Origin of the sequence: Natronolimnohabitans innermongolicus JCM 12255 (assembly GCF_000337215.1) — an archaeon.
GTDB classification, from domain to species: Archaea; Halobacteriota; Halobacteria; order Halobacteriales; family Natrialbaceae; genus Natronolimnohabitans; species Natronolimnohabitans innermongolicus.
In genome coordinates this window covers 55,206-101,114 of sequence record NZ_AOHZ01000031.1, presented here as the reverse complement: position 1 = coordinate 101,114, position 45,909 = coordinate 55,206, and the positions used below count along the sequence as shown (strand labels likewise).

Annotated in this window: 47 protein-coding genes and 1 pseudogene (1 of these 48 cut by a window edge); 25 read left to right on the top strand and 23 right to left on the bottom strand. The window is 65.4% G+C overall.

Annotated features, from left to right (window positions below; genetic code table 11):
• Together C493_RS06060 and C493_RS06055 are read right to left on the bottom strand one after the other, a co-directional pair.
• Nucleotides 1-258: pseudogene (locus C493_RS06060) on the bottom strand (DUF63 family protein); the annotation flags it as partial.
• A 140-nt stretch (nt 259-398) separates the two neighbouring features.
• A complete protein-coding gene (locus C493_RS06055; RefSeq protein WP_007258532.1) occupies nt 399-1,478 on the bottom strand; it encodes a ribose 1,5-bisphosphate isomerase in 1,080 nt (359 codons plus the stop codon).
• A 71-nt stretch (nt 1,479-1,549) separates the two neighbouring features.
• Between C493_RS06055 and deoC the strand changes: the two genes are divergently transcribed.
• Nucleotides 1,550-2,188: a deoxyribose-phosphate aldolase gene (gene deoC / locus C493_RS06050; protein WP_007258531.1), complete on the top strand. Its 639-nt coding sequence runs from the start codon at nt 1,550-1,552 to the stop codon at nt 2,186-2,188.
• A 74-nt stretch (nt 2,189-2,262) separates the two neighbouring features.
• On the opposite strand, the gene C493_RS06045 is transcribed toward deoC, so the two are convergent.
• Together C493_RS06045 and C493_RS06040 are read right to left on the bottom strand one after the other, a co-directional pair.
• Nucleotides 2,263-3,444 (bottom strand): NAD-binding protein, encoded by a 1,182-nt coding sequence (locus tag C493_RS06045; protein WP_007258530.1) that lies wholly within the window; start codon nt 3,442-3,444, stop codon nt 2,263-2,265.
• Nucleotides 3,445-3,517: 73 nt separating this feature from the next.
• Complete coding sequence (locus C493_RS06040) at nt 3,518-4,489, bottom strand: patatin-like phospholipase family protein (RefSeq protein ID WP_007258529.1); 972 nt, start codon at nt 4,487-4,489, stop codon at nt 3,518-3,520.
• A gap of 193 nt (nt 4,490-4,682) precedes the next feature.
• Between C493_RS06040 and C493_RS06035 the strand changes: the two genes are divergently transcribed.
• Nucleotides 4,683-4,967: a ubiquitin-like small modifier protein 1 gene (locus C493_RS06035; RefSeq protein WP_007258528.1), complete on the top strand. Its 285-nt coding sequence runs from the start codon at nt 4,683-4,685 to the stop codon at nt 4,965-4,967.
• 132 nt (nt 4,968-5,099) lie between these two features.
• On the opposite strand, the gene C493_RS06030 is transcribed toward C493_RS06035, so the two are convergent.
• The gene (locus C493_RS06030; RefSeq protein WP_007258527.1) at nt 5,100-6,359 is read right to left on the bottom strand and encodes a sulfite oxidase; all 1,260 of its coding nucleotides are present in this window, start codon (nt 6,357-6,359) and stop codon (nt 5,100-5,102) included.
• Nucleotides 6,360-6,427: 68 nt separating this feature from the next.
• Nucleotides 6,428-7,459, bottom strand: a complete 1,032-nt coding sequence (locus C493_RS06025) for a GNAT family N-acetyltransferase (RefSeq protein ID WP_007258526.1) — start codon at nt 7,457-7,459, stop codon at nt 6,428-6,430.
• A 154-nt stretch (nt 7,460-7,613) separates the two neighbouring features.
• Here C493_RS06025 and C493_RS22565 point away from each other — a divergent pair, with 154 nt between their 5' ends.
• The 3 genes from C493_RS22565 to C493_RS06015 all read left to right on the top strand — a co-directional run bounded on the left by C493_RS22565 (nt 7,614) and on the right by C493_RS06015 (nt 9,689).
• Nucleotides 7,614-7,784, top strand: coding sequence for a hypothetical protein (locus C493_RS22565; RefSeq protein WP_241430879.1), 171 nt, complete (start codon nt 7,614-7,616; stop codon nt 7,782-7,784).
• Between the two features lie 113 nt (nt 7,785-7,897).
• On the top strand, nt 7,898-9,157 hold the full coding sequence (locus C493_RS06020) for an RNA-guided endonuclease TnpB family protein (protein ID WP_007258525.1): 1,260 nt from the start codon (nt 7,898-7,900) through the stop codon (nt 9,155-9,157).
• A gap of 34 nt (nt 9,158-9,191) precedes the next feature.
• Nucleotides 9,192-9,689, top strand: coding sequence for a DedA family protein (locus tag C493_RS06015; RefSeq protein ID WP_007258524.1), 498 nt, complete (start codon nt 9,192-9,194; stop codon nt 9,687-9,689).
• Nucleotides 9,690-9,795: 106 nt separating this feature from the next.
• On the opposite strand, the gene C493_RS06010 is transcribed toward C493_RS06015, so the two are convergent.
• On the bottom strand, nt 9,796-11,100 hold the full coding sequence (locus C493_RS06010; protein ID WP_049889165.1) for a hypothetical protein: 1,305 nt from the start codon (nt 11,098-11,100) through the stop codon (nt 9,796-9,798).
• Nucleotides 11,101-11,310: 210 nt separating this feature from the next.
• Between C493_RS06010 and C493_RS06005 the strand changes: the two genes are divergently transcribed.
• Together C493_RS06005 and C493_RS06000 are read left to right on the top strand one after the other, a co-directional pair.
• Nucleotides 11,311-11,934: a metal-dependent hydrolase gene (locus C493_RS06005; RefSeq protein ID WP_049889164.1), complete on the top strand. Its 624-nt coding sequence runs from the start codon at nt 11,311-11,313 to the stop codon at nt 11,932-11,934.
• Between the two features lie 138 nt (nt 11,935-12,072).
• Nucleotides 12,073-13,128: an AI-2E family transporter gene (locus C493_RS06000; protein ID WP_007258521.1), complete on the top strand. Its 1,056-nt coding sequence runs from the start codon at nt 12,073-12,075 to the stop codon at nt 13,126-13,128.
• Between the two features lie 79 nt (nt 13,129-13,207).
• On the opposite strand, the gene gatD is transcribed toward C493_RS06000, so the two are convergent.
• From gatD to C493_RS05985, 3 genes are all read right to left on the bottom strand, one after another.
• The gene (gatD, locus tag C493_RS05995; RefSeq protein WP_007258520.1) at nt 13,208-14,479 is read right to left on the bottom strand and encodes a Glu-tRNA(Gln) amidotransferase subunit GatD; all 1,272 of its coding nucleotides are present in this window, start codon (nt 14,477-14,479) and stop codon (nt 13,208-13,210) included.
• A gap of 341 nt (nt 14,480-14,820) precedes the next feature.
• A complete protein-coding gene (locus C493_RS05990) occupies nt 14,821-15,018 on the bottom strand; it encodes a hypothetical protein (protein WP_007258519.1) in 198 nt (65 codons plus the stop codon).
• 155 nt (nt 15,019-15,173) lie between these two features.
• Nucleotides 15,174-15,383 (bottom strand): hypothetical protein, encoded by a 210-nt coding sequence (locus C493_RS05985; protein ID WP_007258518.1) that lies wholly within the window; start codon nt 15,381-15,383, stop codon nt 15,174-15,176.
• A gap of 82 nt (nt 15,384-15,465) precedes the next feature.
• Here C493_RS05985 and C493_RS05980 point away from each other — a divergent pair, with 82 nt between their 5' ends.
• The gene (locus C493_RS05980; protein WP_049889172.1) at nt 15,466-16,119 is read left to right on the top strand and encodes a hypothetical protein; all 654 of its coding nucleotides are present in this window, start codon (nt 15,466-15,468) and stop codon (nt 16,117-16,119) included.
• 25 nt (nt 16,120-16,144) lie between these two features.
• On the opposite strand, the gene C493_RS05975 is transcribed toward C493_RS05980, so the two are convergent.
• Both C493_RS05975 and C493_RS05970 read right to left on the bottom strand, forming a co-directional pair.
• Nucleotides 16,145-16,813 (bottom strand): metalloregulator ArsR/SmtB family transcription factor, encoded by a 669-nt coding sequence (locus tag C493_RS05975; RefSeq protein ID WP_007258516.1) that lies wholly within the window; start codon nt 16,811-16,813, stop codon nt 16,145-16,147.
• A 140-nt stretch (nt 16,814-16,953) separates the two neighbouring features.
• Complete coding sequence (locus C493_RS05970; RefSeq protein WP_007258515.1) at nt 16,954-17,649, bottom strand: hypothetical protein; 696 nt, start codon at nt 17,647-17,649, stop codon at nt 16,954-16,956.
• A gap of 371 nt (nt 17,650-18,020) precedes the next feature.
• On the opposite strand from C493_RS05970, the gene C493_RS05965 reads away from it, so the two are divergent.
• From C493_RS05965 to C493_RS05950, 4 genes are all read left to right on the top strand, one after another.
• Nucleotides 18,021-18,428, top strand: a complete 408-nt coding sequence (locus C493_RS05965; protein ID WP_007258514.1) for a DUF5802 family protein — start codon at nt 18,021-18,023, stop codon at nt 18,426-18,428.
• A gap of 151 nt (nt 18,429-18,579) precedes the next feature.
• Complete coding sequence (locus C493_RS05960) at nt 18,580-19,548, top strand: Vms1/Ankzf1 family peptidyl-tRNA hydrolase (RefSeq protein WP_007258513.1); 969 nt, start codon at nt 18,580-18,582, stop codon at nt 19,546-19,548.
• Nucleotides 19,549-19,622: 74 nt separating this feature from the next.
• Entirely contained in the window at nt 19,623-20,657 is a 1,035-nt protein-coding gene (locus C493_RS05955) for a DUF1611 domain-containing protein (RefSeq protein ID WP_007258512.1), read from the top strand.
• 4 nt (nt 20,658-20,661) lie between these two features.
• Entirely contained in the window at nt 20,662-21,714 is a 1,053-nt protein-coding gene (locus C493_RS05950; protein WP_007258511.1) for a dipeptide epimerase, read from the top strand.
• A 196-nt stretch (nt 21,715-21,910) separates the two neighbouring features.
• Here C493_RS05950 and C493_RS05945 read toward each other — a convergent pair whose 3' ends face one another.
• The 4 genes from C493_RS05945 to C493_RS05930 all read right to left on the bottom strand — a co-directional run bounded on the left by C493_RS05945 (nt 21,911) and on the right by C493_RS05930 (nt 26,234).
• The gene (locus tag C493_RS05945) at nt 21,911-24,340 is read right to left on the bottom strand and encodes an MEDS domain-containing protein (RefSeq protein ID WP_007258510.1); all 2,430 of its coding nucleotides are present in this window, start codon (nt 24,338-24,340) and stop codon (nt 21,911-21,913) included.
• A gap of 632 nt (nt 24,341-24,972) precedes the next feature.
• Nucleotides 24,973-25,158: a hypothetical protein gene (locus tag C493_RS05940; protein WP_007258509.1), complete on the bottom strand. Its 186-nt coding sequence runs from the start codon at nt 25,156-25,158 to the stop codon at nt 24,973-24,975.
• Complete coding sequence (locus tag C493_RS05935; RefSeq protein ID WP_007258508.1) at nt 25,155-25,505, bottom strand: HalOD1 output domain-containing protein; 351 nt, start codon at nt 25,503-25,505, stop codon at nt 25,155-25,157. Before C493_RS05935 ends, C493_RS05940 begins: the two co-directional genes overlap by 4 nt.
• Before the next feature lie 84 nt (nt 25,506-25,589).
• On the bottom strand, nt 25,590-26,234 hold the full coding sequence (locus C493_RS05930) for a helix-turn-helix domain-containing protein (protein ID WP_049889171.1): 645 nt from the start codon (nt 26,232-26,234) through the stop codon (nt 25,590-25,592).
• A 190-nt stretch (nt 26,235-26,424) separates the two neighbouring features.
• On the opposite strand from C493_RS05930, the gene C493_RS05925 reads away from it, so the two are divergent.
• The 3 genes from C493_RS05925 (at nt 26,425) to C493_RS05915 (ending at nt 29,297) form a co-directional block, all read left to right on the top strand.
• A complete protein-coding gene (locus C493_RS05925) occupies nt 26,425-27,090 on the top strand; it encodes a helix-turn-helix domain-containing protein (RefSeq protein WP_007258506.1) in 666 nt (221 codons plus the stop codon).
• A gap of 57 nt (nt 27,091-27,147) precedes the next feature.
• Complete coding sequence (locus C493_RS23750; protein ID WP_241430878.1) at nt 27,148-27,555, top strand: DUF7344 domain-containing protein; 408 nt, start codon at nt 27,148-27,150, stop codon at nt 27,553-27,555.
• Between the two features lie 692 nt (nt 27,556-28,247).
• Entirely contained in the window at nt 28,248-29,297 is a 1,050-nt protein-coding gene (locus C493_RS05915) for a hypothetical protein (RefSeq protein WP_007258504.1), read from the top strand.
• 46 nt (nt 29,298-29,343) lie between these two features.
• Here C493_RS05915 and C493_RS05910 read toward each other — a convergent pair whose 3' ends face one another.
• From C493_RS05910 to C493_RS05895, 4 genes are all read right to left on the bottom strand, one after another.
• On the bottom strand, nt 29,344-29,823 hold the full coding sequence (locus C493_RS05910) for an AAA family ATPase (RefSeq protein ID WP_007258503.1): 480 nt from the start codon (nt 29,821-29,823) through the stop codon (nt 29,344-29,346).
• A gap of 112 nt (nt 29,824-29,935) precedes the next feature.
• A complete protein-coding gene (locus tag C493_RS05905) occupies nt 29,936-31,333 on the bottom strand; it encodes an NRAMP family divalent metal transporter (RefSeq protein WP_007258502.1) in 1,398 nt (465 codons plus the stop codon).
• Nucleotides 31,334-31,418: 85 nt separating this feature from the next.
• Complete coding sequence (locus C493_RS05900) at nt 31,419-32,804, bottom strand: DoxX family membrane protein (protein ID WP_007258501.1); 1,386 nt, start codon at nt 32,802-32,804, stop codon at nt 31,419-31,421.
• A gap of 268 nt (nt 32,805-33,072) precedes the next feature.
• Nucleotides 33,073-33,456 (bottom strand): cupin domain-containing protein, encoded by a 384-nt coding sequence (locus C493_RS05895; RefSeq protein WP_049889170.1) that lies wholly within the window; start codon nt 33,454-33,456, stop codon nt 33,073-33,075.
• 124 nt (nt 33,457-33,580) lie between these two features.
• On the opposite strand from C493_RS05895, the gene C493_RS05890 reads away from it, so the two are divergent.
• Together C493_RS05890 and C493_RS05885 are read left to right on the top strand one after the other, a co-directional pair.
• Nucleotides 33,581-34,105, top strand: a complete 525-nt coding sequence (locus tag C493_RS05890; protein ID WP_007258499.1) for a DUF5817 domain-containing protein — start codon at nt 33,581-33,583, stop codon at nt 34,103-34,105.
• A 99-nt stretch (nt 34,106-34,204) separates the two neighbouring features.
• Nucleotides 34,205-34,570, top strand: a complete 366-nt coding sequence (locus tag C493_RS05885; RefSeq protein ID WP_007258498.1) for a hypothetical protein — start codon at nt 34,205-34,207, stop codon at nt 34,568-34,570.
• A gap of 520 nt (nt 34,571-35,090) precedes the next feature.
• Here the strand turns inward: C493_RS05885 and hmgA are convergent.
• Nucleotides 35,091-36,368: a hydroxymethylglutaryl-CoA reductase (NADPH) gene (gene hmgA, locus C493_RS05880; RefSeq protein WP_007258497.1), complete on the bottom strand. Its 1,278-nt coding sequence runs from the start codon at nt 36,366-36,368 to the stop codon at nt 35,091-35,093.
• 104 nt (nt 36,369-36,472) lie between these two features.
• The gene (locus C493_RS05875; protein WP_007258496.1) at nt 36,473-36,856 is read right to left on the bottom strand and encodes a hypothetical protein; all 384 of its coding nucleotides are present in this window, start codon (nt 36,854-36,856) and stop codon (nt 36,473-36,475) included.
• 164 nt (nt 36,857-37,020) lie between these two features.
• Between C493_RS05875 and C493_RS05870 the strand changes: the two genes are divergently transcribed.
• From C493_RS05870 to C493_RS05845, 6 genes are all read left to right on the top strand, one after another.
• Complete coding sequence (locus tag C493_RS05870) at nt 37,021-38,634, top strand: amidohydrolase (RefSeq protein ID WP_007258495.1); 1,614 nt, start codon at nt 37,021-37,023, stop codon at nt 38,632-38,634.
• A 97-nt stretch (nt 38,635-38,731) separates the two neighbouring features.
• A complete protein-coding gene (locus C493_RS05865; RefSeq protein ID WP_049889162.1) occupies nt 38,732-39,394 on the top strand; it encodes a helix-turn-helix domain-containing protein in 663 nt (220 codons plus the stop codon).
• 101 nt (nt 39,395-39,495) lie between these two features.
• Nucleotides 39,496-39,846, top strand: coding sequence for a HalOD1 output domain-containing protein (locus C493_RS05860; RefSeq protein ID WP_007258493.1), 351 nt, complete (start codon nt 39,496-39,498; stop codon nt 39,844-39,846).
• 60 nt (nt 39,847-39,906) lie between these two features.
• On the top strand, nt 39,907-40,884 hold the full coding sequence (locus C493_RS05855) for an LLM class flavin-dependent oxidoreductase (RefSeq protein WP_007258492.1): 978 nt from the start codon (nt 39,907-39,909) through the stop codon (nt 40,882-40,884).
• A gap of 124 nt (nt 40,885-41,008) precedes the next feature.
• Nucleotides 41,009-41,491: a DUF2267 domain-containing protein gene (locus C493_RS05850; protein WP_007258491.1), complete on the top strand. Its 483-nt coding sequence runs from the start codon at nt 41,009-41,011 to the stop codon at nt 41,489-41,491.
• A 184-nt stretch (nt 41,492-41,675) separates the two neighbouring features.
• Nucleotides 41,676-42,956, top strand: a complete 1,281-nt coding sequence (locus tag C493_RS05845; protein ID WP_007258490.1) for a carboxylate--amine ligase — start codon at nt 41,676-41,678, stop codon at nt 42,954-42,956.
• 139 nt (nt 42,957-43,095) lie between these two features.
• On the opposite strand, the gene gfo6 is transcribed toward C493_RS05845, so the two are convergent.
• Nucleotides 43,096-44,154, bottom strand: a complete 1,059-nt coding sequence (gfo6, locus tag C493_RS05840) for a D-xylose 1-dehydrogenase Gfo6 (RefSeq protein WP_007258489.1) — start codon at nt 44,152-44,154, stop codon at nt 43,096-43,098.
• Between the two features lie 192 nt (nt 44,155-44,346).
• Between gfo6 and nadA the strand changes: the two genes are divergently transcribed.
• On the top strand, nt 44,347-45,480 hold the full coding sequence (gene nadA / locus C493_RS05835) for a quinolinate synthase NadA (RefSeq protein ID WP_007258488.1): 1,134 nt from the start codon (nt 44,347-44,349) through the stop codon (nt 45,478-45,480).
• 8 nt (nt 45,481-45,488) lie between these two features.
• Nucleotides 45,489-45,909 carry the beginning of an L-aspartate oxidase gene (locus C493_RS05830; RefSeq protein WP_007258487.1) on the top strand. It continues 1,109 nt past the right edge of the window, so only the first 421 of its 1,530 coding nucleotides appear in the window; its start codon is at nt 45,489-45,491; the stop codon falls past the right edge of the window.

Here is a 45,909-nt window from a genome sequence, read left to right as displayed (position 1 = left end):
GCTCAGAGATGTGTATAAGAGACAGAGATAGACGCTCGGGGTGCCAAACAGGATCTCGATCGAGTCCGGATACACCTCGAGGCGGTGGAGCACGTGCAGCGCCGAGCCGAGCATCATCCACGGCGTAAACGCGAGCACCGTCCGGTCGGTGACCGGCGGCTCGAGCGCCCAGAGCAGTGCGACGATCCCCGCGAGCACCACGAGGATCGGAACGAGGAGGTACCAGGGTGGAAGGACGAACCCCTCGGGTACTACCATATCAGTACGTCCCTCACACCAGCGACTAACACTTTCCGATTGCAATTGATTCGACCGTGTGAACGTTCTCTCGACGGGCCGAGGGAACGGGAAATCGAAACCGGCCGGCTGGCCGGACGGACGGCCAACGGCGATCCCGCTCAACGCGAGGGATTCCAGGGCTCGCTGGTCGTCTCGCCGAACAGTTCACGCATTAGCGTCACGATGCTCTCGGGCGGGAACTGGCCGTGTTCGGTGACGATGGCGTCGACGTATCGTGGCGGCGTAACGTCGAACGCGGGGTTCTCGACGGTGAGTCCGTCGTCTCGTCCGTTCTCGTTCTCGTCGCCTCGTGCGTCCGCGCCGTCTTCGGCGTCTCCAGCGTCTCCGTCGTTATCGGTACCTCTAGCGTCTCCAGCGTCGTCGGCGTCGCCGACGATTTCGTGGCGCTCGGCCTCGGAGAGCACTTCTCGTTCGTCGCGCATCTCGATCTCGACGGTGTGGCCGGTCATCGTGTCCGGGTGCAGCTTGATCGTCTGGGCGGCGACCATCACGGGGACGCCGCGCTCGCGGGCCGTCACCGCGAGTCCGCTGGTGCCGATCTTGTTGATCACGCTCCCGTCGGCGGCGATGCTGTCGGCGCCGATCAGGACGTGATCGGCCCGATTGAGGTACCGACGCGACGCGTTGTCGACGACCAGCGTCACCGGCACGTCCCACTCGCGTAACTGTCGGGCCGTGATGTGGCCCTGCTTTCGCGGCCTGGTCTCTCGAACGATCGCTTCCAGCTCCTTGCCGTCCTCGAGGGCGGCCTCGATACAGGCCAGCGCGTCCGTCGAGTGACAGTGGGTCATGACGACGTCGCCGTCGCGGAGCCGATTCGCGCCCACCGCGCCGAGTTCCGACTGGGCGTGGGCCAGTTCGTGCTGGAAGCGCTCGGCGCGGGCGACCGTGGCGGCCCGCAGATCGGCGACGGTCTCGCCGTCCATGCCGCGAAAGACGTACCGCAGGGCGTTGGGGAGGCTCACCGCGGTCGGCCGCGTCTCGTAGAGCGTCTTCGCGGCGTCGCGCAGTTCGCGGCGAAACGCCTCGGGTCGCTCGGCCGTCGACGCTCGAGCCTGCGCCGCGAGCGCCTCGGCGGCCGCGTCGGCGATCGTCGCCGCGCCGCGGATCTCCATCGCGGCGATCTCGTCCGCGGTCGTCGCGACGGCCGGATCGACGTCCGTCCCTCGATCTGCCATGCGGAACGGTTGCACACGAGACGGCAAAAGTGATCGGGCGGGTTTTTGGCCGTCGGGCGAGTCCCTTCGCTATGGATCGCAGCGAACTCGCACCCCTGATCGATCACACCGTCCTCGGCCCCGAAACCTCGATCGCCGACGTTCGCGCCGTCCTCGACGAGGCGACCGAGTACGGCATGAACGCCTGTATTCCGCCGTACGCCCTCGAGGTAGCCGACGAGTACGCTCCCGACGTGACGCTCGCGACGGTGATCGGCTTCCCCCACGGACAGAACGACCACGACGTGAAACGTCGCGAAGGCGTCCTCGCCTGGAAGGCCGGCGCGGACGAACTCGACGTCGTGCTCAACGTCGGCCGACTGCAAGACGGCGAGGACGACGTCGTCCGGGCCGAAATCGCGGAACTCGTCGCCGCGGTACCGATTCCGGTGAAGGTAATCGTCGAGACCGCCTTGCTGACCGACGACGAGATCGATCGAGCCTGCGAGGCCGCCGCGGCCGCCGACGCGGCGATGGTCAAAACGTCGACCGGATTTGCCGACGGCGGCGCCACGGTCGCGGACGTCGAGCGCATGAGCGAGTACCGCCCGGTCAAAGCCAGCGGCGGGATCGGCAGCTACGAGGACGCGATGGCGATGATCGACGCCGGCGCGGAGCGGATCGGCGCCTCGAGCGGCGTCGAGATTCTCGAGGGAGCGCCGGAGCCGTAAGGGCTGACGTCGGACGATGCCGTACACGCCGGTGTCGATACGGGTTCGTCTCGAGCGCGTACTGCGACCCGAAATTAGTCGCTGTCGACGATCCGCTCGATCAGTTCGCTGTCGTCGCTGCCCATCGCCGAGCGCACGAGCAGGTGACCCCCGAGCACGGCCGGGCTGATCACCGCGTCGGCGCCGGCCCGCTCGAGTTTCGCCGTGTTCTCGCGGTCCGTCGCGGCGGCGACGATGCGCGTCTCCGGAACGAGCTGATTGGCCGTGAGGATCGCGAGCGCGTCTTCGGCGTCGTGGTTCGTCGCGACGAGGATCGCGGCGGCGCGGTCGATTTTCGCCCGCTGAAGCGGTTCCTCGTCGCTCGGATCGGCGGTGATCACCGAGACGTTGCGCTCGTTGAGCTCCGTCGCCGCGTCGCGGTTTTTCGTCACGACGACGAACGGACGATCGGTGGCCGCGAGTTCGTCGACGATCGGCTCCGTCAGTTCGCCGTAGCCGAGGACGACGACGTGATCCTCGAGCAACTCGAGTTCGGAGTCGGTCATCTTGCCGAGCGTCTTCGAGATGCGAGACTGGATCGCCGGGCCGACGAGCGCCCCGATGGCGATACCGAAACTGGCCACCCCGAGGACGACTACGGACATGGTAAACAGGATCGCTTCCGGACTCTCCGGCCCGATGTCGCCGTAGCCGACCGTACTCGAGGTGATCAGCGTGAAGTAGAACGCGTCGAGGACGTTCTCGACGCCGTCGAAGTCCTCGCGCAGGGCGTAGGCGCCGAACGTCCCGTAGGCCTGCACGCCGACGAGCGCGCCGCCGGCCGCGAGCTGCGTCGTCGTCAACTCCAGCGGCTGATCGAACCGTTTGCGAGTGAACAGGAGAACGGGGACGGAGATCAGCGAGAGGGCGACCAGCGGCAGCGAGTACTGACTCACCTGTAACAGCCCCTGAATCGCCGTCACGGGCATGAGAATCAACGTCGCCCACCAGCCGGCACGCAGGCCTCGCCGGAGGGCGAGTGCGCTGCCGACCATCAGAAACCCGGTCAGCGCGCCGGTAAAGCCGACGGCCTCCTGAACGACCGGAGGCACCTGGCCCACGAGCGGTCCCTCGGCGACGGTGTCCTGACTGATGTGGATGACGCCCGTAACCACCGAGAGCAGCGCGACGACGAGCGCGAGGACGATAGCGGCGCGAACGGTTACCAGTCGCTTCCAGTTGTCCGGTAACCGCTCGAACAGCGCCTCGCCGACCATACGCCCGGTCCGCTACGGCGGCAGTTAACGGCACCGTCTTTGGCCGATTTCAGCGCTCTGAGAGGACCGTCTGTTACCGCTCCGCCAGAAACGCCTCGGCCGCCGCCTCGCCGTCGGCGTACAGCGACTCGATGAACTCGGGTTCGCGCTCGAGTTTCGTTCGCCAGTGGAGGTCGGGGCGACCGAACCGAATGCGTTCGATCTCGGTGTGGGTGAACTTCTCGGGAAGGTAGCCCGCCTCGATCCACTCGTTGACGTGCTCGACGAACGAAATTTCGGCGCTGAGCGACTTGTTACCCGAGAGCTCGTTGCGCCGGTCGGCGATGCCGTCGGCCGACTTCGGCACGCGATCCCGCCGTTCGGGGTTGATCTTGATCACCCAGATTTCGTCGGGATCCGGCGTCTCGCGGTTCGTGACGAAATCCTTCACCGGCGGATTCTTCGAGAACAGCCCGTCCCAGTAGTAGCTCCCGTTCACTTCGACCGCACGGAAGGCGAACGGAATCGCCGCCGACGCGAGGATCGCTTCGGGGGAGAGGTCGTCTTCACGGAAGATCTCGAACTCGCCGGACAGTACGTCGATCGCGCTGATCAACAGCGCCGGCTCGTTGCCGTCGAGTAACTCGGGAATCGCCGCGAAATCGACGTGGCGCTCGAGCAGGGTCAGAAACTCCCGACGACCCCAGCTCGCGGCCGGCGACTGGTAGGGGCTGACGTCGGGCAGGGGCACGCCCGCGCGCTCGAGTCGGCTGGCCCAGCGAATCGCGCCGTTGGCCGCGCGGTCGAGCGGCCCTTCGGCCGCCAGATCACTCCAGTAGTCCGCGAGCAGTTCGTCGGGCGATTCGTCCGGGTGTTCGCGGCCGTACCACGCCAGCAGCGCACAGACGGCGCCGCCGGAGGTGCCGCTGAAGCCGACGATGTCGACCTCGCGCTCGAGGGCGGCGTCGCCGAGCAGTCGGCCGAGGACGCCGGCGGTGAAGGCCGTGTGGCTGCCCCCGCCCTGGCAGGCGATGGCGACCCGTCGCGCGTCGGAATCGGAACTCACGTCGCGCCCGTACCACGGTCGAGACGAAGTTCGTTCGGCCTGCAGCCGGGTTCGGCCCGAACGCCGGTTCGACGTGTGCGGTTGCGGCCTCCACCTCGAAGTCGTCGCTCGCGATGATGACCCGCCGCTCGAGTCGGGCCGAACGGTGGCCCGGAGCGGTAGCTACTTGCCGCCGGCACCGATACCGCCACGTATGCCTACGGAGTGGAAGCTGTTCGCCGACCTTGCCGAACGCGCGGGCGACAAGCACGTCACCGTCGACGCCGGCGCGGGCGACACCGTCGGAGCGGCCCTGACCGAACTCGTCGACGACCGCCCCGACCTCGAGGGACGCGTCCTCACCGACGACGGCGAGTTGCGCTCCCAGATCAACGTGCTTCGAAACGGAACGAACGTCTTGGTCGAGGAGGAGGGGCTCGAAACCGAACTCGAAGAGGGCGACGAACTGGCGCTGTTCCCGCCGGTCAGCGGCGGCTAACGACGAACACGTATCGGGGCTGACTCGGAAGACGACGTACACTTGCGGCCGCTGCTCGCCGTCCTCGGAACCGCGCCGCTGGCCGGCTGTCTCGGCTCGAGTCGCTCGAGCGGTTCGAACCGTCCGAGGCGGTCAGTCGTCCGCGTCGGACTCGACCGTCACCTCGAGTCCGTTCGGCTCGTAGGCGTTGGCCGCGTAGCCGCCCTCGTTCCACGGGAACCGGTCGTCCTCGAGGGCGTCGCGCCAGGCCTCGGGATCGGAAATTCGCGCCGGCTGGCGACGGCCGTACTCGTCGGTCGCCCGCGAGTACAGCGCGTACTCGCCGGGGACTGGATCCCACTCGTAGCGGAACAGCCGCCACGCGCCGTCGTACTCGGGACCGAACAGTTCGGCGTCGGCCCACGTCTCGCCGCCGTCGGTCGACACCTCGATCCGTTCGACCGCGTCGTCGCCCGCCCAGGCGACGCCGCGAATCGTGACCGTTCCGTCCTCGGCCGGCGTCACGGGTGACTCACCATCGGGTTCGCCGATCACCGACATCACCGTCGCGTCGAACGTGTAGGGGTGGTCGACCGCGCCCTCGAGTTGGTCCCACGTGTCGACGGCCTCGACCGTCTCGCTCGGCTCCGGTTCGACGCCCTCGGGGCGGATGCGGTAGGCCTCCTGTTGCCAGTAGGCGTGCTCGCCCGGTCGGTCCAGCGCGCCGTCGGTCACCATCGAGTCCGTGACGCGGAGCTCCTCGAGCCACTTCACGTTGTTGACGCCGTACCAGCCGGGAACGAGCAGGCGAACGGGGTAGCCGTGGGCCGGGGGCAACGGCTCGCCGTTCATGCCGTAGGCGAGGATGCAGTCCTCGAGGGCTTTCTCGAGGGGGATCGACCGCGCGAAGACGTCCTCGCCGTCCGACCGATCGCCGCCGACGGCGGTCAGCCAGCGGTCCTCGACGCGGTCGGCGTCCAGACCGTGGTCGCGGAGGATCGAACTCACCGGCGTGCCGGACCAGACGGCGGTCGCAGCGGCGTCGAAGCCCCACTGGACGCTGCCCGTCTCGGGATCGTGCTGGCCGCGGCCGTTGCCGGCACACTCCATCGTGTGGGCGACCGCCACCGTTGGATACTCCGTCTCGAGGTCGGTCATCGAAACGGCGCCCTCGAGTTCGCCGCCGAGGGCGACGGTCCAGTCGTCGGCCTCGATCTCCGGAATGTCGTTTCGGTGGCAGACGAAGTGCTCCTCGACCGGCGTCAGCCAACTCGAGAACGTGGCACGCTCGGCGGCGCCGACGACGGTGTACTTGTCCGCCTCGTCGCGGACCGGCGCCACCCCACCGTCTTTTTCCTCGACGATCGCCTCGATCTCCTCGTGTCGACTCTCTCGTGGACCTTCGGCAGCCATGCTACTTCGACCCACAACGTCCTGCGGTAAGTATTGACGCGCTCGCTCGAGGATGCGGCGCTCGAGAATCAGTCGCCGGTCAGATCGATCCCGAGTACGAAGTCCGGTTCCTCGGAGATTTCGGCGCCCGCGAAGGGCGCATCGGTGACGTATCGGGCCGTTTCGGGGATCAGGACGCGCGTTTTCTCGGCGCCGACGGCGGCCGCGTCGCGGGCGACCGCGGCGAACAGCGACCGCGCCGCGTCGGCGTCGTCCCACGCGCCGACGCCGTACTCGGCCCAGGTTTCGGTCGGCGGTTCCGCGTCGTCCCCGACGCTCGAGTCGGCCGGTTCGCCGGGTTCGTCCGCGTCGTCGGAATCGACGTCTTCGTCCGGGTCGACCGGCCGCTCGTAGACCCGGCTCCGGTAGGCCGCACCCGCGAGGCCGTCGGGGCCCGTGACGGCGACGACGGCCGTCTCGTCGGCGAACCGCTCGAAGTCGTCGCGGGTGAGCTCGCGAACGGCCCACGACTCCTCCGGCGCCAGCCCGAGCCCCGAGAGGTGCTCGCGGGCGTCGCTGTGGGTCCAGTAGCGCCACGCCGCGGTGGGGTCACTCGAGACGCGATACGGGCCCTCGGTCTCGGCTTCGGGATCCGGCTCCGGGTGAGCGAACCGAAACTCCGTGAGCGGCTCGTAGCCGCTGTACCGCGACGCGCCGAGCGACGCCTGGTTCCACGAGAACACCATCACGCGGGCGGCCGTCGCGCCCTGCTCGCGCGCCCACTCGAAGAGTGCCTCGTTCAGCCGGTGGGCGACGCCCTTCCGGCGGTGGGCGGCGGCGACGCGCATCCCCTGAAACCAGGCCTCGTCGGGCGTCAGCATCACCGCCTGAACGATCCCCGCGGCCTCGCCGTCGACCTCGGCGAGGAACGTCTTCTTCCCGTCTCCGGGTTCGTCCTCGAGCCAGTCGTGGTAGATATCCGGAATGTAGTCACCGCCGCGTTCCTCCCAGATCTCGCCGGTGAAGTCGGCGACGGCAGCGTAATCGTCGTGGGTTGCGCGGCGAATCTCGAGGTCGAACTCGGCGTCGGCGTCGGACTCGCCGTCGGACGTCTCGCTCATGGCTCGAGGGTTCGGGCCCGATCGGGAAAGGCGTCACTTTCGAACGCGAGGCGTCGACGACTCGCTCGTCGGTCGCGGTGATGCCCCTCAGATCGGTTTCTCACGCAAGTCGAAGCCGCCAAACTGCTAACTGTCGACGTCGAAACCTGTCCGTATGAGCATCGATGCGACGCTGGCCGAGTTGGTGTTGACGGTCGGGGCCCCGATCCTCGTGCTCCTGTACCTGCTTGAGGGACTGTTGGTCGGAAAGTTGCTCCATCCGTCTCTGCTGTTGATAGAGATGATTAGCGCATACCTGCGTCTTGAGGCGCAGGTCGAGCGATAGGCAGAGACGGCCCCCGTTTTTGTAGTGACGCAGGGTGGATTTCCCTCGGTTACTTTCACTCCGCATGGCTGATGTATATGGTTCCCCGAGCCGTAGTGATGGGTGCAGAACGGATGCCTGAAGTCACGAAGACGCTGGAGTTGCGCCTCGTCAACCCCAATGCCCACAAAGAGCGCAAGCTCTGTGAGACCCGCGAGGCATATCAGCAGGCACTTCAGGCAGCCTTCGACGCCGACTGCACCTCGCAGTCAGCCACAAACGACGTCGTTGTCGAGTACGACCTCTCCGGCTACGCCAAAAACGCCCTCAAGCAGTACGTCCCACAACTCTGTAGCGGCAGCTACGATGCCGATGAGCTTCACGACGACCACCCGGTGAAGTTCACCAACGAAGGCGTCCAACTCGACCACAAGCCACAGAACGCCCTCGAGTGGTACGTCAAAATCCCTCATCACGACGATTACCACCTCTGGATCCCGGCACACGTCAATCCAGACCAGCGAGACTGGGTGGAAGCAGTGTACGCTGGTGATGCCGTGATGGGAGAGAGTCGGCTGTTCGAGCGGGACGGAACGTGGTATCTCCACGTCACCGCTACCCGCGACGTGGAAGAACAACCTGTGGCGTCTGCCAACGAGCGGACGCCCATCGGTGTGGACATCGGAGAAGCGAGTCTCGTCACGGTGTGTCACCGCGACGAGAGCGGTTCTCCGGTTCGCCCCAAACTGTGGGCCGACAACGGTAAGGCTGTTCGTCGGCTCCGCAAAACCTATTTCACCGCTACGCGGCGGCTTCAGAAGCGTGGTAGTGAGCGAATTGCAGAGTCCTACGGTGACGCACTGTGGGACCAGATCGATGATGTGTTCCACTGTGTGACCCGCGAGGTCGTGGAGTACGCCGAGTCCGTCGACAATCCAGTGTTGGTACTGGAGGACCTGACGTATATTCGTGAGAACATGGACTACAGCGTATACATGAACCGGCGGTTGCACGGGTGGGGCTTTGCGAAGCTCTACGCACAGATTCGGTACAAAGCCGCCGAAAAGGGAATCCCCGTCGAGACGGTGAATCCCCAGAACACCTCGAAAGCATGCCACGCCTGCGGTGAACACGGCTACCGACCACGACAGGCAACGTTCCGTTGCTCGAACGACGACTGTTGGGTCACAGAGTACCAGGCTGACGTGAACGGGGCGATAAACATTGCAGACCGCTACCGTAGTGGAGAGAGCCACCGTCAAAACGACCGCGCTCCCCGGCAGAAGGCTGGTGACGATGACTCGGCTACGGATGGGGCCTCATTGACCGGGTCACAAGACAGCCATGCCGATGCTGAACCCCAGCAGGTGACGCATGGAACGAATGCGTCTTGAAACCTTAGGGCCGGTACGCCCGGCCTGAAATCCCATGGTGGGATTCCCCCGCGTTCACGCGGGGGAGGAGGTCAATCTGTACATCCTCGTTACGGAGTCGGTCATCGTGGCGATGGTGATCGTTCCCGCGCTCTGTGCACTCGCGGCGACGGCCGGACAGTGGCTCCTCTACCAGGGGTTCAACGACGAGGTGACGGAGGAACGCGGGATCGCGCGCGCCGTCCCGTACCTCGACCGCGTCCCGTCGATCGTCCGGCGTCGGGTCGGGGCCGACCGAATGGCGTTTATCAACCGCCAGTTCGACCGCTACGGCGGCAAAGCGATCTGCCTGTCGAACGCGACGCCCGGACTCCGGGGATTGATGTCGGCGATCGCGGGTCTGAACGGCTATCCGCAACGCCGGTTCGTCCTCCTTTCGGCGCTCGGCAATGCGATTTACATGGTTATTCTGGTGGCCGTTGCGAACGGACTCCTCGAGGCCGTTCGGTTCCTTCCCGACGTGGAACAGTTACTGACTACTATAGCGCGGTGACCGAAACGAGTTACACACCGATCGTCAGGTCTCAGGCGATCGGGAATCGACGGGGAACAGGGCGCGTCTCAGCGTTCCGAACCGCTTCGCTCGATCTCGAGTTGATTTACCGCTCGGCGTCGCCCACATCGAACCGTCGCTCGAGTTCGTTCGCGAGGCTTTCGGAGACTTCGGTGAGATACACCGTGCCCCACGTCGCGACGAGGAGCGCTCCGACCGTGTTGAACAGCATGTCGACGATCGTGTCGTCGATACCGTGTTGTGCGAGGATGGGTTCCATTCCGAGCGCGAGGGCACCCTGGTCGACGACGAACTCGAGAATTTCCCAGACGACGCCCATCGCGAGCACGAACACTAGCGTGAACGCGAACATCGCCCACCGCGGCAGGTGAACGACCGAGTCGTGAAGGTGGATCGCCCGAATCGCGGCGTATCCGGCGGCGGCGACGACCGTAGCCGAGAGCGTGTGGGTGAGGTGGTCGTACGGCGCGATCGCGTCGTACAGGCCCGCGGTTCCGAGGGCGTGGAAGAAGACGGCGCTCGCCACCCACAACGCAAGTCCTGGTTCGATCGCGATGTGGTAGTCCCGTTCCAGCACGGCCGGAATGAACGTGATCGCGAGCGCGAGTGCGGCGTTGGTTGCGACGGGAACCTGGAGCGTCCACACGCCGTAGAGAAGCACGACGACGAGCACGATCTGCATGAACCGGACCAGTTGGGTTTGGCGTCTCACCGAGAATCCCAGCCGGTCGCTCAGGACGACGCCGTCCACGTCCGCCGCGTTTGACCCTGATACCGGCGGGGCGACCATCGCCGAATCGGACCGCGAGTCGGCCGCTCGAAAGTACAGGTAAAAGAGTCCACCCGCGAGGATGCCGGCGAACGTCACGAAAACGAGTTCGATCATCACCGCCGCGTTGATCGCATCCTGCGTCCGCCCGTCGAGCAGAAACGTCGTTCCGAACAGCACGTCCGCCGACCAGCGAAGGATGTTCAGGAGCCCGCCCATGGCGAGCGTGAACAACACGGTGAGCGTGACGGCGAACCACGGAACGAGACGGAGCGTCGTGAAGCGATGGAGTTCGACCGCGAGCAACAACCCGAGCGTGGCAAGCGCCAGGCTCGGGACGATCGCCGTCGTCAACGGCCGTGGAACGAACGCGTCCCACAGAATCGGCAGACAGATCAGCGCGACGAAATACCACGGCGGCAGCATCGTCGGGTCGCGAAATGCGATCACCGGCGCGACGATAACGGCGATCGCAACCGCACTGAGCAGGACCGCCTCGTACCGCTCGAGCAGTCCACCGCCGAGCAGACCGGCTCCCAGGACGGCGACGAGTAGCCATGTGAGAACCGTATTTCGTGACGACTCGACGAACAACGCCGCGAGCCTATCTGTGTCGCTCATTCCCTTCACGCTCACTTTTTCGGGTACGGGGTTCAATTCATTGGTTCGACGCGTGACCCGATCGTCGTTCAGCGGAGCACTCGACGACGGCATCCGTTCGCACCACAGCGCGCGTGAGCGACGGAAGCGACAACCCCCTCCCCTCATATTGTGGAGTGGTACCGTCAGTCAGACACGTTAAAGGTGTTTTGTCCCCTCTAGAAGGACACGATGATGCTCCCTACGCACGCCCTCGGCGGGATGGTGCTCGCACTCCCGTTTGCCGTCGTGGCCCCGGAGTACGCATCCGTCGCCCTCGTCGCGGGATTCGTCGGCGGTATCTTCCCCGACCTGGATCTGTACTTCGGTCACCGGAAGACCCTCCACTATCCGGTGTACTACAGCGGTTTCGCCGCGGTCGCAGCGGCCGTCGCAGTCGTCGCGCCGTCAGTAGCGACCGTCGGTGTCGCCCTGTTCCTGCTCGGCGCTGCCCTCCACTGTCTGACCGATATCCTCGGCAGCGGACTCGAGTTACGTCCCTGGGAGGGAACCTCCGAGCGAGCGGTCTACGATCATTACCGCGACACGTGGATCCCACCCCGTCAGCTGATCCGGTACGACGGGTCGCCGGCAGACCTGTTTTTGTCAGGGCTGCTCGCGGCTCCGCTGTTGTACGCGCTCGAGGGGCCGTTCCAGTGGACCGTAATCGCCGCTGTCGCCGTCGCGGTCGTCTACACCGCGCTCAGACGGGTCCTCGCCGACCTCGCGGTCGTCGTCGTTCGGGTCCTCCCGCCGACCGTCCGTCCGTACGTTCCGGAGCGCTATCTCGAAGACCTCGAGTCGACTCGCGCGTAGCGAACGACGGTAGCACCGGTCCGATCGCCGGCGACGCCGCGGTGGGTCGGGTGACTCCGCACCTCACCGTTACCGAAAGTCCAATAGGTGAACAGGACTTTCAGGGAACGCACAGATATGAATATTCGTGTCGGTTTTATGGCGTTTCTTCTGGTCCTGCTCGGTGGGATCGGCGCGCTGGTCGTTTTACCGCTCTTGCAGTATCTGTTCGCGGCCGCCCTGCTCGCGTTCGTTCTCTTCCCGCTTCACGACGCGCTCGCCCGTCGGACGGTAACGGTTCGGGGACTCACGCTTACGATCACGCCGCGCATATCAGCTGCCGTCGTCACCGTTTTCGGACTCGTCGCGACGGTCCTTCCGCTGTTCGTCCTCACGCTCGTCGTCCTCCAGACCGTGCTCTCGTTTATCGAGGACTTCGACGAGGTGGCCGTCACCGAGGTCGTACTCGATGCACTCTACGAACTGGGCCTCGACGATACCGCTATCGCCGAGCTAGAGACGTATTTCAGCGGCGAAATCGACGGCTTCCTCGAGCGCAGCGTCGAGCTCGCACTTCAGGAAATGGTCGGGTTGTTAAATACGAGCTTCCAGGTTGCGCTTGGCCTGCTGGTGCTGGTTTTCTTGCTGTATTACTTCCTCGTGGACGGACGACGATTGGTCGGCTGGATCGGGTCGGTCGCGCCGATCAGAGACGACGTCCGGGAAGAACTGGTAGGCGAGATCCAGGACGTGACGTGGGCGGTGCTGATGAGCCACGTGCTCGTCGCGCTCGCAGAGGGGATCCTCGGCGGAATCGGGCTCTACCTTCTCGACGTGCCAAACGCCGCGTTCTGGACGATCATCATGATCGTCGTCTCGTTCCTGCCCGCGATCGGCATCTGGCTCGTCTGGGCGCCGGTCGTCGGGTACCTGTTCCTGATCGGTGAACCGGTCAGTGCGGCGTTGTTGCTGGTGTACGGGGTCACCGTTCTGTCCGTCGTCGACAACTACCTGCGGGCGATTCTGGTCGACATGGGCTCCGGCGTCCACCCAGGAACGGTTCTCGTCGGCGTCATCGGCGGACTCTACCTCTTCGGGTTTCTGGGTCTGTTGCTCGGGCCGGTGTTCCTGGCGACGTTCAAAGCCGTCGTGGAAGTGTTCAGCGAAGTGTACGACGTGAACGACGATCCGTCGGAGGACGTTTCTTCGCCCTGAGCCCCACAGCCGCGCCGCTCGTCGCGAGGATGACTCAAAACGAGGACGCAGCTCTCGGCAGCGATTTCGACGCAGCCGCTCACTCCCAGGGAACTGACCGCTCCTGGATCTCGCCGGCCAGCGACGTGCTCATCGCCTCCGTTACGTCCTCGCTGTTTTCGAGCGCCCACATCAGCTTCACCTTCGCCGTCCCCGGAAGGGTGTCGCCGGCCTCGACGACGCCGGCCTCGAGCAGGTCCCGGCCCGTATCGTAGACGCGGTCGCAGACCCGTCCCTCCAGACACTGACTCGTCATGACGACGGTCGTGCCGTCCTCGATCAGTTCCTCGATGCGAGGGATCAGATCGGTGTGGACGTGGCCGAGGCCGGTGCCCTCGATGACCAGGCCCTCGCTGCCCTCGACGACGTCGAGGAAGGCGGGGTCCATCCCGGGCGTGAACTTCAGGAGTTCGACGTCGCTCTCGAGGCCTTCGCGGCGTTCGAGTTCCGTCGCGCCGCGCTCCTGGTAGTCGCCTCGGAAACTGACCTCCTCGGCGTCGTAGTCGACGCGGCCCAGCGGCTCGGCGCCGACGGTCTCGAAGGCGTCTCGCCGGGAGGTGTGGTTCTTCCGGACGCGCGTTCCCCGGTGGAGGGCACAGACGTCGTCGCTCTCGGTGGCGTGCATGCAGACCAGCACCTCCGCGCAGTCGCTTTTGGCGGCTTCGACGGCACAGACCGCGTTCATCACGTTGTCAGAAGAGGGTCGGTCCGCCGAGCGCTGGCTGCCCGTGAAGACGATCGGAACGGGCGTCTCGAGCATGAACGCGAGCGCCGAGGCGGAGTACTGCATCGTGTCGGTGCCGTGCATGACGACGACGCCGTCGGCGCCGGCTTCGATCTCCTCGGAGACCGCTTCGGCGAGGTCCTGCCAGAGCGGCGGTTCCATGTTCTCCGAGAGGATGTTGGCGACGACGCGCCCGCGGTAGTTCGCGCGGCCCGCCAGGTCGGGAACGGCGCGCAACACGTCCTCGGCGTCGAACTGGGCCGTCACGGCGCCCGTACGGTAGTCGACCGTGGAGGCGATGGTGCCGCCGGTCGAGAGCAGCGAAATCGTCGGGAGGTCGTCGTCGAACTCGATTTCCGAGTCCGCGGCGTCGTCCTCGCCCTCGTCGTCGGGACCTGCCGCGTCCATGTCCTCGATCTCGTAGACGTCTTCCGCGAGCACCTCGACGTCGGCGCCGGCGCGGTCGACGCCCACGTTGTAGCCGCCCTCGAGTTTCACCACGAGGTGGTCGTCCGTACTCGAGGGGAGCAACACGCCTTCGTACGTGCGATCCGCGCGGTCGACGCGAACGCGATCGCCTGGATTCATGCCTGGGCGTTGCGCGCCGGCGGACTTGAAGGCACGCTTTCCGCGGCGGACGGACCCGTGGGTCGACGCGTCCGGGCGGTTCGACGATCCCCATCTCGAGTCCGTTTCGGACCCGTTCTCGCCGTTTGTTCCGCCGTCGAGAGGGGCTGCTCGACGGGCTCGGACTCGAGAGAACCGTACCGAGCGGATTCACTGATATCAGCGGCGTCTCGTCGCGATAGTAGCGTTCGGCGGTGTCGCGGCCCCGACGCCTCGCCGCTCATACGGGTTGCTGTCCGTCAGGTCCGGCGCACCCGCACCCGGGCGGCGGGTGCGCCGGGATATCGGTACAGCGATCCGTCTCAGGCGAACAACGCCAGCAACACGAGCCCCAGCCCCGCCAGTAGCAGGACCCCGACGAGCATCGCGGTGAGGAGTTCGAGCGACGCCTCGGCGTCCTCGGGAACGTCGAGTCGCGGGAAGAGCCGGCGAGCGGCGACCAGCGTCGCGATTCCGAGGGCTAAGGCACCGACACCGAACGCGAGCAGTTCGGCGTTCATCAGGTACCGGTACCGCGCCCGAGGTGAAAAGTGGGGGTCCTCGATTCGGGGTTCGCTGTGGGTCGCGGGATCTCAGACGGGCTGTTGTACGTCAGTTCCATCACAACCGTGACCCGTCATGCGGTTGCACTGGCAAATCGGTACAGCAGCCGGTCTCAGCCGACGTAGATACTCGCCGCGGCGCGAAGAAACACCGCGCCGATCACGAGCCCGCAGAGCGCGATTCCGATGCCGACCAGACGCATCAGGTCGGTCATCAGCTCCGGATACTCCGGCTGCGGCTCCAGGTTCGCGACCAGCACGTAACAGAAGACGCCGGCACCAGCCGCGAACGCGCCGAACGTCGCTTGCGGAAGCCACTCCATACTGCCGGTGGGACTCCCGGGTTCGTATACCCTGTGGCCGAACGGGGAAAGACCCATGCTGTCGGCCGCCCAACGAAATCGCATGAGCGATCGCTCGGACGAGGTCGAAGTTTCCGAGAGCCGGGACACCGAGGACCTCCTCTCGGAGACCGAAGACCTGCTCTCGGGGACGGGTCTCGAGGGCGAATCCGGGAACTCGCCCGCGCGCACCGGCACCGACGCTGGCGCGCGAGACGACACTGCAGTGGGCGACTCGAGCGCGGCCGACGACGCGTGGTGGTCGTCGGATGAACAGGCCACCGACCCCGCGCCGGCCTCACAGGGCGACGCCGGCGCCGAATCCTCGAGTAGCGGTTCGCGTCTCTCCGGACTCTCCTCGAAGCTCTCGGCGAAAAACTACTTCTCTCCGCGGACGTTTTTCGTCTTCCTCCTGCTGGTCGGGACCGGCCTGCTCGTCGGCGGGACGATGCTGCCGATCGCCGGCCAGATGGCCGGCATGTTCGGTATCGCCTTCGCGGTCGGCTTGCTCTCGTCGAAGCGATCGTACCTCGAAATGGGTGCCGCCGGTACCGCCGTCGGGGCGATTTCGGCAGTCGCCGACTACACGATGCTCGCGGTCGCCGGCTCTTACCAGACCGTTCTCGCGGTCGGCGTCGCGGTCGGACTGGTCGCCTGTCTGCTCGGGTACTACTTCGGACGGGACTTGCGAAACGGGCTGGCACAGGACGTCGAGTAGCGTCTTCGAGTTCCACCGGCTCCGGCTACCCCTGTTCTCGGCTCGTCGTTAGCTCCCAACCGCGCTCGGTTCGCTGAACGACGCCCTCGTCGGCCATCGACTCGAGGATGTCGGCGACGACCTCGCGGGGCGCCTCGACGTCGCGACTGAGTTCGTCGACGGACTTTGGCTCCGTCCGAACGCTGGCCAGTACGTCCGCGTAGATCCGGCTTTCAGGACCGGTGCCGACGCTTTCTGAGATCTGATCGAGCACGTCACAGAGCCGACCCTGCACCCACCGCTGGGCCAGCGAGAGTTCGTTCTCGAGTTGCTCTAAGTCCTCGAGGGCGGCCAACAGCCCGTCGAGTTCGTCGGTGTTGTCCCAGGCGACGTCGAGCGTGAGGTGTCGACAGGTCGTGATGTCGAAGCTGCTGTTTGCAGGGTAGGCGCTCTTGCTCGCGAAGCCGTACGGAGAGACGTTGACTTCGAGGCGGACGTTGCGGGCGATGTGGAAGTACTTCCGGCGCTGATCGTCGACCCGGCTCTCGATTAAGCCCGCTTCCTCGAGTTTGCGCAGGTGTTCGATGACCGCCTTGGGACTCACGCCGAGATACTCGGATATCTCGGTCACGTAACAGGGTTTGCGGGCGAGTAATCGAAGGATACGCCGCCGATTCTCGTTGCCCAGCAAATCCAACAATGCGGCGGAGTCCATCGCGTGTCGGTTGGGGGTCGCCGCTGAAAAGCGTGTCTGCTCGGTTGCGGTGTCTCGGCGACGCGGCCCGCAAATTATCGGCGCTAACAGTCAGCGCCCATCCGATCGCACGACCGCTGTGCGATTGGTGCACACCCGTCTCAGTTGTTGCTCTCGGCGTCGCTCGGCGCACCCGGCGCCTCGGCGGGTGGACCGCCGTCACCCTGTCCGGCCGTGTGATTGCCGGACTGGTCGTTCTGACCGGGGCCGCCACCGCGATCAGTAGGTGGGCCGTTGCCCGGTATCTCGTCGACGCCAGCCAGCCCGCGGGCCATCGCGGCCACTTCGGGGCCTTCGAGGTCGCTCGCGTTCGCGCGGAGGTTGTCGAGCCGCTCGGTGTCGACGCCCGTCTCGGCCGCTCGCTGCTCGGTGCGATCGATTTCGCGCTCGAGCGAGCGGATCTCGACGGTGAGTTGGGCCAGCTGCGACTGGTACTTGCCCGGGTGGAGATCGTCCTCGTCCGACGATTCGGTAAGCGTCTCGCGTTCGGCCTCGAGGCGCTCGAGGCGCTCCTCGAGATCGTCCGTTCGCTCGCGGACGAGCTCCGCGCGGCGCTCGTCGTCGGACCCGTTGTACGTGGCGTCGAACATCCCCGATTCGACCGTGTTCTCAGCGTCCGTCGCACTCGACTGCATGAAACCCGTGACGGAGGCGTTCGCGTCCGCGTGAGACGGTTCGTCGTCGCCCGCGTCGGTATCGGCGAAGACGCCGACGGCGCCGCTCGCGACTGGAGCGCCGAGCAGCCCGACGACGACGAGAGCGAGCACACCGAGGAGTGCAACCGACCGAGTGGTCATCAGTTCCTCGTTGGTCCGAACATACTAAAAAGCGTGACCTTCGTTCGAACCGTTCATTCTCGTCTAGATCGTCCACGAACGGTTCACGGCTCGATGACCACGGTTGTGCTCTCGAGACCGTTCAACCGACCCGTGAACGGTTCGGTTACGGTTCGGTGGCCCCCTGTAGGCAGTCGCAACTGCCGCGGCCGTGGCTCAGCTGCTGGGGTCGTACTACGTGCGAACGTTCAACGGTCGTCGCTTCGCGAATCGGTCCGATCCCGGACGACGATGACTACTCGCTCGAATCGGCGTCGAACTCCACTGTTTGCCCGTCGACGTAAATCTATCGGAAAATAGTTATATCGTTCGAGCCCGTGTGTACTGTTACCATGTTCGAGGTCTTCTCGCGGAGCTACTATCTCGGACGACTCTACGTGACCCCAACCGACGGGGACCACGCCCTCATGCACAGCGACCAGCACGAACGGATCAACGAGGAAGTGTACGCGACCGGCGCCGGCCTCGAGCGCCTCGACGCGCCGCTGGTCATGAAACTCGAGTCCCAGCACTTCGCAGTTCACGGCGACGAGAGCGTCCCCACGAACACGCTCGCCGTCCCCGAGGGGATGCTCGAGGGGACGGACATCAGGAATCCGCCCTCGCTGCGGGAGGTCCTGCTCGCTCGCCGCGAGCGGGCCGAACAGCTGCTCTCGTTCGTCGGCGGCTGGTCCGGATCCGACGACGGCCCCGACTTCGGCACCGGTTTCGACGACGGCCCGCCGAACGCCGGCACGTAAGAGGCGACGCGCGAGTCGATTCCAGGCCCGGGGCGCCGACTCCGGACTCCGGTCTGCCGGCTCGGTTCTCTTCGCCGACGGATCCGTTGCTGACGGTGAGCGGCGCCGATATCTAAAAGTGTCCGCGCTTCGCTCGTATGCGTGTATCCAGATGCTCGACGAGTTGCTCGGCCGCGCCTCGCTGAAAGAACGGATCGACGAACTCGAGGAGGAAAACGAACGGTTACGGAGCCGCTACGAGGCCGAATCCGAGCGGCGGGCCGAGGCGGCGACGGCCAGACAGGACGCCGAAGAGACGGTGAACCGACTCGAGGACCGCATCGCTCAACTCGAGGGCGAACTCGAGCGCCGCGAGGAAACGGAGAGCGAGCGTTCGTTCCGCCGACGTGATCGACTCCGCGGCGCGCGACTCGCCGACTCGATCGACCGACTGGACTCGATTCGGACGGGACCCGAAGGAGCGCTCACCGCCATTCTCGAGGATGCAGACGCCGTCTCGGCGCTGCGCGACGACGACGCCGTCGACCTCGAGGCCCTGCTCGGCGACCGCGCCGCGCTCCTCGAGGAGGCCGCACCCTGCGTGCTGTGTCTCGACGACGCCGGACTGATCGCCGTCGCCCTCGAGCCGCCGGCGCTGCCCGAACTCGACTCGGGCGCCGGTACCGACGCCGCGAGCGGGCCCGAAGACGCGATCGACTGGAACGATCGATTCACGTTCGAGCGGGAGTGGTTCCTGCCGACCGGCGACTACGCGCTCGCCCTCGTGCGGACCGATCTCTTCGCCGTCGGGACCTACGAGGACGACGAGCGCGTCGACTACCGCGGCTTCGAGAGCGACGTCAAGGGAAGCCACTCGAAGGGCGGCTTCTCGCAGGCTCGCTTCGAGCGCATCCGCGACGATCAGATCGACGACCACCTCGAGCGGTGCGCGTCGGCGCTCGCAGACGTCGATGCCGAGCGACTGTACGTGGTCGGCCAGCGCGGCGTCGTCGACGCCCTCGTCGAGGAGGCCGCCCTCGAGCCGGCCGGCACCGCCGCCGTCGACGCGACTGGCGACCCGAAACCGGCCCTCGAGGACGCCCACCGGTCGTTCTGGACGACCGAACTGCGGGTGCTCTGAGACGGACGGCGGGTTCGCCGACGGCGGGCCGACCGATATCGACCGTTTAAGTGGATCGTCGGGGATATTCCAGTATGCGCGTCGCAATTCTCGCTCACGAACAGTTTCCGGACCGGGCCAAGACAGCACTCGGCGTCCTTCGGTACGCCGACCACGACGTCGTCGGCGTTCTCGACCGCGAGAACGCCGGCGAAGACGTCGCCGATTTCGTCACCGACGTCCAGGACGCCCCGATCTACGAGGGGATGGCCGCCCTCGAGGCCGACGCGGTCGACGCACTGCTGATCGGCATCGCGCCCATCGGCGGCGGCTTCGAGGACAGCTGGCGCGAGGACGTTCGAACGGCCCTCGAGTACGGCTGTGACGTGATCTCGGGGCTCCATTACTTCCTCAGCGAGGACGAGGAGTTCGTTCGCCTCGCCGACGAAAACGGCTGCGAGCTCCGGGACGTCCGGAAGCCGCCGGCGGATCTGACGGTCGCCGAGGGCGTCGCGGGCGAGGTCGACGCGGAGATCATCCTCACCGTCGGCACGGACTGCTCGGTCGGGAAGATGACGACCACGATGGAGCTGGCCGACGCCGCGCGGGACGCGGGCCACGACGCCGCCGTCGTCCCGACCGGCCAGACGGGAATCGTGATCGAGGGCTGGGGGAACCCGATCGACCGCGTCGTCTCCGATTTCACCGCGGGCGCGGTCGAGGAGATGATCCTCGAGAAGGGAGACGACCACGACTACCTCTTCGTCGAAGGCCAGGGCAGTATCGTCCACCCGGCGTACTCGGCGGTCACCTGCGGCATCCTCCACGGGTCGATGCCCGACCGGCTCGTCCTCTGTCACGACGCCGGCCGGGAGGCAATCCACGGCTACGAGTCGTTCGATCTGCCCGCGCTCAAAACCTACATCGATCTCTACGAGGGGCTTTCCGCGCCCGTCTCGGACGGCGAGGTCGTCGCCGGCGCGCTCAACACGACCGGCCTCAAGGACGACGACGCGGCCCGCGAGGCCGTCGACGAGTACGCCGACGCCATCGGCGCGCCCGCGACGGACGTGATCCGGTTCGACGCCGCCGACGTTCTGGAGGCGCTGGTCGGCGAGCCGGGGGTGTGAGATCGTGAGCACGACCCTCGAGACCGACTTCGAGCGACGCACGCTCCCCCTCGAGTTCCCCTTCGGTATCTCGCGCGGGACGACGACCGAGACGCCGGTCGTGACGGTCCGAATCGAAGACGAGGAGGGGCGAGTCGGCGTCGGCGGCGCCGGGCCGGCCGCCCACTACGGCGAAACGATCGACACCGTCGCGGCCGTGTTGCCGGACTTGCTCGGGGTCGTCGAGGACGTCGGTGACCCACACCAACTCGAGCGCATCGAACGACGCATGCGCGAGACCGTCCGCCGGAATCCGGCGGCCCGCTGTGCGGTCAGCATCGCGTTGCACGATCTGGTCGCGAAGCGCCACGAGGTGCCACTCTATCGCTACTGGGGCCTCGATCCCGACCGGACGCTCGAGACGTCCTACACGATCGGAATCGACGACACGGAGACGATGCGCGAGAAGACCGAGACGGCCCTCGAGCGCGGTCACGGGACGCTGAAAGTAAAGGTCGGCACCGATCGGGACCGCGAGAACCTCGAGGCGATTCGCGCGGTCGCCCCCGCGTCCGACGTGCGGCTGTTCGTCGACGCCAACGAGGCCTGGACGCCCAACGAGGCCGTCTCGAAGATCGAACGGCTCGCCGAGTACGACCTCGCGTTCGTCGAACAGCCAGTTCCGGCCGAGAACCCCGAGGGGCTGCGGTACGTCTACGAGCGCTCGCCGCTCCCGATCGCCGCCGACGAATCCTGCGTAACCCTCGCGGATATCCCGCGGATCGCCGACCGCTGTGACATCGCGAACCTGAAACTGATGAAGTGCGGCGGCCTGCGCGAGGCCAAACGGATGATCCACGCCGCTCGAGCCCACGGCCTCGAGGTCATGTGTGGCTGTATGACCGAGTCGAACGCCTCGATCGCTGCGGCCTGTCACCTCGCGCCGCTGCTCGACTACGCCGACCTCGACGGCTCGCTGTTGCTCGCCGCGGACCCCTACGACGGCGTCCCGATGCCCGGCGGTCGGATCGATCTGGCGGGCCTCGAGCGACCGGGGACGGGTGCGGTCCGAGAGTAGTCTCAGTTCTCGAGTCAGGTTCGCCACAGCGAACCGCTCTCTGCTCACGGGAGCATCGCTCCCGTTCGCACGGCTCGCGGGACTGAAGATCCCGCGCTGGCGCAAAAACGTCGATGGAAACGGCCGCTTGCCCCCGTTGGTCGCTCGCGGGTGCAGCGCTTCTGACTCGACCGCAGCGGTACCGTCTCCGCCTATCCTAATCGCGATCCGCTACTGCGGGGAGGGTAAACGAAAACGTCGATCCGTTCCCGGGTTCCGACTCGACCCAGATCTCACCGTCGTGGCGCTCGACGATCCGCTGACAGAGCGCCAATCCGAGCCCGGTCCCCTCGTACTCCTCGCGATTGTGCAATCGGTCGAAGATATCGAAGATGCGATCCTGTTCCTCCGGTTCGATACCGATCCCGTTATCGCGAACCGAGATCACCCATTTCTGCTTTCGGCGGTTCGCATCGATCCGGATACGGGGGGCCGAATCGCCGCTGTAGGTGATGGCGTTTTCGAGCAAGTTCTGGACGACCTGGCGGAGTTGATTATCGTCTCCTTTCACGCGGGGCAGCGTTGCAGCCGTGATTTCGGCGTTGGTATCCTCGATCTGCAGTTGGAGGTCCTGACGTACGTCCTCGAGAACAGTTTCCAGGTCGACTGGTTCGAACGGATCGCCCCGCGTTTCGACCCGCGAGTAGGCGAGCAATCCGTCGATCATCTCCCGCATCCGGTCGGCCCCGTCGACGGCGAACTCGAGGAACTCTTCACCGTCCCCGTCGAGCGCATCGCCGTACTGGCTCTCGATCAAGCGGAGATAACTCGAGACCATCCGGAGCGGCTCCTGGAGATCGTGCGAGGCGGCGTAGGCGAACTGCTCGAGTCGCGCGTTCGATTCCTCGAGCGCCTGTTCGCGGTGCTCCCGCTCGATCTCGTAGCTCACCCACTGGCCCATCAACTCGAGGAACGTCCGCTCGGTGTCCGTAAACTCCCGGTCGCGGGGCTCCGTGCTGCCAACCCACAGCGTTCCATACGGTGTCGACCCGTTCATCACCTTCGTCCCGAGGTAACACGACAGGCCGTGTTCGCGGTGGATCGGATCGTCTTCCCACTCGGTGGCGCGAACGTCCGCCATCCCGACCGGGTCGTCGCTCTCGATGACCTCTCGACAGAAACAGCCCTCGCCGGGATCGGTCCACATCACGTCGGATTCGTCGTCCGCGTCGTCCCCGTACCCGATCGTGAACTCGTTTCGGAACCGGTCGTCCCAGGCGGGCAAATGCGTCACGCCGGCGGCTTCGAGTCCCATCCACTCGCGACCGAAATCGAGTAATCGCTCGAGTTTCGTCTCGAACGTGAGGGTCGGATCGGCCGTAATTTGGTAGCTCTCCTGCAGAAACGTCTCGCGTTGCTGGCGCTCGAGTTCGGACTCGATCCACTGCCCCATCAGATCGAGGTACGTCCGCTCGGTCTCGGTGTAGGGCTCCTCTCGAGGGCGTTCGGACGCAAAGCACAGGGTACCGTACTCCGCACCGCTGACGTGGACGGTCGTCGCGAAGTAGGCGTCCAGCCCGAACTGCTCGTAGGCGCGGTCGGCGGTCCAGTCGGCTTCGGCCGCGTCCGTCACGGCGATTCGACCGGGCGCTGCGAGGAGTTTCTCGCAGTAGGTGTCGCGTAGCGTGTCGGTGACACTCGTGGCGATCCGGTCGTGGTCACCGACTGCTTCGACGATTTCGACTGTCTCGTCGGTGGTCGTCCGGGCGAAGTATCCGATCTCGAGACCGAACCGTTCGCTACCCAACTCGAGCAGGCGCCGAACCGTCTCCTCGAACGACTGGTCGGAATCGGCCGTGACGTCGTAGAGTTCTTTCAGGAACCGTTCGCGCGCTTGCAGTTCGGCCTTCGCCGTCGTCCGTTCGCGCAGCGTCCGGAGCATGCGCTCGTTTTCGTGAACGGGCGCGTCGTCGCCGAAGAGTTCCTCGGGCGGCGTGTAGTAGAAGTTGTGACACGCCGCGCCGTCGTAGATGAGATGCGGATGGGTTCGGATGACGTCCTGGATCAGTTCCGGGTCGAACAGGTCGCGGTCGTACTGACAGATGGCGAGAACGTCTTCGTGGTCGAAGAGCTCGTTGATTTTCGACTCGTACTCCATCAGCTGTTCGATCGTCGTCCCGTCGTCCCGAATCCACGACATTTCGGCGACGAGCCGGAGCGCCTCGAACTCCTCGGTGGCCTCCGCGGTCGCGTCGGCGTAGAACTGGATCATCTCGTGCGGGTCGAACGAGCCGTCCCGGAGATAGGTTTCGTCGACGGTGTAAAACACCAGCGCCCCCGAACCGACCGCGGCGGGGACGTCGATTCCGGCGGCGCGCAGCGTCGACCGAACCTCGGTTTCGGTGCTCTGGTCGACGACGTACGCGATGCGTTCGCCTCGCTCGAGGCCGTGACGGACGAACGGCACGGCGGCCTCGAACTTCTCTTCGCGCGTCTCGTAAATGTGTGCGAAGTGATCGTTGCAGTCGTGTCCGTCGAGTCCCTCGACCGGCCCGCTGAACTCCGGACTCGACTGGAACGCTTCGAGTCCGGTCTCGAGGGTCACCGATTCACCGGCCACGTCGCTCGAGGTCGCGTTCTTACTCATGTGTCACCCCTGGCCAGGCTATTCCGGGACCGCGAGTCGACCGAGACGAGAGAGACGGTTCGGTACCAGTAGCGAGGAGAGAAGCGGACTGCCATCCCGTTCGATCCGTTACGTCGGTTGGCAGCAGTGACGACCCATTCATATAGCAGGTACAGAGGGACTCCGAGAAAAAAGCCATTGGGGTCGCAATTCGACGTCGAGTAGTCGACTCACTCGAGGGATCGAGGCGAACAGCGGTCGTGGTGGCTGTGTTGATCGGTTCTCGATCAGTAGTTCGCGATACTGTTTCGTTATTCAGAGTTCTGTGAAACTTGCGTCCAGTGCGGTAGTACGGTTGACGGCCCGCCAATTCATATTTCTTATTTATAAACGATGTGCTGAATAGAGAGGATGGATGCAGCACGGCGGTCACGTTCATTCCGCTCTCAATGTAGTGAATCAGCTGTGCTGTGGAGCGTACGGACTGACCGCTGGGATTCCTACCAGCTATGGCTGATGTTTGTAGCGTCGTGCAAGCCTCAGGGCGCATATTCAGCAGCGAAGCGATTACAGCTCCGGGTTACTCGTCATGATCGTCAGCGATCTGTTCGAGAAATCGATGAATCTCGTCGAATCTCAGTCCTCGTCATCGGTCACTCCGAATGCTCGTTCTTTTCGACTTCCGTGACGATCACGTCCCAGTCAGGATGTTCGACCCCATTCCGACATTCGAATCCGCCTTCCACATCGATTCCACTCTCGTAGGCCCTGCGAAGGAGGGCTTTCAGCTCCGCGTTCAATTCCTCCTTCGACGTAAGCGAGGTCCCCTCAGACGTCATCTTCCCGCGCCCCCTTCGTATTTCTCCGCTGCGAGTTCGTGTTCTGGTGTAATGGTGATCACACCGTAGCTGTGTACGGTCATCGCGTACCCTTCGTGCGTGATTGAAATATGGGAATCCCCGTTCGTCCCGTTTCGAACGCGGACGAGCGCATCTAATTCGTCGGGGTCAACAGTAGAATGGAGCGGATCGAGTTCAACCGGATCAGTGTCCATTACGTCCGCCAGCGTTGCGACGACAGCCATGCTCGCAGGTGTCTTCTCCTGATCAAACTGCGTGCGAACAGTCCCAGATTCCTGAAAGTACTCGACCGCTTCGACTCCAACCCCAGATACCCTTATGTCCATCTTGCCCGATTCTAGCCGTCTGATTCGGTTCAATAGAGGTACTGATTATACAGGGAGTTTAAATAGAAGGGCCTATCCGAACGATCATACCGAACTACTGAGTGTCGCTCCAATGAGGCGCCGATGCCCGCGTCGAAGGCGTGACGATAGTGATTGCTGGGTGATGTCGAGCTCGTCAGCGATCTCTTCGAGCGATGCCTCGCGTGGGGTGTCGAAGTAGCCCCGCTCATAGGCCAATATCAGCGCCTCACGTTGGGTCTCGGTCAACTCGTAGCCTTCCCCCTGGATCGGAAGCATTGCGTGGACGGCGGTAATCGCTATCGGAATGTCGTTTTCCTGGCAGTACTCTCGAAAGTCGGCGATTGCCTCCTGACTCTCGGCGCGCACCTCGAATCTCCACTCGTCTTTCGTACCGATTCCGGAGAGCACGACGACGTTGGCCTCGGCAAGCGCACTCAAGATACCGAAGTACTCTTGCTCCCACTCGGCACGCATGAGATACTCGTCTTCGACGCTATCGACCAGTCGGATGTTGCTCACGCCAGCGTGTTGTTCGAACGCAGATTCGATGTCCTCCGTTTCCGCATTGCGCACCCAGAAATACGGGATAATCAGCGTCTCGTGTGGGATTAGTCGCTCCAGTTCGACGGTCACACCCGGCAAATTTTCGAACACACTCCCCAGTGGAAACTCCGCTACCGGACTCGTAAACTCCATGACAGTCGCCATGCGGAAGCTTTCGTCCGGCAGACGAATAACTGGCATGGGTGGTGTGCCATGGCTTCGAGACGAGCCAACGCACCGTTGATGGCTGAGATAGTGTGTTCTGCGAGCGGGAAGTCCGTTGGCACCCGAACAGCCATGGTACACCATGTCATCCCCTTTTGTACGACCGACCAATCTAGTCTTACAAGTTAGCATGAGTGTGATAACGGAGATTCGCATCCCGTCCGATGATTTTGAACTCGGGCAAGTTCTCAGTCTAGAGGATGCGTCGGCCATCGAACTCGAAACGCTCGTCCCGAGCGGGGACGTGACCGTGCCGCTCTTTTGGGTCTACGAACCGGTCGAAAACGGCTTTCTTGATACCGTCAAACGCTATCCAACTGTCAACAGCGTCACGGAGGTAGACGTGTTCGACGACCGGACGCTCATCAGGCTCGACTGGGATGCGAGCCAGGACCACCTTTTTCAGTGCATTTTGGAACACGACGGGCAAATACTGGGTGCTACTGGATCATCGGAAGGGTGGAATTTCGAGATCCGATTCTCAGACCGCGAAGCAATGAGTCAGTGCCAGGACTGTTGTGAGGACGCGCACATCTCTCTGGAGTTAACCCGTATATACAATCCGACAGACCCAGATGCTGGTCCGTGGTACGGTTTGAGTGAGCCCCAACGAGAAGCGCTGACGCTCGCCGTTCGAATGGGATACTACGACATTCCACGAGGCTGTACGACCGCGGAGTTAGCTGACGAGCTCGGAATTTCCGACCAGGCAGTGACAGAGCGACTGCGTCGTGCCATTAGTACGTTCGGGAGGTACGCACTTCTCACGCCCGAGTCAACGACGCAAGTGGACTGACTGTTCCATTATACACCATGGGACAGGACCAGGCAGTTGGGCCTACGCTAGGTGAGTATGGATGAGAGTCGAAAGCTGGGGACACGTGATATCCAGTCAACTAAAGAGATTTCCGGTTCTTCGGGGCGTGAGAGACCGATCTCTCCCGATACGATTCTATCGGCTGTAGCGAACGAACACCGACGCGCCATCCTCAACGCGTTGGACAACACCTCCGAGAAAACACTGGAATACGATGCGCTCGTAGATCGCGTTGCAAATCAGGTTCGAGACGAACACGCGAAGCGGGAGTCAGACGAACACCGACAACGCGTCCGGATCGCACTTCACCATACTCATCTTCCAAAACTGGACGAGGCACGGATGATCGACTATGAGGCTGAAACGGGACACGTCCAGTTTGTTGGCGGTGAACTGGAACAGAAGATCCTGAGGTTGGTCGAGCCGTACGACATCCACGAGTGAGAGGCGGGTGTGATTGAGGTCGAGTAGCTCCAGTTTCAAACTCAGTTCACCCACTCAACGTGATGATGTTATTCTCCAAGTGAAGAGGAGTAGCACCATTCAGTGAGTCGTTGCGATTCAGGATGGGTGAGAACTGGGGGGTCGTGTTTCCTGACTTTGCAGCAACTCATGGACTTTTCGAAGATATTCTGGACCAGACTATCGGTTTCGATGTTTTCTTGATGATGAATGATCGGAATCTGCTTAATGAACTACCAGAGCATTCAAAGACCGATCAAAATGGCTTGAAACAATCGAAGCCAAAACGCTGAGCTCATGCTCTGTATGGAATTTCTATCAGGGGCCGGTCAGATCACAATCTGTCGCGTTCCATTCTCCGCCTGTATTGACCGATTCGACGGCTTGAATCTGATCGGCTCTCCTTGCGAGACTCGTGCCCTGTATTCAGCACGATGCGACGACCCTCTCTCGAACCAGATAGAACGCTCGCTGGTCAATACGTATGTGTAGTGGCCAAAGCACACGGATCGCGACGCCATCGCGCAGTCGGGTGTGCAGTGATTTCCGGTGGCGACGAGAGATTCCGAACCCGAACACCTCCCGGGAACCGCGACCGCAGTAGTCGGTCGAGCGGACTCTCAGTTCGATCGGCAACAGGGCTTTACGGCGGTCGTCGGTGTGGAGATGCTAGTATGCACGACGGTAACGACGATGCGAACGTGTCTCGTCGACGACTGTTACGAGCGTCGGCGGGAACGGCCGCGTTCTCGGTAGTCGGTGTGGGACAGGCGAGCGCCAGCGGGGCCGACGCCGGGGGGCGGCCGTGGTTCGACGATCGCTGTCCCGAGGCCACCCTCGAGCCGAGTATGGGCCACTGTGACGGGGCGAGCATGGAGGGCTGCGACGACGACCATCCGGAGACGGTCGCGCTGCGCGAGGCGGTCCAGGAGTCGCTCGCGGAGCGCTATCCGGACGCGAGTGCGCTGGTCGATGCGGGGTTCAAGCCGTACTTCGACACGCTCGATCGGGACGCCGACGGCTGGTCGCACTGGATCAATCCCGACTACGTCGGCGACGACTCGATGCTCGATCCCGAGCGCCCCGAGTCGGTGCTGGTCGACAACGAGACGTGGCGCTCGATCGGCGTGATGTTCATCGCGACCGAGGGCGGCGAGGCGGTCGACGTGCCGCCGGCGGTGTACGACGAAACGGACGGCGACGACCCGGACGAGGATCGCGACGTGATCACCGGCGAGGGCGAGGATCTCAACGCGGGAGACGGCGAACGCGACAGCCGAGACGAACACGATCACGACGACGGACACGAGCGCGGCGATCATAGCGGCGACGACCACGAGGGACACGACGACCACGCCGCTCACGACGGCGACGACGGCCGCTGTGCCCCCTGGCACTACCACGCCGGCCTCCCCGGCCGATTCGCGTGGTGGTACTACCAGCAGGTCTACGAACAGGACTTCGCCGACGGCGGCCTCGAGAGCATCCGCCTCCCCTGTCGGACGCCCTGCATGATGCACGTCTGGGCGGTCGACCACCCCGAGGGCGTCTACGCGCACGACGGCCCGCCGCGGGAGTACCGCGACGACGAGCCCGCAGCCGAGGCCGGCTTCGACAACGGCTCCGAACCCGAGAGCGACGACCTCGACTGGGATTCGGTTCCCGATGACGTGACGCCGGATCGGTTGCCCGACGAACTCGCGGCGCTGGTGCCCGGGCTGTAGCGGCGCGAATTCGCGGCTCCGTCGTCGTCGATCGCTCGAGTCGACGTTACCGGTCGTTCGAGTCCAGCCAGCCCCACGCCTCGAGCGCGCCGACGATTTCGTCGACGGCCTCCGAGAGAGCGTACTCGTCAGTGTCGATCTCGAGGGCGTCGTCGGGCGCGTCGAACTCCCGATAGACGACGTGAACTCCCTGTTCGCCGATCGAATCCGCCCGGGAACGGTTGCGCTCGAGGCAGGTCTCGAGGCTCGCCGTGACGTGGACGAACCGAACCCCCTCGCGCGCCAGAAACGTCTCGAACTGGACCTGCCACTCTCGCCGGTAGAAGGTGCCGTCGACGATCGTGAGCGCGTCTTCGGGATCGTCGTCGACGGCCGCGTACAGCCGCTCGTAGGTCCGACGCGAGAAGTCGTCGGAGTGGTGAAGGCGGACCTCGGGCGCGTCGTCGCGAGCCGCGAGTCGGGTTCGGACGCGTTCGGCGATCGTCGTCTTGCCCGCACCCGGCGGCCCGCAGATGGCGAGGATCACGCGACGGTCACGATCGTGTCTTGACCGTCGACACCCTAACGGTCGTCGAATTCGGCGCGGCGAACGTCCGGCCCGCGACGAACCGAAACGGTCGTGACTCGAGAACGGCGTTTCAACCGTCTCTCTCGCTCATTCTTTCGCTTCCGATGCGCTCGCGCGCGTATCGCCCGGCGAGGCCGACTATCGCGAGCGTCATCGCGACCGCGAAGGCAACGACGAACGCCGACGTCGGCTCGGTGACCGTCGTGAGTTCGTCCTGGACGAACTCCGCGGCGAGGACGGCGGCGACGGCGAACAGCGCGACGCCGCCGAGGTTCGCCCAGAGCGAGTTCGTCTCGGGGACGACGTCGGGATCGTTCAGCAGGTAGAGGATCACCGCGAGGGCGAAGGGCGTCCCGACGAGCCCGAACGCGAGCATGAGGACGAGCAGTTCGAAGAACGCCCCCTCGAGGAACGCGCCGACGGCGGAGATCAGCGCGAAGCCGACGATCGCGGCTCGGTAACGGTCGTCTTCGACGGAGCGGTCCCAGCCGAGTTTGTCGGCGAGCAGGTACGGCGGGACGATCGTGTTGCCGCCGAGCGTCGAGACGGCCGCGCCGAGGAGGCCGGCGAGGAAGATCCAGGTGGCGTGCTCGCCGGCGATCGGCCCGAGGGCCTCGGCGGCCTGGATCTCGTCGAGCGTCGCGGGATCGACGCCGGCCTCGGGGAGGACGCTCGCCGCGACGAGAAAGACCGCGAGGCTGAAGACGCCGAAGGCGACGAGCATCGAACTGACGACGTCGAACGTCGCGATATCGCGGTCGCGCTCGGTCCAGCCGCGGGCGCGCATGGTGTAGCTCTGCATCGTCAACAGCGTGATGTGGACCGCGCCGCCGAGGACGCCGGCCGCGACGAGCGCGCCGTCGACGCCGGCCGGGATCTCGGGGGAGAGCCCGGTCGCGGCGTCGGCCGGATCGATCGGGACGACGAGCAGCGACGCGACGAACGTCAGGACGACCAGCGAGACCAGCACCTTCGCGCCGACCTCGGCGAGGCGGTAGCCGCCGCCGGCCAGACCGAGGGCGAGGATCACCGCCCAGGTCACTCCCCAGAGTCGGGGATCGGCGAGCGCGGCGACGCCGACGCCCGCGGTCGCGGTGATCGTCGCGCTGACGTCCGCGAGCGTCTTCATGATCACGATCTGTGCCAGGCCGGCCGCGAGGACGGCGTCGATCACCAGCACCCAGGCCCAGAACGAACCGAGGTGCTCCTCGACGACCGAGACGATGCCGGCCTCGGTGAGCAGTCCCAGCCGCATCGCCAGATACTGCCCGACGGTTCCTAACAGCGCCGCGAGGACGACGACCCACAGCAACGCGTACTCGAAACTCGCTCCCGCGACCAGCAGGCTGGCCATCGTCGCCGGGCCCGCCGCGATCGCGCCGGCGAGCCAGGTCGGACCCAGCCGATCGACGTAGGACCCGATGCGCCCGGCCCCCCACGACCCCGACTGTTGTGACTCGGTTGCCATCGCCCGCCCTTGCCAATTCGGACAGATAACTCCGTGGTATCGAACGGTGGCGAGACACGGGGCGTCTCACCGAGTCGACTCGGTATCAGTCGTCGCTTGTCGGAGACGGCGACTCGAGTCGGCTCGACGCGGACTCTATGCGGGCGCTCGAGACGATTGCGAGCGCCAACAGCCCGAACGCGAGCATCGTGAGGGCAACGGGGCCGGCGACCTCCGCGTAGCCGGCTTCGGGGTCGATACCGAGCAGCGCACCACCGGCGAGGAGTGCAATGCCGCCGACCGCGGCAGGTATCGCTATGCGGTCGGAGAGGGCGGGTGGCTGTGGCGTCCGTCCGGCGATCGCGTCGAGACTGGCGTGTCGGCCAGCCAGAGTCGCAGCGACGATCGCACTCGCAAACACCAGCGGGGCGAGCCGGACCAGTCCGAGCGCAGTCAACACGGTGAGATAGCCGACGGCAACCGTTCCCGCGATCCGCGTTCGATAGCCGACGAGCAGCGAAACGCCGACGGCGGTCTGGACGATGGCGAACGCGACGACCCACGCGCTCATCGCCGGGAGAACCGCACCCTCGAGGAACGCGCTCACGGGGGCGACGTGGGTCTCGGCGATCCCGCCGAACACGTCGGCCTGTGCGTCGGCGCTTGCCCACCCGGGGAGCGCGTTAGCACCGGGCTCTGCTCGAACGACGATTTCCTGTAGGAAGCGATAGCCGACGAATATCCGCAGTGCGTCTGCAGCGACCGACACCGGGGATGCGCCGCGATACACGAACGAGAGTCCGCCAGCGACCAGGCCTGCGAAGACGGTCATCTCGAGGCTCGTGAGATGGACGCGAGTGTCGACCGTTTCGGGGATCGACAGCAGGTAGTACACGCCGATAACGGCGACTGCAGCGACGAGTGGAGGATACCAGTGACGTCGAATCGGGAGGGGCGCGTTGACGGTTCGGGTGAATCGCCCGACGACGCCCGATCGACGCCAGAGCACTGCATCGACTCCGTAGTACCGGCCCGCGTTCGCGACGAACGCGAACGCGATCGGAACGGTAAACAGCGGCGACGTTCGGATCATGCCGAGATGGAACACCGGCAGGAAATACAGGATTCCGAGCAGGGCGGCCGGCCGCGTCCACAGTCCCAACACGAGACACGCGGCGGTCGCGATCTGTGCGGCCAGTGCCAGCGCCGTCCACAGCTCGGGAGCGGGGAGGACGACGGCCTCGAGCAGCCACGCGAACCAGCCGAACGTCCCCTCGTCGATAGCCTGTTCGGCGACCGACTGGACCTCTGCGCCGGCACTTGATCCGACCCACTCCGGATTCGGACCGGTCGTCACCCAGCCGAGTTTCCACCAGCCGCCGAGTGTTAGTTCGTACAACAGCAAGAACCCGGCGAAGACGCGTGCAAACGCGATCCACGGCCCGGCTCGTCGGTCGGTCGAGCCATCCACCGCGCTCAGATTATCTAGCATCTTCTCGACCTGGTTACTTCGTATTATTAAAATGCCCGATAGTGTTAATACTGATGCGATAGATCAGTACCGATCGCGTGTCCGGTGAGTGGGATGGTGGTGGGTCGACCACGGCCATTGTAAGCAAGGTATGAAACTACATTTTAACTACCTAAATGTAAATTGTTCCATCCCGCTCGAGGCGCATCGCTTTTCACTGGGAACACAGCCGGCGATCGAAACGTTGGATTAGGCGCTGCCCACGCGGTCGATTCGCGACCAGACGCGCTCAGTCCTGCCAGCTCGGATTTTCTCGAGGTGGGCTAAAAATATCCACACCCCTGACCGGTTCGCCGCCGCGGTTTTCGGCCGCGTGGGTCCGGCCGCCGGGAATCGCGTAGCTGTCGCCCGGCCCGCAGACGATCTCCTCGGCGTCGTCGTCCGCGTCACCGCTTTCGTCGTTCGAACCGCCCTCGCCACCGACGCGGAAGACGATCTCGCCCTCGTAGATGAACCCCGTCTGCTCGTTGTCGTGGCTGTGTGCGGTGACTTCGGCGCCGGGTTCAATCTCGAAGTGCTGGACGGTCATCTCGTCGCCGCCGGCCATCAACGCGAGGCGGACGCCCTCGGCGGCCTCGGACGGGTCACAGTCCTCGAGTGAAACGCGTTCCATACGCTCTGTGGGGACGCCGAGCGCCATAATCCCACCCCTCGACGATCGCTCCGTGCGGTAGCCGACCACTTTCGCCCCGGTCGCCAAACCTTCAACTACGGTCGGGCCCCACCTCGAGACGAGCATGTACGCCGTCGTCGGCTGTAGCGAGTGTTCGAACCTCTGGATCATCGAGGGCCGCTCGGAGACGACCCAGTGTCCCCGCTGTGGCGCGCGCAGACCCTACGAACGCCGCAAGAAGTTCGTCGAAACCGAGGACGCGAGCCACGCCCGCGACGTTCGCGCCTCGATGCTCGCGAACCGACAGGGCGAGGGCGAGGCCTTCGCGAAACTCGACTCCTACGACGCCCTGGAGGACGAGGTCGCCGACGGCGTCGTCGACGATTCGGAGTACCTCGAGGCCTCGGGCCTCGACGTCGACGAACTCGAGGCCGCCGGCGAGCGCGACCCGCGGGGGCCCTCGCGCAACGGCAGCAAGAAAGAGATCATCGAGGCCGCACTCGAGGACCTGGAACGACCGACCGAGGACGAGGTGATCGACTACGCCGGCGAGCGCGGCGTCGGCGCCGAGTACGTTCGTGACGCCCTCGAGAAACTGGCCAGACGCGGCGAGGTGAGCGAGAGCCGCGGTCGGTATCGACGGCTGTAGATCGACGGCTGTGGGGCCGTTTTAGCTCGCGTTCAGGTCGCGGGTCACGTTTCAGTCGAAACACCAGGGCTTTGCGTGGCCGCCCCTAACGGGCGACAAATGGACGAGACCGTCGACGTGCAGATGACGGCGATCGGCGTCGGGACGGTTCCCGCGCTGGCCTTCTACGCGTACGGCAGATACATCGGCGACACGGTCCTCGGTTTCGATCCGACGACGCTCGCCATCGGCACGTTCGCCGTCACCTTCGCCGCGATCGCACTCTTGCACAACGCCTACGGCCGTCGCGACTTCGCGGCCGCCCACGCCACCGCGGCGCTCGGTCTCGGAATCGTCGCCGTCACTGGCGGCGGCGTACTGTTTCTCGCCGGTTACCTGCTGTTGGTCGTCGGCGGACTCTACATCGCCGTGATGACGATGCGGGCTCGACGGGAGGAACGCGAGGTCGCCGAACGGCCGACATAGTTTCGCTCGAGCGCCCTCGAGTGCGGACGACTGATCACGCTTCTGCAACTATAGAACCACTCGAGTGTTGACACACTATCGCCTGTTTTGAATGCCCTCCGGTCGGGTTCTGCACACACCACTACGGAGGAGCGTATCGACACGATTGGTTCCGATGCCGATCACTTTCTTTCGAGAAAGATATTAGATATTACAAGCCTGATGTGTGGAAATTCCCCGAGTGCGGAGCGGGCATGTCAAATAGGGTGCCCGCGGCAAGCGGGCGGTCCACGAAACGGATCTGAGGGTCTGAATCGACCTTGCCACGACAGCCAGCCAAAAACCTCGTGTCAAAATCCTGCCGACTCTCCACTGCGCTGACGCCTGGCCAAACCACGCGGTTTCACTCCCAGATGGGTCTCTTCTACGGAAGTAGCTGGTAGAGTGCCTCGACTCGAGGTCGTCCGAGAGTCTTCGACTCTCCGGATAACGGGATGACGAGACGCCTGCGGCGTCCGGAATCACGTGACTCCGAGCCGATTTATCGGCCCAGGTCTTCGTGTGCGCTCGCCAGATGCCGCGACGCCAGCGCCGCGAGCAGGGAGAGTTCGCCCGCCAGCGCGCCGACGGCGATAATCTCGGCCAGCGCGTCGGCGTTCGAACCCGGTGGGTCGCCGCCGCCCTTGAGGCCGAGCACCTCGAGCGCCTCCGCCTGCGTGGGCAGTTTCGTGCCGCCGCCGACGGTGCCGACCTCGAGGGAGGCCAGCGAGACGCTGGCGTAGAGGTCGGTGGTGCCGTCCTCGCGCTGGCGAGCGTCCATCGTGGTGATCGTGTTCGCGGCCTCGACGACCTGGGCTTCGTCCTGTCCGGTCGCGAGGAACGCGGCGGCGACGACGTTCGCGGCGTGAGCGTTGAATCCCAGGCTCCCCGCCTTCGCGCTGCCGGTGAGGTTCTTGCGGGTGTTGGCCTCGGCGATGGCCTCGGCGGTCGTGTGCAGACGGTCCTCGACGAGTTCGCCCGGGATCACGACGTCGGCGGTCACCGAGCGTCCGCGGCCCTCGACGGCGTTGATCGCGGCGGGCTTTTTGTCCGAGCAGAGGTTCCCCGAGAGCGCGACCAGCGAGGCGGGGGTCTCAGCCTCGACGATCTCGCAGGCTTCGCCGGTCGCGATGGTGGCCATGTTCATCCCCATCGCGTCTTTCGTGTCGTAGGCGAACCGGAGGTAGACGGAGTCGCCGACGACGTAGGGCTCGACGTCGAGCAGTTCGCCGTGGCTCGTAGTGGACTCGGCGGCCTCGGCCAGCGTCTCGACGTTGTCGTTGACCCACTCGACCGTCTCGGCCGCTTCGGCGACGCCCGACACCCGGAACACCGGCGCGCGGGTCATGCCGTTTTTCGTCACCCGCGCATCGGCGCCGCCCGCCGTGCGGATGACGCCGAGTCCGCGGTTGACCGACGCGAGCAGGGCGCCTTCGGTCGTCGCCAGCGGGAGGTAGTACTCGCCGTCGGCCGCGCCGCCGTCGTTCGCAGCACTCGGAGAGTGCTGCGAGGTCGGTGAGGTCGCCTCACCGTTGACGGGAACCGGGCCGACGACGCCCATCGGCACCTGCGCGGCCCCGATCATGTTCTCGATGTTCGGCTCCGCGGCCTCGGCGGGGAAGGTGTAGTCGCCGATGGCCTCGAGGTCCGTCTCCGTCTCGCGCTCGAGCAACAGTCGACGGGCCTCGGCCGCCGTGTCGTAGTCGGCGTGGTCCTCGAGTTCGTGCAGTCGCAACTCGCCCTCGTCGACGCGCGCGACGAGGTCCGCGGGATCTGTCATGGCTCACTCGAGACGGGGGGCGGTCCTAAGGATTGCTGATTCTCGTCGATCCCGGTGCGGTGAGAGAAGCGGCGATGCAGATCGAAACCGATCGAAACCCGCGGCTACTGCGTTTGTGCCGGCGTTCCGTCCTCCGTGATCCGATTCCAGCGCAACACCTCGTAACAGAGCAGGCCGACGACGGCGACGGTCCCCGCGGTCGCGAGCAGCAGGTACTGGATCCCGTCGGCGTAGCCGGCGAACGCCGTGGCGATCACGGCGGTCCCGATGGCTGCGAACTGGATTCGGCTTCGGGTCGGTCCCTCCTCGACCGCGGCGAGATACAGCTGCGGCGCGGCGATGGCGACGCCGCCGAAGATCAGAAACGAGAGGACCGGATACTCCTGTAACGCGACCCCGAACTGGTCTTCGACGATGATCGAGCCGGTGAGGATGAGCACCAGCACCAGCAGCGAGCCGAAGACGACGCGACCGGTACGATCGAGCATACCGGCGAGTCCACGAGCCGGCAAGTTAACCTTGTGCTCGCATGCAGTTTCGGCGAGACGGGAACGAACGCGCCTCGCTCTCGAGGAGTCGTCCCGCCCCAAAAACGCGGCTGCGCGCTGTGTGTCCGCCCACCTTTTTGATCGTCGCCGACGCTCCCTCGAGCATGACCGACGCCGCCGATCTGCTGGTGACGAACGCGGCCGTACACACCCTCGACGACCCGGATACCGTCCACGAGGCGATCGCCGTCCGCGACGGCGAGATCGTCCGACTCGGCGACGAGTACGAGATGCGGTTCCTCGAAGGCGTCGGGACCGACGTCGTAGACTGCGGCGGACGACCCGTTCTGCCCGGCTTCGTCGACGCCCACACGCATATGGAACAGCTCGGACAGCACCTCGTCCACGCCGACCTCTCCGCGGCCGACTCCGCCGCGGACTGTCTCGAGATCCTGCGAGCGCACGCCGACGCCGAACCGGACCGCGAGTGGATCCTCGGCTTCGGGTACGACGAGAGCGCGTGGACGGGTGCCGACGCGCGAACGGAGCCGCTCACGCGCGCGGATCTCGATCGGGTCAGCGAGGTGCGCCCGGTCGTCGCGATGCGCGTCGACCTCCACACCGCGTCGCTGAACTCGGTCGCGGTAGCGCGTCTCGCCGACGACCTTCCCGCCGACGATCTCCGAACGGCGGCCGGCGAGCCGACCGGCGTCGCCGTCGAGGACGCCGCCGAGGCCGTCAGGCGGCGACTGACGAGCGACCGCGAAGAGCTACGCGAGGTTCTCGCTGCGGCGTCGGAACGCGCCGTCGAACTCGGCGTGACGTGCGTCCACGACAAGGTCCGCGGCTCCGCGGCGCCGCGAGTCTACCGCGAGCTGGCCGCCGACGGCGACCTCCCGCTTCGCGTGCGGATCGACTACTGGAGCGACCACCTCGAGGCCCTGTCCGAAGTCGGACTGTCGACGAACGACGGCGACGACCGCGTGCGGACGGGCGCGATCAAGTCGTTCTCGGACGGGAGTTTCGGCAGTCGAACGGCGCGGCTGACGGAACCGTACGCGGACGCCGAGGGGCGCGACGGCGGCGACCGCGAACCCGGCGACGACGACCCGGACACCGACGGCGACCGCGGCCAGTGGGTCGTCGACCCCGACGACCTCGCGGCGCTCGTCGAGCGCGCCGACGGCGCGGGCTACCAGATCTGCGTCCACGCGATCGGCGACGAAGCCGTCGAGGAGACGCTTGCGGCGCTCGAGGCCACGCCTGACCCCGGCGGCCGGCGCCACCGGATCGAGCACGCAGAACTGGCGACGGACGACCATATCGCGCGGATGGCCGAGGCGGGGATCGTCGCCTCGATGCAGCCGAACTTCCACCGCTGGGCGGACGACGGCGGGCTCTACGACCGACGACTCGGACGCGAGCGGCGCGATCGGACGAATCGGTTCCGGCGCGTCCTCGAGGCGGGCGTCCCGCTCGCGTTCGGCTCGGACTGCATGCCCCTGGATCCGCTGTTGGGAGTCCACCACGCCGCCAACGCGCCGACCGAGGCCCAGCGACTGTCAGTGACGGCGGCGCTGCGAGCCTATACCCGTGGTGCGGCCTACGCCGGCTTCGACGAGGACCGACTCGGGACGCTCGCGGTCGGCAAACGGGCGGATCTGGTGGTGCTCGAGGAATCGCCGTGGGAGCAGCGAGAGCGGATCGACGAGATCGACGTGACGGCGACGCTCGTCGACGGCGAGATCGTCTTTACGGCGTCCGATTTCGAGTGCTGATCGCACCGTCGTACGGCTGTCCGTTTGGCGTCGAGACAGTCACGGCCGCTGACGGCTTCCTCCCCGATTGATTGTTCCGGAGCGCGAACGTCCACGCGTGACCGACTCGAGGGTGATCGCCGAGCTCACGCTGGTCCACCCGGAGCTGGTGCTCACGCCGACGATCGAGGCGATGCCGGAGATGGTCGCCGAACTCGAGTACCAGACGATCGCCGGCCCCGACGCGTACTATCTCTTCTTCGAGGCCTCGGGCGGTGATTTCGACCAGTTCGACCGACTCGTCGCCGACGATCCGACGGTTTCCGAGCCGCGGGTCATCATCGACGGGGACGACTTCCGCGTCTATCGGATGCGTCTGAACTCGACCGAGCGGCTGGTACTGCCCTACGCGGCGGAACTCGGTATGCGCGTCCTCCGGGCGGCCAGCGGCCGCGACGGCTGGATCGCCACCCTCGAGGTGCCCGACCTCGAAGCGTTGCAGGCGTTTCGGACCCACTGCCGCGAGAACGACGTCGGGTTCACCGTCGATCGGCTCTATCACGCCGACGGCGACGAAACGGCGGGAACAACCGATGTCTACGGGCTGACGCCGATCCAGCGCGAGACGCTGCTGACCGCCGCCGATCTGGGTTACTTCGAGAACCCGCGGGGCGTCTCGGTGGCGGAACTCGCCGACGAACTCGAGATTTCGTCATCGGCGGCGAGCGATCGGCTCCGTCGAGCGATGGCGACACTCGTCGAGCAGACAATCGCCCGTTGAGCCGAATTCGCCGGCCGATCGGCTCGAGGGAGCAGCCCTTATAATATCGGGCATATGCCGTCCGACGGCTCAACCGCACTCACACCTACCGTACGGTACCAATGGGCACACGCCTTTCCGATCACGACGCCGACTGCCGGCCCGCCCATCGGGCGTACTTCGACCCGAGCGCGCCGGACCAGCCCGTCGGCGAAATTATCAACTCGCTTTCGACCGTTACCGACTGTCCCGTAGACGAAATCGAACCGCTGGCCGAGACGTTCGACCCGACTTCCCTCGAGCGACTACTGACCCACGCGGCCGCCAGTTCCGACGGCGCTTCGGTCGGCCTCGAGTTCACGCTCGGCGGGTGGACGATCACCGTCGGGAGCGACGGTTGCGTGCTCGTCTGTAGCTGTGGCGTCGGGTGTGCGCTCGAAGAGCGGGCCGACTGCGGTCGCGGTCGGGAGTAGCGTTCCCGTCCGTCCCGCTGACCGCCCCGATTTTTCTCGGTGGAGCCCGTCGACGGGGGTATGGACGTCGGACTCATGGTCGCGTCGTTCGGTGACGTCGACCTCGCGGACGTCGCGGTACGGGCGGAACAACTGCACTACGACGCCGTCTGGGTCGGCGAACTCTGGGGCGAGAGCGGCGTCGTCCAGCTGACCGAGATGGCGACTCGTACCGACGAGATCGACATCGGGAGCGCGATCCTGAACGTCTACTCGCGCTCGCCCGCGGTCCTCTCGATGACCGCCGCGTCGCTCCAGCGCGCTTCGGACGGCCGGTTCACCCTCGGGGTCGGGACCAGCACGGCGAAAGCCGTCGAAGACCTCCACGGCATGGCCTTCGACCGGCCGGTTCGTCGGGCCCACGAGACGATCGAACTCGTCCGCGAGTTCACGGCCGACGACGGCGGCCGGGTCGACTACGAGGGACAGTTGCTCGAGGCCGCGGACTTCCCGTCCCTCTCGGTCCCCCTGCCGATCTACCACGCTGGACTCGGCCCCGCCAACCGCCGCGTCGTCGGCCGGCTCTGCGACGGCTGGATCCCGCACAACATCCCCTTCTCGCGACTCGAGGACGCCTTCGAGGAGGTCGCGGACGCGGCTCGAGAGCGCGACCGGGACCCCGATGAGATCACCGTCGCACCGTACGTCCCGTCGGCCGTCAGCGAGGACGCGGACGAGGCTCGCGAGACGCTGCGCCGCCACGTCGCCTACTACGTCGGCAGCGGCGAGGGGTATCGCCGCGCCGTGGCGATGGCGTATCCGGAGCGCGCGGACCGCATCGCCGAGGCCTGGCGCGACGGCGAGAAGCGCGCCGCGGCCGAGGCGGTCACCGACGAGATGGTCGACGACCTCGGCGTCGCGGGGACGCCCGACGAGGCGCGCCAGCGGCTGCGGACGCTCGTCGACGAGACGGGGATCGACCACCCGATCGTCGTCCTGCCGGAACCGGCCTCGAGCGAGACGATCGAGGCGACGATCGAGGCGCTGGCCCCCGAGTGAGCCGCTGCTCGCTCCGTCGATCGAGACGCTCGAGGGACGGGTTCGGGACCTTGCCAATCCCGGTATGACGCTTTTGGAGCGATCTCTCCTCACTGCCGAGTGAGGTCCCATCCTCTGATTCCCCATGTCCGAAGACCTGACCGAGGAGAAGACGAACTACGTGGACTTCATCGGCGAGGTACAGCATCGAATCGAGGCCGGCCGCCAGGCCGAGGCCGTCCGGGCGACGCGCGCCGTCCTCAACACCATCGGCGAGCGCGTCGACGAAGGCGGAGCGACAGACATCGCCAGCCCGCTGCCGATGGAGATCGACCGCTACCTGCTCGAGGTCGATCACGGCCACCAGTACGACTTCGACGAGTTCGTCCAGCGGGTACACGAGCGGATGAACTACGAGGATCTCGATCTCGACACCTCGTACGGACAGCCGTCGGGCGTCGACGAGTCCGACACCGTATTCAGAATCAAGGCGATCACCGCGCTGCTGAGCGAGACGGTCCCGGGCGGCCAGATCGCCAACGTCGAGGAACAGTTCCCCGAGGATTACGAGGAGATGTTCGAACTGGTAGGCGTCGAGACCACGCCCTGGGAACAGCGACAGACCTGATCGGCCGCGGCCGACCGCCCACCGTGGATCGGTGTCGATTCGACGGCTCCGCTCCGGTCTCCCGCACGGGCCTCGGTCGGCGATACCGTCCTACGGTCTTACACGTTCTCCCCTTCACTGAAGGTATTAATTGAAAATGTTTATACTGTTAGTTTTATTTTGTACTGGATAGTGTATAGCCCGTATGCACAAGCGCGGTCAGGGGAGCGTGGTCATCCCGGCGGTTGCCCCGAGTTCGGTCGCCTGCGTCCGGTCGCTCGGCCGTCGCGGCGTCGGGACCATCGCGGTCTCCGAGTCTGAGACCGCCCCGGCGTTCGCCTCCCGATACTGTGACGAATCGCATGTCGTCCCGGATCCGACCGAAGACGTTCTCGGCTACAGGGACGCGCTGCTCGAGTTGGCGACGCGATCCGACGTCGAGACAATCGCGCCGATCCGGGACGAGGACGTGTGGACGCTCTCGCGGTACCGGTCCGCGTTCGCGGACCGCGTCGCGCCGCTGTGGCCGAGCCTCGAGACGCTGCGCACCGTCTACGATCGGGTTCGGCTCGTCGAGACCGCCGCGGCGGCGGACGTTGCGGTGCCGGAGACGCGGCCGCTCGACGCGGTCGATGACTGGGGACGGAAAGCGATCGTCAAGCCGCGGTACGCGGTCGTCACCGACGAGTTCGTCGACACTGTCTCGTCGTCGACGATCGTCCACCCGGGCTCGGTGCGGTACCTCGAACCAGGTCAGGAACCCGACCGCGAATCGATCCGCGAGGAGATGGGGCACACGCCGATCGTTCAGGAGTACGTTCCGGGCGAGGAGTACGCGCTCTGGGCGCTCTACGATCGCGGCGAGCCCGTTGCAACGTGTCAGAAACACCAGCTCCGGGGCTACTCGTACGCAGGCAACACGAGCATCGCCCGCCGAACGACGTCGATTCCCGCCCTCGAGCGGGCGGGTCGGGCGGTGCTCGACGCCCTCGACTGGCACGGACCGGCCTCGGTCCAGTTCGTCAGGGACGCGGCGACCGGTGAGTTCACGCTTCTGGAAGTCAATCCGCGGTTCTGGGTGTCTGTGTCGTGTCCCATCGAGGCCGGCGTCGACTTTCCGTACTACTTCTGGCAACTCGCTCGCGGCGAGCCGGTGCGGACGTCCGAGACGTACGAGACCGGCGTCGCGACGCACCTGCTGCGAGGCGAGATGCTCTACGTCCTGAGCGTCCTCCGAGAGGAGAACCCGATCGTCGAGCCACCGTCGCTGCCGGCCGCCGCGCTGGAGATTGCCGCCTCGACCGTCCGGCAGCCCAACTTCGATCACCTCAGCCGCGACGACCCCAGACCGTTCGTTCGCGACGCGCGTAACGTCGCGAGCGAACTGTTCTCCGCCGTCGTCGAGCTCCCGGCGTCGTGGACCGCGCCGGCGTCGCGGCGTGACCAGACCGATGACGAGCGGGCCGACGCTCGCGTTCGCCGGTAGCACGTTCATACGGTTTACTGTCCGTCAGTTCCGGCGCAACCGTCGCCCGGGTCGCGGTTGCGCCGGGACATCGGGACAGCAATCCGTATCAGTCGTCGGGAGCAGCCCCGTCCGAACGGCCCGCCGCCTCGGCCCTCGTTCACTCGAGGTCGACCCGACACGCCGTCTCGGCGGACTCGTAGGCCGCTTCGATCGCGCGCAGATCGGCCAGTCCATCCTCGACGTCGGGCTCGGGATCCGTTCCGGTTAGCACGCAGTAGCCGAAGTAGTCGAACTCCTCGCGGACCTCGTCGACCGGCGGACCGGTGTACTCCATGCGGACGTCGCCGCTCTCGACGACCATCTCCTGGGGAACGACGCCCCCGAAGGGCGATTTAATTCGGATCATGCCGTCGCTGCCGATCAACTCGAGGCGACTGCTCGCGTGGGCGTCGAAACTCGCCGTACAGGCGGCCGTCGCTCCGTTTTCGAACTCGAGCTGGAACGCGACGTGTTCGTCGACGGCGTCGAACGGGGGGCCACTCGAGTGAGTGCTCGCGTAGACGCCTGCGGGATCGTCGTCGAGGACGTAGCGGACCGTATTGAGCGGGTCGATCAGCGCGCCGCCGCCGGCGAGGTCGGGGTCGAGTTGCCACGCGTCGGGGTCGGCGTCCTCGAGCAGTGGGTGCGAGAAGCCGCCGTGGATCTGGACGACGTCACTGACGACGCCGTCGCGGACCAGTTCGCGCGTCCGACGAACCGTCGGTTCGACCTGGAGTCGATAGGCGGTCATCAGCGTTACTCCGGCGTCCTCGCAGGCGTCGACGACCTCGCGAGCGCGCTCGAGCGAGGCGTCAAGCGGTTTCTCGCAGATGACGTGTTTGCCGTGCTCGGCGGCCGCGACGGCGTACTCGCCGTGGGTCGCGTTGGGCGTCGCGACGTACACCGCGTCGTAGACGGCCGTGTGATTCCCCGCGAGAAAGCCGTCGTAATCGACCACGTGGTTGACGTCGAACTGGGCGGCCAGCGACCGGACGCGGTCGGGTGACTCCGTTACCAGCGCGGTCGTTTCGCAGTGATTGCCGTCGGCGATTGCCGGGAGGGCGCGGTTCCGGGCGAAGCCGCCGGTTCCCACGACGGCGAGGCGGACGGTATCGTCCGGCGGGTCCCGTTCCCAGTCCCGCCGCGTGAAGTCCGCGAAGGCACCCTCGAGTGTCATACCGTCGCTAGGGAGTCAGGCGGCAAGAGCCCAGCGTCGACGCAATTGATACGCTTCTCGAACCGTCAGTTCGGGTGCCTGAGAACTTTCCGCCGTTGTATCAGTCGATGGTTTCCACCCAGTGTGCGGTATCGAAGGAAAAAGTTATTCAATACGCCGCTGTGACGTATGACCAATCACAGGTGACGCAAAATGGTGAAAATGGAAACGGCAGAGCTGGAAACCGATTTGAGTCTGTTCAAATACGACAACCTCGAGCAGCTGCCGCCACGATACCGGGAACTGAGCGAGGACGATCGAACCGAGCGCATCGAGGCGGCCCTCGACGCACTCGGGGACGACGTCGTTATTCTGGGGCACAACTATCAGCGCCGGGAGATCGTCGAGCACGCCGACTTCATCGGTGACTCCTACCAGCTCTCGAAGGAGGCCGCAGCGGCCGACGCGGAGTACGTGATCTTCGGCGGCGTCACGTTCATGGCCGAGAGCGCGGACATCATCACCGACGACGACCAGACGGTGATCCTCCCGTCGATGGAGGCCTCCTGCCCGATGGCCGGGATGGCCGAAGCGCTGCAGGTCGACAGCGCGTGGGCCGAGATCACGGCGGCCGCGCCCGACGAGAACATCATTCCGATCACGTACATGAACTCCTATGCGGACCTGAAGGCGTTCTGTGCGAGCCAGGGCGGACTCGTCTGTACCTCCTCGAACGCGCACAAGGCGTTCGAGTACGCCTTCGAACGCGGCGACAAGGTGCTCTTTCTGCCCGACAAGCACCTCGGGGAGAACACCGCCCACAGGCTGGGTATGGAGGACCAGATCGCCGAGTGGGATCCGTGGGACCCCGAGGGCAAAGACGCCGCAGAGGTCGCCGAGAGCGACATCATCCTCTGGGACGGCTACTGTCAGGTCCACGAACGCTTCCGGACGGACCACATCGAGCAGATCCGCGACGACCATCCGGACGCCAACGTGATCGTCCACCCCGAGTGCCGCCGCGAGGTCGTCGAGGCCGCCGACAAGGCGGGTTCGACGGCGACGATCTGCGAGACGGTCGCGAACGCCGACCCCGGCGAGACGTGGGCGATCGGCACCGAGATCCACCTCACGAATCACCTCCAGCGCTGGCACCCCGAGGTGAACGTCCTCCCGCTGTGTGGCGACGCCTGCATGGACTGCAACGCCATGCGCCAGATCGACCCCAACTATCTCACCTGGGTGTTAGAGGAGCTCGTCGAGGGGCGAGAACGCAACGTCATCGAGGTCGCCCCCGAGGAGAAGGAACTCGCGGGCGTCGCGCTCGACCGCATGCTCGAGATCTAACTCAAGCCATGTCTGCTACAGCACCCACCGACCCCGAAACCGCGGACGTCCTCGTCGTCGGCAGCGGTATCGCCGGCTGTGCGGCCGCCCTTCAGGCCGCCCGCGAGGGCAGCGACGTACTGTTGGTGACGAAAGCCGAGCGCCCCGACGACGCCAGCACCGACTGGGCCCAGGGCGGCATCTCGACCACCCGAGACGAACCCGAGAGCCTCAAAGCGGACATCCTCGAGGCGAGCGACGGCACGGCCGATCCGTCGGCCGTCGACGTTCTCGTCGAAAACGCCGACGACGCCGTCGAAGACGTCCTCCTCGAGACGCTCGAGATCGAGTTCGACGAGACCGACGACGGCGAGTTCGACTACACGCGCGAGGCGGCCCACTCAGCGTACCGCATCCTCCACGTCGACGCCGCGACGGGAACCCACATCC

Coding starts and splice junctions, on each gene's coding strand:
- C493_RS05925 (WP_007258506.1), top strand. CDS start 26,425: ATGAGTGTGATAACGGAGATTCGCATCCCGTCCGATGATTTTGAACTC.
- C493_RS06005 (WP_049889164.1), top strand. CDS start 11,311: ATGATGCTCCCTACGCACGCCCTCGGCGGGATGGTGCTCGCACTCCCG.
- C493_RS05900 (WP_007258501.1), bottom strand. CDS start 32,804: ATGCTAGATAATCTGAGCGCGGTGGATGGCTCGACCGACCGACGAGCC.
- C493_RS05870 (WP_007258495.1), top strand. CDS start 37,021: ATGACCGACGCCGCCGATCTGCTGGTGACGAACGCGGCCGTACACACC.
- C493_RS05850 (WP_007258491.1), top strand. CDS start 41,009: ATGTCCGAAGACCTGACCGAGGAGAAGACGAACTACGTGGACTTCATC.
- C493_RS06035 (WP_007258528.1), top strand. CDS start 4,683: ATGCCTACGGAGTGGAAGCTGTTCGCCGACCTTGCCGAACGCGCGGGC.
- C493_RS05940 (WP_007258509.1), bottom strand. CDS start 25,158: ATGACGTCTGAGGGGACCTCGCTTACGTCGAAGGAGGAATTGAACGCG.
- C493_RS06025 (WP_007258526.1), bottom strand. CDS start 7,459: ATGAGCGAGACGTCCGACGGCGAGTCCGACGCCGACGCCGAGTTCGAC.
- C493_RS05945 (WP_007258510.1), bottom strand. CDS start 24,340: ATGAGTAAGAACGCGACCTCGAGCGACGTGGCCGGTGAATCGGTGACC.
- C493_RS05965 (WP_007258514.1), top strand. CDS start 18,021: ATGTTCGAGGTCTTCTCGCGGAGCTACTATCTCGGACGACTCTACGTG.
- C493_RS06000 (WP_007258521.1), top strand. CDS start 12,073: ATGGCGTTTCTTCTGGTCCTGCTCGGTGGGATCGGCGCGCTGGTCGTT.
- C493_RS05990 (WP_007258519.1), bottom strand. CDS start 15,018: ATGAACGCCGAACTGCTCGCGTTCGGTGTCGGTGCCTTAGCCCTCGGA.
- C493_RS05960 (WP_007258513.1), top strand. CDS start 18,580: ATGCTCGACGAGTTGCTCGGCCGCGCCTCGCTGAAAGAACGGATCGAC.
- C493_RS05895 (WP_049889170.1), bottom strand. CDS start 33,456: ATGGAACGCGTTTCACTCGAGGACTGTGACCCGTCCGAGGCCGCCGAG.
- C493_RS05860 (WP_007258493.1), top strand. CDS start 39,496: ATGGGCACACGCCTTTCCGATCACGACGCCGACTGCCGGCCCGCCCAT.
- C493_RS05885 (WP_007258498.1), top strand. CDS start 34,205: ATGGACGAGACCGTCGACGTGCAGATGACGGCGATCGGCGTCGGGACG.
- C493_RS05855 (WP_007258492.1), top strand. CDS start 39,907: ATGGACGTCGGACTCATGGTCGCGTCGTTCGGTGACGTCGACCTCGCG.
- C493_RS06020 (WP_007258525.1), top strand. CDS start 7,898: ATGCCTGAAGTCACGAAGACGCTGGAGTTGCGCCTCGTCAACCCCAAT.
- C493_RS05915 (WP_007258504.1), top strand. CDS start 28,248: ATGCACGACGGTAACGACGATGCGAACGTGTCTCGTCGACGACTGTTA.
- C493_RS05890 (WP_007258499.1), top strand. CDS start 33,581: ATGTACGCCGTCGTCGGCTGTAGCGAGTGTTCGAACCTCTGGATCATC.
- C493_RS22565 (WP_241430879.1), top strand. CDS start 7,614: ATGAGCATCGATGCGACGCTGGCCGAGTTGGTGTTGACGGTCGGGGCC.
- C493_RS05955 (WP_007258512.1), top strand. CDS start 19,623: ATGCGCGTCGCAATTCTCGCTCACGAACAGTTTCCGGACCGGGCCAAG.
- C493_RS06045 (WP_007258530.1), bottom strand. CDS start 3,444: ATGGTCGGCGAGGCGCTGTTCGAGCGGTTACCGGACAACTGGAAGCGA.
- hmgA (WP_007258497.1), bottom strand. CDS start 36,368: ATGACAGATCCCGCGGACCTCGTCGCGCGCGTCGACGAGGGCGAGTTG.
- C493_RS05875 (WP_007258496.1), bottom strand. CDS start 36,856: ATGCTCGATCGTACCGGTCGCGTCGTCTTCGGCTCGCTGCTGGTGCTG.
- C493_RS05935 (WP_007258508.1), bottom strand. CDS start 25,505: ATGGACATAAGGGTATCTGGGGTTGGAGTCGAAGCGGTCGAGTACTTT.
- C493_RS05970 (WP_007258515.1), bottom strand. CDS start 17,649: ATGACCACTCGGTCGGTTGCACTCCTCGGTGTGCTCGCTCTCGTCGTC.
- C493_RS05905 (WP_007258502.1), bottom strand. CDS start 31,333: ATGGCAACCGAGTCACAACAGTCGGGGTCGTGGGGGGCCGGGCGCATC.
- C493_RS05975 (WP_007258516.1), bottom strand. CDS start 16,813: ATGGACTCCGCCGCATTGTTGGATTTGCTGGGCAACGAGAATCGGCGG.
- C493_RS05980 (WP_049889172.1), top strand. CDS start 15,466: ATGAGCGATCGCTCGGACGAGGTCGAAGTTTCCGAGAGCCGGGACACC.
- deoC (WP_007258531.1), top strand. CDS start 1,550: ATGGATCGCAGCGAACTCGCACCCCTGATCGATCACACCGTCCTCGGC.
- C493_RS06015 (WP_007258524.1), top strand. CDS start 9,192: ATGGTGGGATTCCCCCGCGTTCACGCGGGGGAGGAGGTCAATCTGTAC.
- C493_RS06055 (WP_007258532.1), bottom strand. CDS start 1,478: ATGGCAGATCGAGGGACGGACGTCGATCCGGCCGTCGCGACGACCGCG.
- C493_RS06010 (WP_049889165.1), bottom strand. CDS start 11,100: ATGAGCGACACAGATAGGCTCGCGGCGTTGTTCGTCGAGTCGTCACGA.
- C493_RS05985 (WP_007258518.1), bottom strand. CDS start 15,383: ATGGAGTGGCTTCCGCAAGCGACGTTCGGCGCGTTCGCGGCTGGTGCC.
- nadA (WP_007258488.1), top strand. CDS start 44,347: ATGGTGAAAATGGAAACGGCAGAGCTGGAAACCGATTTGAGTCTGTTC.
- C493_RS05845 (WP_007258490.1), top strand. CDS start 41,676: ATGCACAAGCGCGGTCAGGGGAGCGTGGTCATCCCGGCGGTTGCCCCG.
- gfo6 (WP_007258489.1), bottom strand. CDS start 44,154: ATGACACTCGAGGGTGCCTTCGCGGACTTCACGCGGCGGGACTGGGAA.
- C493_RS05930 (WP_049889171.1), bottom strand. CDS start 26,234: ATGGCGACTGTCATGGAGTTTACGAGTCCGGTAGCGGAGTTTCCACTG.
- C493_RS23750 (WP_241430878.1), top strand. CDS start 27,148: ATGGATGAGAGTCGAAAGCTGGGGACACGTGATATCCAGTCAACTAAA.
- C493_RS06030 (WP_007258527.1), bottom strand. CDS start 6,359: ATGGCTGCCGAAGGTCCACGAGAGAGTCGACACGAGGAGATCGAGGCG.
- gatD (WP_007258520.1), bottom strand. CDS start 14,479: ATGAATCCAGGCGATCGCGTTCGCGTCGACCGCGCGGATCGCACGTAC.